This window comes from Cupriavidus respiraculi, assembly GCF_914271545.1.
GTDB lineage: Bacteria > Pseudomonadota > Gammaproteobacteria > Burkholderiales > Burkholderiaceae > Cupriavidus > Cupriavidus respiraculi.
Genome location: NZ_CAJZAH010000003.1, coordinates 561227 through 617450, shown reverse-complemented (window position 1 = coordinate 617450; position 56224 = coordinate 561227). Strand labels below are relative to the sequence as shown.

Sequence of the window (56224 nt, the reverse complement as noted above, 5' to 3'; positions counted from 1 at the left end):
GTTCTTCCACTCGGTGGTGCTCGCCATCCTGGTCGGCCTCTTCGTGACCTTGCAGGCGTATGTGGATCCGTTCACGCGGATGGTGATTCACTAGGCCGTCCCCACGACGATAAAAAAGCCGCGCATTCGTGCGCGGCTTTTTCATGCCGGCTCGTTGCCGGCGCGGTTCACATATGCGGGGGCGGATCGCCCGGGCCGGGCGGCGGAAACACCGGCGGCCCGCTGGGCGGCCGCGGTCCGCAGGCGGCGCTGCGGATCAGGCCTTTCGCCTTCTCGGACGTCTTGTGGTGGTGATGCTGAAACAGATAGCGCTTGACGTGATTCACTGCCTCGGGCGGCACGCTCAGCACGATGCCGGTGCGGTCAGCCTCGGCGACCAACTCGTTCAGGCAACCGAGTTCCTCGAGGTCGCGGACCAGTTCCACCACCTGGCCGAAGGTCCATGTCATGGGTTCGGCACTCTTGTATAGAAAGGGCTCGTCCATCGTCCACCTCCTATTTCGCCGGCCAGATCACGGTGTGGCCGCGACACCGCGAACCCGGCCGCCGCCGGCAAGCTCTACACCGGCACGCCGGGATCGCAATAAGCATAGGCCGGCCGGCTGCGCGCGCCGCAAGATCGAATTCACTTCAGATTTGCATGGCCGTTATCGGCGCCACGAAAGGGGAAAAGAGCGTTTGCCTTCGCCGGACCGCACCGTCAGCGCCACGCCGTCGCATCGGCGACCACCGTGGCGAAGCGATCGTGCAGGCCCGCCAGCGCGACCCGGTGCACCTGGGCCGCATCGATGGGCGCGCCGCCCAGCGCATCCGGCAGATCGCGCGTGGCACAGGCCGCGGCCACCACCGTGCTGCGATAGCCGTGATCCAGCGCCGAGCGCACCGTGGCGCTGACGCACATATGCGTCTGGAAACCGCCCACGATCAACTCCTTACGGCCCAGTTGCTCCAGCAGCTTCGCCAGCGTGGTGCCCGCGAAGCTGTTCGGCAGTCCCTTGACCACCGTGTGCTCGCCGTCGCGCGGCTCCAGTCCCTCGACGATCCCCGCATACGGCCCCTGTGGATCGAACACGCCGCCACCCGGCCGGCCATGATGGACCACGTGCACGACGGGACTGCCGTGTTCGCGCGCCAGCGCCAGCAGCTCGCGGCAGGCGGCGACCGCGGCCGGCATGCCGGTCAGCGGCAGCTTGCCATCGACGTACTCGCGCTGGTGGTCGATCAGCACCAGCGTGGCGGCTTCCCAAGCCGAAGGGGCGCGGCTGGCGCCGGCGAGGTCGAGCAGCGTGAAGGGAGTCGGCATATCGGTCCGTCCTGAAAATGGAAAAGTGGGAATGCCGGCATCATAGCGACGCTTGCGCACGGCCGCTCGCTCGCCCGCCGGCAAAAAAAAGCCCCACGCGCATTGCATGGGGCCCGACGTCGGCAACGCGGCCTGCTTGCGGCCTGCTTGCGGCCTGCGTGCCGCCTGATTGCCGCCTAGTTGCCGCCCGGTGCCGGCACGACGACCGGATCGATGCGCATGTCCTTCAGCTTCGCGTCGACCGCCTTGCCCTTGCGGGCGCGCTTGCCCACATACGGCAGCAGCGCCTGGCCCGCGAGCTTCTGCGACGACGCCTTGCCGCCGCGGCCCGCGCCGGACAGCATCAGCCCCGGTGCGCCCACTGGCACGGCTTGCAGCAGCGTCTCCTTGGGCTCCAGCTCGATCAGGATCACGCCGCGGCCGCCGCCGGACAGCACTTTGATCTCGTCCAGCGCCACCAGCAGCAGGCGGCCATTGGCCGACAGGCAGGCGGCATGCGTGGCTTCGGCGCCGATCAGCACGGGCGCCAGCGGCGCGTCGCCCTCGTCCAGCGTCAGGAACGACTTGCCGCCGCGCTGGCGGCTCATCATGTCGCCGACCTTGGTCTGGAAGCCATTGCCGCCGCGCGTGGCGATCAGCACGCCCAGATCCGCATTGCCCGCGAAGGTATGGGCGATCTGCGTGCCGGATTGCAGTTCGACCAGTGTGGTCAGCGGCACGCCATCGCCGCGGCCGCCGGGCAGGCCCGCCACCGGCACGGTATAGACGCGGCCATTGGTGCCGATCACCAGCAACGGATCGACCGTGCGGCATTCGAAGGTGCCGTACAGCGCATCGCCCGCCTTGAACGCGAACTGCTGCGCGTCGTGGCCATGGCCCTGGCGCGTGCGCACCCAGCCCTTCTGCGACACCACCACCGTGACCGGCTCGTCCACCACGCGCAGCTCGGCCGCGGCGCGGCGTTCTTCCTGGATCAGCGTGCGGCGCGGGTCCTTGTCCTCCGGGCTGTACTGCTTCGCGTCGGTCTCGATCTCCTTGATGATCCGGCGGCGCATCATGGTCTCGGACTTGAGCAGCACGTCCAGGTCCGCCTGTTCCTCGCGCAGCGACTTCAGCTCCTGCTCGATGCGGATGGCTTCGAGGCGGGCGAGCTGGCGCAGGCGGATCTCGAGGATGTCCTCGGCCTGGCGATCCGTCAGGTTGAACGCCTCGATCAGCGCGGGCTTGGGCTCGTCGCTCTCGCGGATGATGCGGATCACCTCGTCGATGCGCAGCAGCACCAGCATCCGGCCTTCGAGGATATGGATGCGGTCCTCGACCTTGCCCAGCCGGTGGCGCGTGCGGCGGGTCACCGTCTCGAAGCGGAAGGCGATCCACTCGCGCAGGATCTCGACCAGGCCCTTCTGGCGCGGGCGGCCGTCGTTGCCGATCATCACCAGGTTGATCGGGGCGCCCGATTCGAGGCTCGTGTGCGCCAGCAGCGCCTGGATGAACTCGGCCTGCTCGACGTTCTTGCTCTTGGGCTCGAACACCAGCCGCACGGGCGCGTCCTTGCCCGACTCGTCGCGCACCGCATCAAGCAGGCCCAGCATCGTCTGCTTGAGCTGCAACTGCTCGGGCGTCAGCGATTTCTTGCCGGTACGGACCTTGGGATTGGTCAGTTCCTCGATTTCCTCCAGCACCTTCTGCGCCGAGGTGCCGGGCGGCAGTTCGTTGACCACCAACTGCCACTGGCCGCGTGCGAGGTCCTCGATGGTCCAGCGGGCGCGCACCTTGAGGCTGCCGCGGCCGCTCTCGTAGATCTGCGCGATATCGCTCGCGGGCGAGATGATCTGGCCGCCGCCTGGGTAGTCCGGCCCGGGCATCAGCGCCAGCAGTTCGGCCAGGGCGATATTCGGATTGCGGATCATCGCGACGGTGGCTGCCGCCACTTCGCGCAGGTTGTGCGGCGGCACTTCGGTGGCCATGCCGACCGCGATGCCCGAAGCGCCGTTGAGCAGCACGAACGGCAGGCGGGCCGGCATCAGCTTGGGCTCCTGCATCGAGCCGTCGTAGTTGGGCACGAAGTCCACCGTGCCCTGGTCGATCTCGTCCAGCAGCAGGCGCGCGATCGGCGTCAGCCGCGCCTCGGTGTAGCGCATCGCCGCCGCGCCGTCGCCGTCGCGCGAGCCGAAGTTGCCCTGGCCGTCGATCAGCGGGTAGCGCAGCGAGAAGTCCTGCGCGAGGCGCACCAGCGCGTCATACGCCGACTGGTCGCCGTGCGGGTGGAATTTGCCCAGCACGTCGCCGACCACGCGCGCCGACTTGACCGGCTTGGCATCGCTGCGCAGGCCCATCTCGTGCATCGCGAACAGGATACGGCGCTGCACCGGCTTCTGGCCGTCGGCGACCTCGGGCAGCGCGCGGCCCTTGACCACGCTGATCGCGTAGTCCAGATAGGCCCGCTCCGCGTAATGCGCGAGCGTCAGCGAATCGGCGGGTTCCTCTGGTTGAAACGAAATGTCTTGTTGTTCCATGGATTGACACGAAGACGGCGCGCGCGCTTGCCCTTGCGGGGCTCCGGCGCGCCGGGTTGCTTGTGTGGGCCGGGATTCAGGGCATGTTGCGGCGGCCGCCGATCACCAGTTTGACGCGGCCGGGCTGGCTGGCCTGCACCACGGCGCCGCGGCCTGCGGGCCGGGCGTCGGGTCGGTAGAAGCGATAGAACTGCATGACGGTGCTGACATACTGCCGGGTCTCGGGATAAGGCGGAATCTGGTTGTGATGGCGGCGCACCGCGCCCTCGCCCGCGTTGTATGCAGCCAGCGTGAGCTCGAGGTCGTCCGGATACTGCTCCATCAGCCAGCGCAGGTAACGCACGCCAGCCGCGATATTGGTGTGCGGATCGGCCAGCTTCTGCTCGATGCTGCGCCGGGCGTCCGCGGTCACGCCGAAGCGCGCGCCAGTGTCCGGAATCACCTGCATCAGCCCGATCGCGCCCTTGGGCGAGACCGCGCCAGGATTGAAGCCCGACTCCACCGCCATCACTGCCTTGACCAGCGCCGGGTCCACGTCGTGGCGGCGCGCGACGCGGTCGATGATCGGCTGCACCGTGGCGATGCGCGGGTGATTGACGACATAGCGATAGAGCTTGTGCCGGGTCAGGTCCCCGTGCTCCGTCTCGTCGGCCTGCGGTACCGGCCGCTCGACGCTGGCGTTGCGCAGGAACAGCGTGTAGCGGTCATCGAGCCGGCTGTCCGCGAAGTGCGCGACGCCGTCCTCGTCGACATAGCCATACACGTCGGCGTGGGCCAGCGGCGCGCCCAGCAGGCAGCAGGCCGCGGCGGCGGCGAGCGTCACGGTCTTCAGGCGCTGCGTGCCCGGGCGCCTGGTCTGTTCCGCTGGTCCGCTCGACACCATGGTCCGCTCCCTGCCGTGCGTTACGGCTCGGATACCGCTCAGATATCGGCAACCACTTCGTTGCCGCGCTCTTCGAGCCAGCTGCGCCGCTGCGCCGCCTCGCCCTTGCCCATCAGCATGTTCATCACGTTCACGGTCTGCGGCAGATCGAACTCGCCCAGCGCCACCGGCAGCAGCCGCCGCGTGTCCGGGTTCATCGTGGTCTCCCACAGCTGCTCGGCGCTCATCTCGCCGAGGCCCTTGAAGCGGGAGATCTGCCACGAGCCTTCCTTGACGCCATCCTTGACCAGCTTGTCCTGGATCGCGATCAGCTCGCCCTCGTCCAGCGCGTACAGCTTCTGCGCCGGCTTCTTGCCGCGCGCCGGCGCATCGACGCGGAACAGCGGCGGGCGGGCCACGCACACATTGCCGTTGGCGATCAGCCGCGGGAAATGGCGGAAGAACAGCGTCAGCAGCAGCACCTGGATATGTGCGCCGTCCACGTCCGCATCGGACAGGATGCAGATCTTGCCGTAGCGCAGGTTCGACAGGTCCGGCTCGTCGTTGGGGCCATGGGGGTCCACGCCGATCGCCACCGCGATATCGTGCACCTCGTTATTGGCGAACAGGCGGTCGCGCTCGGTTTCCCAGGTATTGAGCACCTTGCCGCGCAGCGGCAGGATGGCCTGGAATTCCTTGTCGCGGCCCATCTTGGCCGAGCCGCCGGCCGAGTCGCCCTCGACCAGGAACAGTTCGTTGCGCGACACGTCGGTCGATTCGCAGTCGGTCAGCTTGCCGGGCAGCACCGCCACGCCCGAGCCCTTCTTCTTTTCCACCTTCTGCGCGGCGCGCGTGCGGGCCTGGGCCTGGCGGATCACCAGCTCGGCCAGCTTCTTGCCGTAGTCCACATGGTGGTTCAGCCACAGTTCCAGCGCGGGACGGCTGAAGGTCGAGACCAGGCGCACGGCGTCGCGGCTGTTCAGGCGCTCCTTGATCTGGCCCTGGAACTGCGGATCGAGCACCTTGGCGGAGAGCACGAACGAGGCGCGCGCGAACACGTCCTCGGACATCAGCTTGACGCCCTTGGGCTGCAGCGCATGCATCTCGATAAAGCTCTTCACCGCCTGGAACAGCCCTTCGCGCAGGCCGGACTCGTGGGTGCCGCCGGCCGGCGTGGGAATCAGGTTGACGTAGGACTCGCGCACCGGCGCGCCGTCCTCGGTCCAGGCGACGACCCACGAGGCGCCCTCGCCGTCGGCGAAGCCTTCCTCGCCCGGGTTGGCATCGGGATCGGCAAAATGCTCGCCCTCGAACATCGGGATCACCAGTTCGGCCCCGCTGCCCTGCGCCAGCGCCTCGACCAGGTAGCCCTTCAGGCCCTGTTCGTATTGCCAGGTCTGGCTCTCGCCGGTCTTCTCGACCAGCAGCGTGACCTTCACGCCGGGCAGCAGCACGGCCTTGCTGCGCAGCAGCCGTTGCAGCTCGGCCATCGGAATGGCCGCGGAATCGAAATACTTGGCGTCGGGCCACACCTGCACGCGCGTGCCGTTCTTCTTCTCGCCGCGCTCGAGCTTGCGGCTGGTCAGCGGCGCGGTCACCTCGCCGCCGGAGAACGTCAGCGTGGAATGGTTGCCGTCGCGCCACACCGAGACGTCGAGGCGCGTGGACAGCGCGTTGGTCACCGACACGCCCACGCCGTGCAGGCCGCCGGAGAACGCGTAGGCGCCGCCCTTGCCCTTGTCGAACTTGCCGCCGGCGTGCAGGCGGGTAAAGACGATCTCGACGACGGGCACCTTCTCTTCGGGATGGATGCCCACGGGAATGCCGCGTCCATCGTCCTCGACGCTGACGCTGCCATCGCGGTGCAGCGTGACCATGATCTCGCTGCCAAAGCCGCCGAGCGCTTCGTCGGAGGCGTTGTCGATCACCTCCTGCACGATATGCAGGGGGTTGTCGGTACGGGTGTACATGCCGGGACGCTGCTTGACCGGCTCCAGGCCCTTCAGGACCCGGATGGATGATTCGCTGTACTGACTGGTTTTGCTCGCCATGGAGTCGTTGTAATAGTGAGATTCTCGGCCGCCTCGCGGCCGCATGCGCAGCATGCGGCTGCCTGCCGGGGGGCCGGGCAGCCTGCATTGTAATGGATGGCCGATGACGTCAAACCGCCATGCAGGCGGCCAAGTGTCCCGCTGTTCCCGGCGGGCCGGCATGCCGGACTGGGCCTGTTTTACCGGGCCGAACGCGGTTATTCGATGCGGAGTACACTCGCGACACGCCGGACCAGCCGCGGTCGCCAGCCGGCGCACAAGCCAGAACAACAACGAACAACACTCCCAAGCGTCGAGCCAGACATGCCAAAGAGACAACTTTCCCTGACCACCGTCCTGATCTGCGGCGGCCTGCTGGTCACCCTTTCGATGGGCATCCGCCACGGCTTCGGCCTGTTCAACCTGCCCATCACGCAGACGCACGGCTGGACCCGCGAGACCTTCGCCTTCGCGCTGGCGCTGCAGAACCTGATGTGGGGCGCGACCCAGCCCTTCGCCGGCGCGCTGGCGGACAAGTATGGCGCCTACCGCATCATGCTGGTCGGCGTGGCGCTGTATGTCGCCGGGCTGGTCGTCATGGCGATGGCCACCACCGGGACCGCCTTCGCCTCCGGCGCGGGCATCATGATCGGCATCGCCCAGTCCGGCACCACGTACAGCGTGGTCTATGGCGTGATCGGGCGCGTCGCCAGCCCCGACAAGCGCGTGTGGGCCATGGGCATCGCCGCGGCAGCCGGCTCGTTCGGGCAGTTCCTGATGATTCCGGTCGAGCAGGGGCTGATCTCCACCGTGGGCTGGCAGAACGCGCTGTTCGTGCTCGCCGTGATGGCCTGCATGATGCTGCCGCTGGCCTTTGCGCTGCGCGAGCCCAAGGACGGCTACACCCACACGGGGCACCACCAGACCGTCGGCCAGGCCATTCGCGAGGCGTTCGGCAACCGCAGCTTCCAGCTGCTGACCCTGGGCTACTTCGTCTGCGGCTTCCAGGTCGTCTTCATCGGCGTGCACCTCGCGCCGTACCTGAAGGACCGCGGCCTGACGGACCCGAAGATCGCCACCGTGGCGCTCGCGCTGATCGGCCTGTTCAACGTGATCGGAACCTACACCGCCGGCTCGCTCGGCCAGCGCCTGCCCAAGCGCTATCTGCTGGCCTTCATCTACCTGAGCCGTTCCTTCGTGATCGCGGCCTACCTGCTGCTGCCGCTGACGGCGTGGAGCACGTGGGTGTTCGCCGCGGTGATGGGCGCGCTGTGGCTGTCCACCGTGCCGCTGACCAATGGCATCGTGGCCCAGGTGTTCGGCGTGCAGTACCTGTCGATGCTGTCGGGCGTCGTGTTCTTCTCGCACCAGATCGGCAGCTTCCTCGGCGCGTGGCTGGGCGGCTTCCTGTACGACCGCACCGGCGCCTACGACATCGTGTGGATGATCGCCATCGCGCTCGGCGTGGTCGCGGCCCTGGTCAACCTGCCGATCCGCGAACAGGCGGTGACGCGCGTGCAGCCCGCGGCGGCCTGAGGCCATGAATAACCGGTCACCGGCGTTTCGCGTCTCGCTCTATGCGGCGTCCGGGCTATTGCTCGTGGCCGGATTTCTCGCGTATCTGCGGCCGGCGTTCATGGTCGATCTGACCAATATGGTGCTGGCGTGGTGCGGCTGAATGGAGTGAGTGTGCGGTCGCCATCCTGCGGACCCGGCTACGCCTCGCCCTTCGTCTTCGCCTCCAGCACTTCCCACCGCTCCAGCGCCTCGAGCAATTCCATCTCGATCTCGTCGAACCGGGCGGCAAGCTCCGCCGCCCTGGGCGGATCGTTCGCATAGAGCGACCCGTCCTCCAGCTGCGCGGACAGCGTCTTCTGCTCGGTCTCGAGCGCGGCGATGCGCTCCGGCAGCCCGTCCAGCTCCCGCTGCTCCTTGTACGACAGTTTGACCGTGCGATTGGCGCCGCGCGCATCGCGCGCCTTGGGCGCCTCCACCGGCTTGCGCTCCGCTGCCATGCGCTGCTCCTGCAGCGCCGCGCTGCGGGCCGACTGCACCTGCCAGTCCGAATAGCCGCCCACGTATTCCCGCCAGCGGCCCTCGCCCTCCGCGGCGATGGTCGAGGTCACCACGTTGTCCAGGAAGGCCCGGTCGTGCGACACCAGGAAGACCGTGCCGCCGTAGTCCTGCAGCAGTTCCTCGAGCAGTTCCAGCGTATCGATATCCAGGTCGTTGGTCGGCTCGTCCAGCACCAGCACATTGGCGGGCCGCGCGAACAGCCGCGCCAGCAGCAGGCGGTTGCGCTCGCCGCCCGACAGCGACTTCACCGGCGAGCGCGCGCGCTCGGGCGCGAACAGGAAATCGCCCAGATAGCTCATCACGTGCTTGCGCTGGCCGTTGACCTCGACCCAGTCGCTGCCGGGGCTGATGGTGTCGGCAAGCGACCGTTCCATATCGAGCTGCGTGCGCATCTGGTCGAAGTACGCGACCTGCAGGTTGCTGCCGTTGCGCACGGTGCCCGAGTCGGGCGCGAGTTCCCCCAGGATCAGCTTCAGCAGCGTGGTCTTGCCCGCGCCGTTGGGGCCGATCACGCCTACCTTGTCGCCGCGCATGATGGTCGCGGAAAAATCGCGCACCACCGCGCGCCCGCCGAAACCCTTGCTGACGTCGACCAGCTCCGCGACGATCTTGCCGGAGCGGTCGCCCTGCGACACCTCCAGCTTGACGTTGCCCTGCACCTCGCGCCGCGCTGCACGCTCGCCGCGCATCGTCTCCAGCCGCTGGATACGCGCCACGCTGCGCGTGCGCCGGGCTTCCACGCCCTTGCGAATCCACACTTCCTCTTGCGCCAGCAGCTTGTCGAACTTGGCTTGCTCGACCTGTTCGGCCGCCAGCATCTCGGCCTTGCGCACCTGGTAGGCGGCGAAATTGCCGGGGAAGGACACCAGCCGCCCGCGGTCCAGTTCGACGATGCGCGTGGCGACGCGATCGAGGAAGGCGCGGTCGTGGGTGATCAGCAGCACGCTGCCGCGGAAGGCCAGCAGCAGGTCCTCGAGCCAGCGGATCGCCTCGACGTCGAGATGGTTGGTCGGCTCGTCCAGCAGCAGGATGTCGGGCTCGGCCACCAGCGCCTGCGCCAGCGCGACGCGCTTCTGCGTGCCGCCCGACAGCGCGTCGACCGTTGCCGCCGGATCGAGCTCCAGCTTGGCCAAGGTCGTTTCCACGCGGGTGCGCAACTGCCACGCATCGGCGGCGTCCAGCTCCGATTGCAGCCGGTGCAGTTCGGCCAGCGTGGCGTCGTCGTGCGTCTCGGCCAGCCGGGCCGCCGCCGCCTCGTAGGCCACCAGCAGGTCGTGGGCTTCGCCCATGCCCTGCGAGACCGCGTCGAACACCGACAGGCCCGCGCCGAATTGAGGCTCCTGCGGAACGTAGGCCGTGCGCACACCGCTTTGCCGCGCGATCAGGCCATCGTCGGGCGCGGACAGTCCCGCGACGATCTTGAGCAGCGAAGACTTGCCCGAGCCGTTGCGGCCAATCAGGCCGACGCGCTCGCCCGCCTCCAGCGCGAAGTCGGCGTGGTCGAGCAGCGCCACGTGCCCGAAGGCGAGCTGGGCGTCGGAGATGGAAAACAGGGCCATGGGAGCGATGCGGTGAGGGCGGACGGGAAGCGGATGCGAGGCGATGACGAAGCCAGGAGGGCTGCCCCGCGGTCAGGCCGCATTGTAGACCAGCGCAAAAAAGAAGGGCCCGCGGAACGCGCGGGCCCAAGAGTCTCTCCTCGGTGCCCTGCTCACAAGGCACGGGAGGAAGCATAACGATGGGGCGCGCGGCGATGTAGTCGGACAACTCCGTAAGGGAAAGCCCCGTCAACCCTCGGATGGAGGCGCGGCTCTCAAGCGCGCGATGCGGGAGGTGCGCCACGAGTCATGAGAAACTGGCGCCCGTTCGGGCATCGTCCCGGTCGTCTCATTCGTTCGCGCCATGACCTCCGCCACGCTCAAGCTCTCCGATCTGTCCGTCTCCTCGCTGGTGGCCGGCTTCGTTGCCATGCTCACCGGCTACACCAGTTCGCTGGTGCTGATGATCCAGGCGGGCCAGGCCGCGCACCTGACGGATGCGCAGATCTCGTCGTGGATCTGGGCGCTGTCGATCGGCATGGGCGTGACCACCATCGGGCTGTCGCTGCTCACGCGAGCGCCCATCGTGGTGGCTTGGTCCACGCCCGGTGCCGCGCTGCTGATCGCCAGCCTGCCCGGCGTGCCCTATCCCGAGGCGATCGGCGCCTTCCTGATGGCGGCGCTGCTGATGACCGCGGCGGGCCTGACAGGATGGTTCGACAAACTGATGCGCGCGCTGCCCGCGAGCATTGCGTCGGCCCTGCTCGCCGGCATCCTGTTCCGCATCAGCATCGATGTCTTCGTGCAGGCGCAGGACCAGACCCTCCTGCTGCTCACCATGTTCGCCGTGTATCTGGTCGGCAAGCGCTGGTGGCCGCGCTACGCCGTGCCGGGCGTGCTGGTGGTGGGCGTGGCGCTGGCGGGCGCGCTGGGCCAGCTCCATTTCGAGCAGTTCCACTTCGCGGTGGCCGTGCCGGTGTGGACCACCCCGGCGTTCTCGGTCTCCGCCTTCGTCAGCATCGCCATTCCGCTGTTCATCGTCGCGCTGGCGTCGCAGAACATCCCTGGCCTGGCGGTGCTGCGCGCCGACGGCTATCACGTTGCCGCCTCGCCGCTGATCAGCGTCACCGGCATCGCTTCCGCGCTGCTCGCACCGTTCGGCTCGCACGGCATCAATCTGGCGGCCATCACCGCCGCGATCTGCACCGGGCCGGAGGCCCATCCGGACCGCGCGCGCCGCTACACGGCGGCGGTGGTCTGCGGTATCGGCTACCTGGTCGCGGGCGTGCTGGCGGCGAGCATCGCCGCGCTGTTCGCCGCGTTTCCGAAGGCCCTGGTGATCGCCGTGGCGGCCTTCGCCCTGCTGGGCTCGATCGCCAGCGGCCTGACCACGGCCATGCAGACACCGGCCGAGCGCGAATCTGCCCTGCTGACCTTCATGATCACGGCGTCGGGGATGACGCTGGCCGGGATCGGGTCGGCGTTCTGGGGGGTGGTGGGAGGCATGGTGGCGCTGTTCGTGCTGCGGCCGCGGGCTGGAGGTTGACCGGCACCGGCAAACAGCCTAGGTCCGGACAGGGCAGCCAACACGGCTCACCCCAAGGCCGCGGAGCTTGTTGCGGAGAATTCGCAAGAAGGTGCGAGCAATCGCGCGACGGAAAAGGGGCGCGCGAATTCCAATGGAACGCCATTGGGCCATCCCGCAGTTCCGGGAACCGCCTCTCATCCACCGCACTTGCCCATAGTCCCATATTGGGACTAAACTACCACCGATGCGAATCGTCGCAAAAAAGCCGCTGCTGGACTTCTTCGCCGCGCATCCCGACGCCAGGCAACCTCTCCTTGCGTGGCACGAAGAAGCTTCAAGGGCAAAGTGGGCCACGCCCCAGGACATCAAGGACCGCTACGTAAGCGCCAGTTTCATAGGCAACAACCGCGTGGTATTCAACATTGGCGGCAACAAGTACCGTTTGGTCGCCGCCGTCGCCTATTGGGTCGGAATCGTCTACGTGAAGTTCATTGGCACTCACCGCCAATACGATCACATCGATGCCGCCACCGTCGAATTGGAGCAATAAGCATGGACATCCGCCCTCTGCATACTGAAGCGGACTACCAGGAGGCACTGGCGGCCGTGTCCGTCCTTGTCGACGCCGATCCGGCACCCGGCAGTGAAGACGGGGATCGCCTCGAGGTCCTGGCCATGCTCGTGGAGCGCTTTGAGGCCGAACATTTCCCATTGGACTTGCCGGATCCCGTAGCGGCCATCCGCTTCCGGATGGAGCAGGAAGGACTGACACCGCGGGACATGCAGCCGTATCTGGGAAACCTGAACCGGGTCTACGAAGTACTGAACGGAAAACGGCCGCTGAGCCTGGCGATGATCCGGCGGCTGAACCGAGAACTCAAGATTCCGGCCGAGGTGCTGATCGGCGAACCGGTGGACGCCTGAAGGAATTGATGTGGGACCAGCGCCACCGGATGGCCTGGTCCCGCCGACAGGAATCGAACCTGTATCTAGCGCTTAGGAGGCGCTCGTTCTATCCATTGAACTACGGCGAGCGGGACTGACGCGTGGATCGGGGCGGAATACGGCCCGGACCGCGTCGGATGCGAAAGCAGGGGCGGAGTATATCAAACAGGATGCCGGCAGGAGAACCGCAGGGCTCTCCTTCGTCCGGCCGAAGCGCCCGCGGACACGCTCATCGGAGTTTGCACGAGTCCGCCACGGGCCCCAAAAGAAAAGCCCGCCAATGTCCTGGCGGGCTTGGGGCGGACGGGCCGGACCAACTAGGTCGGCACCCTCAGCGGCTTGGCAAACCGTGACGCGTGCGCGCCTTCCATGATTCCGCCCATGACGCGGACGTCTTCCGGACTATCCGGGAGGCGAGGAAGGACTGCCGCGGCTGGTGTTGCCAAGGGGCTGACGGCGAGCAGCAAGTCGCTTGCTGAAGCTGGGTCACCGGTTGTGCTCGTCCGCTCCGTGCCGGCAACGGGTGCCGGCGTTTCCGAGTATAGGCAACGGTATATCGCATTCAAACCATAGCTTGCCGCGTCCGCGCCGTTTACGGGTCCGGGCCGGCACTTTGTAGAGCCATCCGTGATTTTTTTCATCTCGCACCGCAGCATTGCCGGCAATCCTCTGCTAGAATGCGCCCCGTGAGTTCGCAATGCGAGCTGTGCATGCGCCGAAAGACCGCAACGGTTTGTACGCCCCAGTACTCCCCACCGCGGCCAGATGGCGATCCCGCCTCCGCTCTCAAGCTCTGCTTCCGTTATCGCCACCGGCCCAGGCCACCGGCGTCGACCCCCGCAGACCGCCAATCTCACCTGACGCCGCCTCGTCTCCGATCCTGTTGAACAATCCGTTGTGGTTGTTTGCCTGCCAGGGAAATGGTTTCCGGTCTCGTACCGGTTTCTCCCCTGCCTGCTGCCGTACTGCCAGCTCCTGCTGAGTCTGTCGTAACGGCCTCACCGATTGGCGCCGAAGCCTTTTTAAGACTTTGCACTGCGCCCACCCCTACGCCACCGGCACGGGGTGCCATGCATTCAAGACATACGACATGACCCAGCACGAACTTCGTGCGGAGCAGCCTTTTGCCTCCGCAGACAACGCTTCCAATATCCCGGCCGCCAGCCCGCTCGATCGCCTCGACGCGATGCTGAACCCGCAGGACGCCATCGCGGCGCCCGCCGTGGAAGCCGTTGGCAACAACGCCTTTGCCGAACTCGGCCTGGATGCGGCCATCGTCCGCGCCCTGACCGAGCAGAACTACACCGTCCCGACCCCGGTCCAGGCCCAGGCGATCCCCGCCTTCCTGGCCGGCCGCGATCTGCTGGTTTCCAGCCAGACCGGCTCGGGCAAGACCGCCGCCTTCATGCTGCCCGCGATCCAGAAGATCAGCGAGAAGGAAGCGCCGAACCGTCCGCGCGCGGACGAGCCCATCAAGCGCATGAAGGGCAAGCGTCCTCGCCCGGCCCCGGCCCAGCCGTCGCTGCTGGTGCTGACGCCGACGCGCGAACTGGCCCTGCAGGTGACCGAAGCCGCAGCCAAGTATGGCCGCCATATGCGCCGCATCATCTGCGCGAGCATCCTGGGCGGCATGCCCTATCCGAAGCAGCTCGCGATGCTGTCGAAGATGCCGGACATCCTGGTGGCAACGCCGGGCCGTCTGCTCGACCACATCGACGCCGGCCGCATCGACCTGTCGCAGCTGGACATGCTCGTCTTCGACGAGGCCGACCGCATGCTGGACATGGGCTTCTCGGACGACATCGACGCGATCGTCGCCGCCACGCCGGCCACGCGCCAGACGCTGATGTTCTCGGCGACGGTGGACGGCCGCATCGCGCAACTGGCCACGCGCCAGCTGCGTGATCCGCAACGCATCGAAATCGCCGCCGCGCGCGCCGACCAGAGCCATATCGAGCAACGCCTGCACTTCACCGACGACATGTCGCACAAGGAAAAGCTGCTCGACCATCTGCTGCGCGACGCCACGCTGAAGCAGGCCATCGTCTTCACGGCCACCAAGCGCGACGCCGATTCGCTGGCCGAGCGCCTGTCGGACACCGGCTTCGCCGCCGGCGCGCTGCACGGGGACATGACGCAGGGCGCCCGTAACCGTACGCTGACCGCGCTGCGTCGCGGCAACCTGCGCGTGCTGGTGGCCACCGACGTGGCCGCGCGCGGCATCGACGTGCCCGATATCACCCACGTGGTGAACTTCGACCTGCCCAAGCAGGCCGAGGACTACGTGCACCGCATCGGCCGTACCGGCCGCGCGGGACGCTCGGGCGTGGCCATCAACCTGGTCAACCACAACGACACGTTCCAGTGGAAGCGCATCGAGCGCTTTACCAACCATCGCGTCACCGCATCGGTGATCGAGGGCCTGGAGCCGCGTCGCACGCCCAAGCCGCGCACCGGCTTCGGCGGCAAGCCGGGCGGTGGTGGCGGCCGTGGTAACGGCGGCGGCTACGGCGGTGGCTACGGCGGCAATCGCAGCGGCGAGGCGCGCAGCTTCGGCGACCGCAAGTTCGGCGGCGGCGAAAGCCGCGGCTACGGCAACCGTGGCGCCGAGCAAGGCGCCGGCGGCTACCGCGGACAGAACCCGCGTCCGTTCGCCAACGACGGCGCCCCGCGCACCTTCGGCGTCGAAGGCGCACCGCGCACCGGCGACAACCGTGGCTTCGGCAACCGCGACGGCAATCGCTCGTTCGGCGACCGTGACGGCAACCGCTCGTTCGGCGACCGTTCGTTCGGTGACCGCAGCTTCGGCGACCGCAGCCAGGGTGACAACCGCGGCTTCGGCAATCGTGCCGGCGGCAGCCGCGACGGCGCGCCGCGCAGCTTCGGCGACGGCAACCGCGGCGGCTTCGGCGGCCAGCGTCCCAACCGCTCGCGCTACGATCGCTAAGCTCCGGCTTCGCTAATGCAACAAGGCACCCTCGGGTGCCTTGTTTGCTTTTGGGGGAACGAAGCCGCGACGGCGGCGGTACAGCGGGACTACAGCGCGCACGTACGAAATCCCACGAAGGCGATATCGTCCTCCGGCGGCAACGCCCAGCGCGCGCGAGGGTGCTTCAGGCGGTCGGGGCTGGCGAAGGAGGTCCCCCGCACGGCCTGGTCCTCGCCGAACCGCCGCACAAGAGCCATGTCGACGGGACCGGGCTGGAAGCCCTCATACGGTTCGTATGGGGTCGCCGTCCACTCCCGCACCATGCCCCAGCGGAATCCGCCGCGGTTCTGCACGGCGGCCAGCTCCCATTCGACCTCGGCGGGCAGCCGGCGCCCGGCCCAGCGGCACCACGCCTGGGCCTCGAACAGGCTGACATGGCGCACCGGCTCGTCGGGGTTGAGCGTGCGCAGGATGCCGAAGCGCTCGGCCATCCACGCGCGCGACTCGGCGTGGCGCGTCCAGTAGCGCGGCGCCGAGCGCTCCTGCGTCATCAGCCACTGGCGCCCGGCTTCCGACCACCAGGCAGGATGCTCGTAGCCCCGGTCCTCGACGAATTCCAGGAACTGCGCGTTGGTCACCGGCGCGGCATCGATTTCGAAGGCCGGCACATAGGTGGTCTGCGGCGGCAGTTCGTCCGGCAGGGCGAAGCCATCGGGCTCGGTCCATCCCTGCACGAAACGGCCGCCCGGAAACTGCAGCGTGCCGCCGCTGGGCACCGACACCGAGGGCCACGCCGCGGCGGGCTCGACCGGGGGCAGGCCAAGGGCCTGCAGCAGCGCCGCGATACGCTCGCCCTGCTCGTCTTCGTAGGCCAGCGCGCGGCGCAGGCCGTACAGCGTATCGTCGGAATCGTCAGGGAGCACGGCGAGGCGGCGCAGCATGCCGTCGAGCACGTCGGCGGCGTACTGCTTGACTACCGCGACCTCGGGCAGGGTCGCCTCCCAGCGCTCGTCCGGACCGATGCGATCCGGATCGAACCATTCGTCAGCCCCCTGCAGCAGCGGGGGCGCGGCCGGCGCCAGCAACTGGACGCCGTTGCGCCTGACCGGATGCACGTCGCGCAGGGTCCACCACTCGGCGTGCCAGGCGATGGCGCCCAGCGTCCACAGCGGCGGATCGGCATCGTACTGGCGCGTCACCATCCAGCCGCGCCGCGACTGGCCGAACGCGGCCAGCCATGCCAGCGTGCGGTTGCGGCTCTCGACCAGGGCACTGGCCAATCCCTCGCGCGGCAGCCGGCGCGGGTCCGCCCAGTCGCGCTGGCCGCCGCTGAAGTGCAGATCGGGGAGCATGGTAAAGCCGCTCATAGGAGGAATCAGTTGAGTTGCCGCGCGGGGCGCCGCCTTGGGCGGGCGCCGCGGCGGCGGCAACGGGTTGCAATAGCCGGGCCCCGCGATGCGGGGGGCCGATCGGGCCATTATGACACCGTGGTCCCGGCCGCCGGGCTAGGCCCGGGCGTGGAACATGGCGAACCAGCCGGCCGGATCGGTCCAGCAAACCGGGTCGGAAAAGCCCGCCGCCTCCAGCAGCAGAGAGAAATCCTCGGGGCGGTACTTGTACGAATCCTCCGTGTGGATGCGTTCGCCCTTGCGAAACGTCCGCGCCCCACCCTGCCACGCCACCGCGATATCGCGCTCGGCCTCCAGCAGCATCTCGATCCGGAACGACTCGCGGTCGAAGCGTGCCACATGGCGCCAGTCTCCCAGCGAGAAATCGCTGCCGACGATCCGGTTGACGTTGCGCAGCACGTTGCGATTGAAGGCGGCCGTCACGCCCAGCGCATCGTCATAGGCGGCCACCAGCGGCGCCTCGTCCTTGAGCAGGTCCACGCCGATCAGCACGCCGTCACCCTGCTCCGCCGCGGCCCGCAGCCGTTGCAGCAGGGCCAGCGCTTCCACGGGGGCGAAATTGCCGATGCTCGAGCCAGGGTAGAAGAACAGCCTGCGCCCGCGCCGTACCGTCGGCGGCAGGTCCAGCGGCGCGCACAGGTCCGCGCCGAGGCCGAGCATCGGGATCTGCGGATGTTGCTGTTGCAGCCCGGTCAGCGTGCCACGCAGGAACTCGACCGATATATCGACGGCGACGTACTGCGCCGGCTGCAGCGATGGAAACAGGCGCGCCGCCTTCTGGCAGTTGCCCGCGCCCAGGTCGATCAGCACGCCGCCGCGCCCGGCGCGCGCGGCGATATCGGCCGCCGAATCGCTGAAGATCCTGGCTTCGGTGCGGGTCGGGTAGTACTCGGGCAGCTCGGTGATCGCCTCGAACAGGCGCGATCCGAGCACGTCGTAGAAGAACTTGGGGCTGATGCTGGCCCGCTCCGACTGCAGGCCGTGCAGGACCTCGGCGCGCAGCGCCGCGTTGTCCTCGTGGTATTGCTGTACGAACTGGAGCCTGCCCGGGCCGGCATGGCCGTTGGCGAGGGGCACGACCGCGGCTGCCGTGGCAGGTGCGCCCTGGGTGGCGGTACGGGTGTGGCGGGGATGGGTGGTGGATTCTCGGTCGGCTTGTCTTGGGTTCAGCGGTGTCGGAAGAGCCGGCATGTGGTTTCCTTATTGGTCGATGGCACTGCATGACCCCCGATGGCTGTTCGGCCGGCGCGGCGGGACGCCGGCCACGGCTCGGAGAAGGCCCGCCGTGGCTGTCTGGCGGCACATCGGCTCCGCCGATCGCTACAGGATAGCCGATCACCAGCCACATGCGCCTGCTGCATCGCCACACCGGGTGGACGGCAGGCATCCCGCAACCGCCTTGCGATAACCCGCCAACTGGGGTAAACGCGGTGGCTGCGACGCGACAAAACCGGGGCCTCTCGTTTATAATCCGTCCCCAAGCTGGGCCGTCCGCGGCCAAGCCCCTTCAAAGGGGAGTAGCTCCAGGGGCCTCGTTGCCCTTAGCACAATCGTCATTCCGAGATGCGCCGTTGCCCGCGATGATTCGCGATTTGGCCGCTCCGGTTGTGCTGGCCGTCCAATCCATGCGAGCAGGCATGTGGCAAACACGGTCGAGCAAGACCTTTGCAACCTGGATTCATGGTTCGCAAAGGCCCTCCCGTCTACTGCTGCATGACTCCAGGCGAATCCGGCGTTTCCCACAACGATTTGCGTATCTGAGGAGTTTTCATGGAGTGGCTTACCGATCTGTTCACGATGCAGTTCCTGACAGCGCTATTGTCGATCGTCGTCATCGACCTGGTGCTTGCCGGCGACAACGCCATCGTGATTGCGCTCGCCGCGCGTAACCTGCCCCCGCATCTGCAAAAGAAGGCGGTCATCTGGGGCACGGTAGGTGCCGTGGTGGTGCGTTCGGCAATGACCATTGGCGTGGTCTGGCTGCTGAAGATCCCTGGCCTGATGCTGGTCGGCGGTCTGGCACTGGTCTGGATCGCGTACAAGCTGCTGTCCGACGACAGCGGCGAGGACGAGCACGGCCAAAGCGCCAGCACCCTGGCCGGCGCGATGAAGACCATCATCATCGCCGACGCGGTGATGGGCGTGGACAACGTGCTGGCGGTCGCCGGCGCGGCCCACGGCAGCTTCCTGCTGGTGGTGCTGGGCCTGCTGATCAGCATCCCCATCGTGGTGTGGGGCTCGACCCTGGTGCTCAAGCTGATGGCGCGCTACCCGTTCATCATCTACATCGGCGCTGGCGTGCTGGCCTTCACCGCCGTCAAGATGATCGTGCACGAGCCGCTGATCCGCGACTTCTTCAACGCCAACCCGGTCATCAACTGGGGCCTGTACGTGCTGATCGTCGGCGGCGTGCTCGGCGCCGGCTACCTGGTGCAGAAGCGCCGCGAAGGCAGCCAGATGGCCGACAGCCACTAAGCGGCACCAACCGAGGCGGCCGCCGTTCCCGGACGGTGGCCACCGCATCGACGGCGGCCCGCCCTGTGCGGGCCGCCGTTTTTCATGGGCCCGCCGCCAGCGCGGCGGGCCGGAACCCCGGGGCGGCGCATCGGCTAGAATGCCGGCTTGCGGCCGCTGCGGCCCGCCCTATTTCCTCCCCGCGCCGATGAAACAGTATCTCGACTTCATGCGCCATGTGTACGAGCATGGCACCGAAAAGGCCGACCGCACCGGCACCGGCACGCGCTCGGTGTTCGGCTACCAGATGCGCTTCGACCTGCGCGAAGGCTTCCCGGTGGTGACCACCAAGAAGCTGCATATGAAGTCCATCGTCTATGAGCTGCTGTGGTTCCTGCAGGGCTCGACCAACGTGAAGTGGCTGCAGGACAACGGCGTCACCATCTGGGACGAATGGGCGGACGAGAACGGCGAACTGGGCCCGATCTATGGCTACCAGTGGCGCTCCTGGCCCGCGCCCAATGGCGGGCATATCGACCAGATCGCCGAGCTGGTGCAGCAGATCCGCGCCAACCCGGACTCGCGCCGGCTGATCGTGTCGGCATGGAATGTCAGCGACATTCCCCGCATGAAGCTGCCGCCCTGCCACGCGTTCTTCCAGTTCTACGTGGCCGACGGCCGGCTGTCGTGCCAGCTCTACCAGCGCAGCGCCGATATCTTCCTCGGCGTGCCGTTCAATATCGCCAGCTACGCGCTGCTGACCCACATGATCGCGCAGCAGACCGACCTCGAAGTGGGCGATTTCGTCTGGACGGGCGGCGATTGCCATCTGTACAGCAACCACTTCGAGCAGGTCGAGACCCAGCTGGCGCGCGCGCCGATGGCGCTGCCGAAGCTGCAGATCGCGCGCAGGCCCGACAGCCTGTTCGACTACCGGTACGAGGATTTCTCGCTGGTGGGCTACGAATCGCATCCGGCCATCAAGGCCCCGGTGGCGGTATGACGTTGCTGACGCTGGTCGTGGCGAAAGCCCGCAATGGCACCATCGGCCGCAATAACGCGCTGCCGTGGCATCTGCCGGAGGATCTGGCGCATTTCAAGCGCACCACCATGGGCGCGCCAATCATCATGGGCCGCAAGACCTATGACTCGATCGGCCGGCCGCTGCCGGGCCGCCGCAATATCGTGGTGACGCGCAACGCGGACCTGCGTATCGAGGGCTGCGAGATGGCGGCATCGCTGGAAGACGCACAGCGGCTGTGCGCGGGAGTGGATCAGGTGTTCCTGATCGGCGGAGGCCAGCTTTTCGCGGAAGCCATGCCGAGCGCGGACCGGCTGGTCGTGACGGAAATCGATGCGGACGTGGAAGGCGATGCCTTCTTCCCGCCCATCGACCCCGGCAAGTGGATCGTGACCGCGCGGGAATCGCATCGTTCGGAGAAGAGCGGGCTGGACTACGCCTTCGTCACCTACGATCGTCCGCCGTCGGGCGAGGAATAGATAGAGAAAGGCGGGCCTGGCGGCCCGCCCGGGCAACGCTCAGTTGCCCGCGATGGTCATCTGCTCGATCAGGATCGAGCCGGTTTCCTTGGTGCCGCGCACCAGCGTGTCGGCGCCCACGGCCACGATCTGCTGGAACATCTCCGCCATGTTGCCCGCGATGGTGATCTCCTCCACCGGATACTGGATCACGCCGTTCTCCACCCAGTAGCCCGACGCGCCGCGCGAGTAGTCGCCGGTCACGTAGTTCACCCCCTGCCCCATCAGCTCGGTCACCAGCAGCCCGGTGCCGAGCTTGGCCAGCATGGCGGGGAAATCGTCGCCCGGCTGCGTCAGCTTGCTGGTCAGCGCGAGATTGTGCGAGCCGCCCGCGTTGCCGGTGGTGCGCATGCCCAGCTTGCGGGCCGAATACGTGGACAGGAAGTAGCCCTCGACCACGCCATCGCGCACGACCTGCCGCGCGTTGGTCTTGACGCCTTCCTCGTCGAACGGCGCGCTGCCCATGGCGCCGGGCACGTGAGGCCGCTCCTGGATATCGATATGCGGGCCGAACACGGCCTTGCCCAGCGTGTCGTAGAGGAAGGTCGACTTGCGATACAGCGCGCCGCCCGACACCGCCTGCACGAAGGCGCCCAGCAGTCCCGCGGCCAGCGGAGCCTCGAACAGCACGGGGCAGCGGCGGGTGCTCAGCTTGCGCGCGTTCAGGCGCGCCAGCGCCCGCTCGGCGGCATAGCGGCCGATGTCCTCGGGCGCGGCCAGCGCGGCCGGGTCGCGCTTGGACGAATACCAGTCGTCGCGCTGCATGCCGCCGCCGGTGCCGGCGATCGGCGCGCACGAGATGAAATGCCGGGAATACGGGTAGCCGCCCATGAAACCGCGCGAGGTGGCCAGCACGAACTGCGAATGCTGGGCGGACACGCTGGCGCCATCGCTGTTGCGGATGCGCGGCGACACGGCCAGCGCCGCGGCCTCGGAACGGCGCGCAATATCGATGCACTGCTCGGCATCGACGGCCCAGGGGTGGAACAGGTCCAGGTCCTGCGGATCGCGCTCCAGCAGCTCTTCCTCGGCCAGTCCCGCGCAATCGTCCTCCGCGGTGAAGCGCGCGATGTTGTAGGCGGCCTCGGCGGTCGCGCGCAGTGCGGCGGGCGAGAAGTCGGAGGTGCTGGCATTGCCGCGCCGCTTGCCGATCATCACCGTGACGCCCACGACCTTGTCGCGATTCTGCTCGATGGTTTCCACCTGCCCCTTGCGCACCGTGACCGACAGGCCGCTGCCTTCGGAGATCTCCGTGGCCGCATCGGTGGCACCCAGTTCGCGTGCCACGCGGAGCACATCGGCCGCCATCTCGCTGAGCTGAGCCTGGGTGTAGGTGAAATGCACGGTGGAATCGGTCATGGGCACGGGTATCAAAAGTCCAAAGCGGAATCATAGCAAGATAAAATGCCGGCCATGACGCGAAACTCCCGCAATTCCCCCCGCTTCCCCGGCGCGTTCGCCCCCGAGCCGTCCGAGGATGACAACGAACCCAAGAGCAAGTCGCAGAAGAAGCGCGACATGCTGGCGCTGCAGGACCTGGGCGCCGAACTGGAAGCCCTGCCCAAAGACCGCTTCGCCCGCGTACCGATGCCCGAAGCGCTCGAGGACGCGGTGCGCGCCGCGCGCAGCATCACCAGCCACGAAGGCAAGCGCCGGCAGATGCAGTATGTGGGCAAGGTGATGCGCAGCCTGGACGACGACGAGGTCCAGGCCATCCGTAGCGCGCTCGATGCGTTCAAGGGCACCAGCAAGGCCGAGACCGCGCGGCTGCATCTGATCGAGCGCTGGCGCGAACTGCTGCTCAAGGACGACGATGCGCTGACCCGCTTCCTCGGCGAGCATCCGGTGAACGACGCGCAGGCGCTGCGCAATATCATCCGCAACGCGCGCAAGGAACAGCAGTCGGGCAAGCCGCCCAAGTATTTCCGCGAGCTGTTCCAGGCCATCAAGACCGCGCTGGAGGACAAGGACGCCGCCACCGCGGCCGCCGCCCCGCCGCCGGCGGACGACGCGCAGGACTGACGGGCGTCCGCATCGCACCAACCACCCCAAGCCTACCCATGACGCCAGCCACGCAACCGACCCAACCCATCGCCCGCAAGCATCCCGACGAACTGGTGGTGGGCCTGGTCTCGATCTCCGACCGGGCCTCGTCCGGCACCTATCAGGACGAGGGCATCCCGGCCCTGCGCGACTGGCTGTCGCGCACGCTCACCTCGCCGTGGCAGGCCGTGGAGCGGCTGATTCCGGACGAGCAGGCGCTGATCTCGCGCACGCTGATCGATCTGGTGGACGTGGCCGGCTGCGATCTGGTGCTGACCACGGGGGGTACCGGCCCCGCGCGCCGCGACGTGACGCCGGAAGCCACGCTGGCCGTGGCGACCAAGGAGATGCCGGGATTCGGCGAGCAGATGCGCCAGGTGAGCCTGCATTTCGTGCCGACCGCGATCCTGTCGCGGCAGGTGGCGGTGATCCGCGAGACGGCCAGCCGCGCGGCGCTGATCATCAATCTGCCCGGCCAGCCGCGCGCGATCCGCGAAACGCTCGAAGGGCTGCGCGGCGACGATGGCAAGGCGCTCGTCCAGGGCATCTTCGCCGCGGTGCCCTACTGCATCGACCTGATCGGCGGGCCCTACGTGGAGACCGACGAGGCCGTGGTCAAGGCTTGGCGGCCCAAGCACGCGATCCGCGCCAAGTCGTGAGGGCCGGCACCGGCCTGCCTAGCGCAGGCCCAGATACAGCCCGATCGGCACGAAGACCACCGCGCCGATATTGCCGAGCAGCACGATGGACGCCACCTGGTCCGGCTCCTGCCGGAAGTGGTCGGCGACCAGGAAATTGAGCACGGCCGGCGGCAGCGACGCGAACACGAACAGCAGCCCCCGCTGCAGCTCGGTCAGCGGCACCACTTGCACCAGCAGCAGCGCGCAGGCAATGCCGGTCAGCGGGCAGACCACCGCGCCGACCACACCCATCCCCCAGTTGCGCAGGCTCACGTCCTTCATCCGCACGCCCAGCGCGAACAGCATCAGCGGCACGGTAGCATCCCCCAGCAGGCGGATCGACTGGTAGACCGGCTCGGGCAGCGAGAACCATGGCCGGGCCAGCGACAGCGCCACGCCGGCCACCGTGGCCAGCACCATCGGGTTGCGCGCGATCTGCGCGAGCGAGGCGTGCCGGTTGACGATCTTCAGGCCCAGCGTGAAGTGCATCAGGTTGGATGCGGCGAACAGCGCCACCGCCGGCGCGAGCCCGATCGGCCCGAACGCGAAGACCGACAGCGGCAGGCCCATGTTGCCGGAGTTGTTGAACATCATCGGCGGCACGAAGGTCCGCGCATCGACGCCCAGCATGCGTGCCACGCCCCACGCCAGCACGCCAGAGCCCAGCACCACCGCCACCGCGCACCCGAGCAGCGCCAGATGGTCGCCGAGCGCAAAATCCTTGCTGACGAACGCGGACACCACCAGCAGCGGCGCAATCACGTCGAGGGTGGCGCGGTTGATGCCCGCCATGTCGGGATGCGCCTTGCGGCCATAGAGCCAGCCGACCAGGATGATCAGGATGACCGGCGTGATGATCGAGACGATGCGCGCGAGCATGGGACGGGAGCGTACGGGCGCGTGCCCGGCGAAGGGAGGATCAGACCGTGAGGGTTCGACGGCCGCGCACGATGCCGCGGACGGCCGCCTCTCTTACTGCTGGCCGGGCGCGGCGTCGGCGGGCGCCGCGGCCGGGGCCGAAGCAGCGGCGGCCGGCTGGCGCAGGAAATGCGTGCGGTAGTAGCGCAGCTCTTCCACCGATTCCAGGATGTCGGCCAGCGCGGTGTGCAACTGGCGCTTGACGAAGCCCTTGTGCACCGCGGGCTCCCAGCGCTTGCACAGCTCCTTCAGCGTCGAGACGTCCAGGTTGCGGTAGTGGAAGAACCCTTCGAGCTTGGGCATGTAGCGCGCCATGAAGCGGCGGTCCTGGCAGATCGAATTGCCGCACATCGGCGACTTGCCCGCCGGCACCCAGCGCTTGATGAAGGCGAGCAGTTCGGCTTCGGCCTGCGCCTCGGTCAGCGTCGAGGCCTTGACCTTGTCGATCAGGCCGGAGCGGCCGTGGGTGCCCTTGTTCCAGTTGTCCATGCCGTCCAGCACGGCGTCTTCCTGGTGGATCACCAGCACCGGCCCCTGGGCCAGGATATTGAGTTCCGAGTCCGTGACCACCACGGCCACCTCGATGATGCGGTCCTGTTCGGGCGACAGGCCCGTCATTTCCATGTCGATCCACACGAGATTGTTTTCGCTCTTGACTGACGTGGCGGCGGTGTGGGTGTTTTGGCTGGTCATGTGGACTGCGTGAGAAGACATCGGTAGAGATAGGGCGAGGCACCGGCGGGCCGCCGGTGCGCCGGGCGGGTCGCCGGGCGCGAACAATTTATAATTCTCGCATATCGTCCAGGGCGCGCCGGTCGCGTGTGTCCTTTGGGCCCGATCCCTTGCGCGCGGCGCGCCCTTCCCGGGCCGCCAGCGCCGCAAACCCACAAGGCATTGCCCGATGTTCACAGTGATCTTCCTCGCCGCCCTGGTCGTGATGGTGCTGACCAAGCTCTGGCTGGCCGCCCGCCAGGTGCGCCACGTCGGACAGCATCGCAACGCGGTACCGGCGCGCTTTGCCGACACTATCTCGCTGGCCGCGCACCAGAAGGCGGCGGACTACACCATCGCCCGCACCCGGCTGTCGATGCTGGAAGTGCTCGGCGGCGCCGCGGTGCTGATCGGCTTCACGCTGCTGGGCGGCCTGCACTGGCTGAACCAGTTCTGGCTGGGCGTGTTCGGCCCCGGCTATGCCTACGGCGTGGCGCTGATCGCCAGCGTGGCGCTGATCGGCGGGCTGGCCGAACTGCCCTTCTCGCTCTATGGGCAGTTCGGCATCGAGCAGCGCTTCGGCTTCAACAAGATGACCTGGCGCCTGTGGCTGGCCGACGCGCTCAAGATGATGGTGGTGGCCAGCGCCCTTGGCCTGCCGCTGCTGCTGGCGGTGCTCTGGCTGATGGAGCGCACGGGCCAGCTCTGGTGGTTCTGGACCTGGCTGGTATGGATGGGCTTCAACCTGTTCCTGCTGGTGGTATTTCCCACCTATATCGCGCCGCTGTTCAACAAGTTCGAACCGCTGACCGACGAGTCGCTGAAGCAGCGCATCGAGGCTCTGATGCGCAAGTGCGGCTTTGCCAGCAAGGGTCTGTTCGTGATGGACGGCAGCAAGCGCAGCGCCCACGGCAACGCCTATTTCACCGGCTTCGGCGCGGCCAAGCGCATCGTGTTCTTCGACACCCTGCTGTCGCGGCTGGACGGCGACGAGATCGAGGCGGTGCTGGCCCATGAGCTTGGCCACTTCAAGCGCCGCCATATCCTGAAGCGCATCGTCGTGACGTTCGCGCTCAGCCTGCTGTTCCTCGCGGTGCTGGGCTGGCTCGCCACGCAGGCCTGGTTCTATACCGGCCTCGGCGTGCTGCCCAACCTGGTGGCCGACAACCATGCGCTGGCGCTGGTGCTGTTCTTCCTGACGCTGCCCGTCTTTACCTTCCTGCTCGGGCCGATCTCCAGTTTGAGCTCGCGCAAGCACGAGTTCGAGGCGGACGAATTCGCCGCGCAGCAGACCCAGGCCGGCCATCTGGTCTCGGCGCTGGTCAAGCTCTACAAGGACAACGCGTCGACCCTGACGCCGGACCCGGTCTACAGCGCCTTCTACTATTCGCATCCGCCGGCGGCCCAGCGGATCGATCGCCTGATGGCGCACGCATGAGCCGGCCCGCACGCGGGCGCGCAGGCGCGGGAAAGCAGGCGGGAAAGGCGGGCGGCGCGGCGGTGGAGCGCGCGCTGGTGGTGGCGGCGCACGGTCGCCACTACGTGATCGAGCTGCACGACGAACCCGGCGTGCGGCTGCACGCCTTCCCGCGCGGCAAGAAGAGCGAATGCGCGGTGGGCGACCACGTGATGGTCGAGCGCATGGCGTCGGACCAGTGCGTGATCGCCGGCATCGAACCGCGCAAGAACCTGCTGCACCGCTCGGACCAGTTCAAGTCCAAGCTGCTGGCGGCCAATATCGACCAGGTCATCATCGTGCTGGCCACCGAGCCGGGCTTTTCGGAGGACCTGCTGGGGCGCGCGCTGGTGTCTGCCGAGGCGCTGCATATCCGCCCGCTGATCCTGCTCAACAAGACCGACCTGACCGAACGGCTGGACGAGGCACGGGCACGCCTGGAACTGTACCGGGGCCTGGGCTACGAGACCCTGGCGCTGTCGGTGCACGCCGACCCCGCGGCCGCGCTGGCGCTGCTCAAGCCGCAGACCGCCGGCCGCTCCACCATCCTCATCGGCCAGTCCGGCATGGGCAAGTCGTCGCTGCTGAACCTGCTCATCCCCGGCGTCGATGCGCAAACGCGCGAGATCTCGGCCAAGCTCGATTCGGGCAAGCACACCACGACCTTTACGCGGCTGTACCACCTGCCCGGCGACTGGGGCGACGGCGGCAGCCTCATCGACTCGCCGGGCTTCCAGGAGTTCGGCCTGCACCATCTGTCCGAAGGGATGCTGGAGCGCGCGTTTCCGGAGTTTCGCCCACGCCTGACGGCATGCCGCTTCTACAACTGCCACCATGTCAACGAGCCGGGATGCGGCGTGCTGGAGGCCATGGCGGCCGGCGATATCTCGCCGCGCCGGCACCAGCTCTACACGCAGCTGCTGCACGAGTCGCGGCAGCAGAAGCCGTGGTAGCGGAGCGCCCGTGAAGCTGCTGCTCTCGACGGCCTCCCTCGTGCACGCGACGCACTGCTGCAACGTGCTGCAGGCCGCGGGCATCCGCGCGGAGGTTCGCAATACCTGGCTGGCGGGCGCCACCGGCGATATTCCGTTCCAGGAAAGCGCTCCCCAGGTATGGCTGCTGGACGACGGGATGGAAGAGCAGGCGCGCGCCGTGCTGCACGCGGCCGCGCATCCCGCGCCGGGGCCGCGCTGGCAATGCGATCGTTGCGGGGAATGGCACGAGCCGCAGTTCGGCTCGTGCTGGCGCTGCGGCGCCGCGCGGGACTGATCAGCCCAGCCAGATCGCCAGCGACAGCATCGCCAGCAGCAGCATCCACAGCACCACGGCGCGCCACACCAGGCCCACCGCCGACTGCAGCGCCCGCACGCCGGGCTCGGCGCCGTATTCCGGCGCACTCGGCTCGGGGCCGTTCTCGTCCTCCATCCCGGGCGCGTAGTCGAACGCCGCGCCGGCCAGCCGGCTGCGCAGCACCACGCTGGTATCGTCCTCGGGCAGCGGCACGCCGAGCCGCACGCCGAGCGCCCCGCCGCCGCTGGCGAGCAGGATCCCGTTGGTCTCGTCGCTCCACTTGCGCGCATGGTTGCGCCAGGCGTAGACCGCGTCCTCGAAATTGCCAACGATGGCAAAGCCGATGGCGGTCAGCCGCGACGGAATCCAGTCCATCGCATAGAAGGCGCGCGCGGCGAAGCGGCCCAGCGCCAGGCTGCGCTCGGGCGACGGGCGGGTCCAGTGCCGCGCCAGGTATTCGGAGATGCGGTAGAGCACCACGCCGGCCGGTCCCACCGGCACCAGGAACCAGAAGAACACGCCGAAGACGTGGCGGTGCACGGCGATGATGGCGGCCTCCAGCGTATGGCGCACGATCTCGCTGACCGGCATGTCCACGGTGTCGAGCCCCGTCCATTGGTGCAGCAGCGCGCGCGCGGTCGCCGTGTCGTCGCGATTGAGCGCCTCGTGGATATCGGTGAAGAAGTGGCTGAACTGCCGGAAGCCGAGCGTGAGGTACAGCACCAGCACGTTCCACGCGACGGTGAGCGCGATGCTGATCGAAGCGAGCAGGTAGTGAACGCCGGCGGCGGCCAGCGTCAGCGGCAGCACCACCGTCAGCCAGGCGAGCGCGGCATCGCGGGGGCGTCCCGTGTCGAAGGCGCGCTCGGCGCGCTCGGCCAGCGCGCGCACGATGTCGTAGATCGGATTGTCTCGGCCCAGGGCCCGGAACTGCTCGGCGATCAGCGCAAGAAGTACGGCAACGAAGGTCATCTCAGGTCTGGTAAGGCTGGAGCCATGGCGCCAATGGGCATGTGCCGGCCCGGGCGCTTCTCGATAGCGAGAAGATAGCACAGCGATGAGGCATTCCAGACATGGCCCGCCCCGGCGGCCGCGCGCCGCGCCTTTACAGGCGCGGCGGCGCATGCGAGCGCGTACTCACGCACGCGCCCGGGGGCTTGCGCCCGCTCACGGCAGGTCGAACACCAGCACCTCGGCGTCGCTGCCGCGGCCCAGCTCGATGGACTCCACGCCTTCCAGCTTCGCGGCGTCGCCGGCCTCGAGCGCCTGCCCGTTGACCGTAACGCGGCCGCGCGCCACGTGCACATAGGCACGGCGTTGCGGGGCCAGAGCCAGCGTGGCCGCTTCGTCGCCGTCGAACAGACCAGCGTACAGCCGCACGTCCTGGTGGATCACCACCGAGCCGTCGGCGCCGTCGGGGCTGCCCACCAGGCGCAGGCGTCCGCGCTTGTCGGCCGGCTCGAAGTGCTTTTCCTCGTAGCCCGGCTCGATGCCGTTCTGCTGCGGCATGATCCAGATCTGCAGGAAATGCGTGGTGTCATCGGCGGCATGGTTGTACTCCGAATGGCGCACGCCCGTGCCGGCGCTCATCCGCTGCACGTCGCCGGGGCGGATCACGCTGCCGTTGCCCATGCTGTCCTTGTGCGCCAACTCGCCCGACAGCACATAGCTGATGATCTCCATGTCGCGGTGGCCGTGCGTGCCGAAGCCCATGCCGGGCGCGACGCGGTCTTCGTTGATCACGCGCAGCGGACCGAACTGGGTGTGGCGCGGGTCGAAGTAGTCGGCGAACGAAAAGCTGTGATACGACTTCAGCCAGCCATGGTCGGCATAGCCACGCTCTGCGGATTTTCTGATTTCAATCATTTTGATGGCTCCTGTTTCCCCGGAACGGGGCCTGACCCCTTGGCCTGGCTTGCCGCGCCGTGTTGATGCTAGGAAGTTTAGGCCGCTTCGGTTATATTGGCTGGCTCCGACTTGCAATCAGTCATTCAGTATTTCTGAATATGCCACTCTCGCTCGAATCCCTGGAAGTGCTGGACGCCATCGAACGCCGCGGCAGCTTTGCCGCCGCCGCGCACGAAATGGGCAAGGTGCCCTCGGCGCTGACCTATGTGGTGCGCCGGCTCGAAGAAGACCTGGACGTGCTGCTGTTCGACCGGCGCCGCCACCGCGCCGAACTGACCCCGGCCGGCCGGGCGCTGCTCGACGAGGGACGCCACCTGCTGCACGCGGCCGAAGAACTGGAGCGGCGCGTCAAGCGGCTGGCCTCGGGTTGGGAGTCGGACCTGACCATCGTGGTGGACGACCTGATCAATTTCCGCGCGCTGCTGCCGGTGATCCAGGACTTCTACGCCGAGAACAGCGCCACGCGGCTGCGCTTCGGCAAGGAAGTGCTGGGCGGCAGCTGGGATGCGCTGATGAGCAACCGGGCAGACCTGGTGATCGGCGCGGCCTACGAGGCGCCGAGCACGCAGGGCTTCCAGCTGCGTCCGCTGGGCACCATCCCGTTCGTGTTCGCCGTCGCCGCGCACCATCCGCTCTCCAGCGAGGCGGGCCCGCTGACCAGCACGCAGATCGCCAAGCACCGGATCGTCGCGGTCGGCGATACCTCGCGCAACCTGCCGGCGCGCACGCGCGGTGTACTCGCCGGACAGGACGTGCTGGTGGTGCCGACGATGCGCGACAAGGTCGAGGCGCAGATCCGCGGCCTGGGCTGCGGCTGGCTGCCCGCGCCGATGGCGCAGCCCTATATCGAGAGCGGCGTGTTGCAGGTCAGGGAAACCGTGGAGGTACGCGCGCCGGGCACCTTCAACGTCGCCTGGCGCACCAGCATGCGCGGCAAGGCACTGCAGTGGTGGACCGGCAAGCTGGAGGATCCGCGCCTGGCGCAGGCGCTGCTGCAGCAACAGCCGGGCGCGCAGGACTGACGAGGCGGGCCGCATGTCGTCGCACCCGTCAGACTCCGCCGCGCCGGCCGTCCCTGCCGCCCTGTACCGCGGTCGTTTCGCCCCCTCCCCCACGGGTCCGCTGCACATGGGCTCGCTGGTCACCGCGCTCGCCAGCTGGCTCGATGCGCGCGCCCACGGCGGCAAATGGCTGGTCCGTATCGAGGATATCGACCATCCCCGCTGCGTGCGCGGCGCCGACGGCCAGATCCTGCAAACCCTGGCCCGGCTCGGCATGCATCCCGACGAACCGCCGGTCTGGCAGAGCCAGCGCGAGGCGCACTACGCGGCCGCGCTGCGCCAGCTCGAAGAGACGGGACACCTCTATCCCTGCGGCTGCTCGCGCAAGGAAATTGCCGACTCGCTGGTGCACGCGCGCGAGCGCCACCAGACCCTGGCCTATCCGGGCACCTGCCGCAACGGGCTGCACGGCAAGCCGCCGCGCGCATGGCGCGTGCGGGTGCCGACGGGCGACGCGGCGACGCTCTGCTTCGACGACCGCTGGCAGGGCCGCCAATGCCAGGACCTGGAAACCGAACTGGGGGATTTCGTGCTGCGGCGCGCCGACGGCCTGTGGGCCTATCAACTCGCGGTGGTCGTGGACGATGGCCTGCAGGGCATCACCCATATCGTACGGGGGGCCGATCTGCTGGACTCCACGCCGCGGCAGATCCATCTGCAGCATCTGCTGGGATGGCCGACGCCGGCCTATCTGCACGTGCCGGTCGTGGTCAATGCGCTGGGGGAGAAACTGAGCAAGCAGAGCGGCGCGGAATCCATCGATGCCATGGCGCCGCTGGAGGCGTTGCGCGCCGCGGGCCGGCATCTGGGCGTGGCCAGCGCGGCGGGCGATGTGGACGCGTGGCTCGCCGAGGCGGCCACACAATGGCTGGCGGTGCCGGCGGCCCGGCGGGTCGCGCGGTAGGCGTCGCGGACCAGGCGGCCCGCCGGCCCAGCCGCGGGTTCAGCTCTTGCGGGCGCCGCCGCCGAGCAGCGCCGCCAGCGGGCGCTTGGATACGGGCCGCGCGCGGCCGAAGCCCACGGCATTGGCATCGGCGCCGTTCTGCTCGGCCTGCGCGCCGGCGCCCGTGCCGGCCGAACCGTTGCCCGGCTCGTAGGGACGCGAGAAGAACGGATCGTCGGAGGGGCGGAACGCGCCACCGCGCGCCGGCGTGTATTCGGACTTGCGCGGACGCTCATCGCCCTCGCCACGCGTACGGCGCGCATCGGAACGCCCTTCGCGCGAATCGCCCCGGCCATCGGCACGCGGACGGCGGCGGTCGTCGTCACGGCCTTCCCGGCCGCCCGTGCGGCCCTCGTAGCGCGAGGGGTCGAAGCCTTCGATCGTCGCGCGCGGAATGGCGCGCTTGAGCAGCTTCTCGATATCGGCCAGCAGCCGTTCCTCGCTCGGCACGAACACCGACAGCGCGTCGCCGGTGGCGCCGGCGCGGCCAGTACGGCCGATGCGGTGCACATAGTCCTCGGCGCTGAACGGCAGGTCGAAGTTGATCACGCAGGGCATGTCCGCGATATCCAGGCCGCGCGCCGCCACGTCGGTGGCCACCAGCGCGTCGATGGTGCCCTGCTTGAAGCCTTCGAGCGTCTGCATCCGCTCGGTCTGCGTCTTGTCGCCGTGGATCGCGGCGGCGTTGATGCCCTCGCGCTCCAGGTGGCGCGCCAGGCGCGAGCAGCCGATCTTGCTGTTGACGAAGACGATGCACTGGCGCGACAGGCCCTGCGCCGCGCGGGCCTTGAGCAGATGGACCACGGCCTCCTGCTTCTGGCCGTCCTGCACCTGGTACACCACCTGGCGCACGTTTTCGTTGGCCGAGTTGCTGCGCGCGACTTCGATGGTGACCGGCTGGCGCAGATAGCTCGCCGCCAGCCGCTTGATTTCCGCCGAGAAGGTCGCCGAGAACAGCAGCGTCTGGCGCTGCGCGGGGAGCAGGTTGATGATGCGCTGCAGGTCGGGCAGGAAGCCCATGTCCAGCATGCGGTCGGCTTCGTCCAGCACCAGCATCTGGACCTGCGACAGGTTGACCGACTTCTGCTGCACGTGATCCAGCAGGCGGCCCGGCGTGGCCACCAGGATTTCCACGCCGCGGCGCAGGGCTTCCGTCTGCGGGTTCATGTCGACACCGCCGAACACCACCGTGCTGCGCAGGTCGGTATGGCGCGCGTAGCGGGCCACGTTGTCGTAGACCTGATCGGCCAGTTCGCGGGTCGGCGTCAGCATCAGCGCGCGCACCGGATGCCGCGCGGGCGAGGCGCTGGCATTGGACATCGGCAGCAGCCGCTGGATGATCGGCAGGGCGAAGCCCGCGGTCTTGCCGGTGCCCGTCTGGGCGGCGCCCATCACGTCCTTGCCCAGCAGCACCACGGGAATGGCCTGCGCCTGGATCGGCGTGGGCTTGGTGTAGCCCTGCTCGGCCAGCGCGCGCTGGATGCGGGCATCCAGGCCGAAGCTGTCGAACGTGATCTGGGGGTCGGTCTGTGCGGGTGCGGTAGTCGTGGTCATGTTTTCGGTGTGTGGCGGGAGCGAACCCGGCGCCAGCGGACACGCGTCTGAAACGGGGGCAGCGAATGAAACGACGGGATCGAGCGCGGCTGGTGTAGCCCGGAGAGGCACTGTTTACGGGCGTTTCCGCCCTGCCCCGCCCCGGTGACCGGCCGATCGTCGAGCGCGTGTCGCGGCACAACCATGGCCACTTCCTGCGTCGTCTCGGGAGCCGATCAATAGCTCTTGAGAATCAAAGACTTAGATTCTACAACACTGCGCTATCGATAGATAGTGCAGGGCCGACCCGTATGGTAGCGAAGGTTGCGGCGGCATGCCCGCACGGCAATGCCGCCCGGAAAGGCGCAAGGGCCGGAACCCTTCGGTCCCGGCCCTCGCACCACCCCGCGAAACGAAAAAATCCGGCAGCCCGTACGGGCGGCGGGCGTATCAGTCGCCCTTGATGCCGTTGTCCTTGATGACCTTGCCCCACTTCTTGTCATCGGCCCGCATGCGCGCGGCCAACTGCTCCGGCGGCATATAGGCGGCGACGGTGCCCGCGCCCAGCATCTTTTCCTGGACCACGGGATCGGCCAGCGCGTTCTTCAGCTCTGCCGACAGCCTGACGACTACGTCCTTGGGCGTGCCGGCGGGCGCCAGCAGGCCGCCCCAGGCGGTGGCCTCGAAGCCGGGAAAACCCTGCTCGGCCACGGTCTTGACCTCCGGCGTGAAGCTCACGCGCTTGGCCGAGCCCACCGCCACCGGCTTGAGCTTGCCCGCCTTGATATGCGACAGCGCGGCGATCATGTCCGAGAACATCATCGGCACCTGGCCGGCCAGCAAGTCCGAGATGGCGGGCGCGCTGCCCTTGTACGGCACGTGCTGCACGTCGAAGCCGCCGAGGTTCTTCAGCAGTTCCGTGGACAGGTGGCCGAAGCTGCCATTGCCCGCGCTGGTGTAGTTCATCGCGCCCGGCTTGGCCTTCGCCTTGGCGATGTACTGCTGCAGGTCATTGACGTCCGGCAGCGCCTGCGGGTTGACCACCATGACGATAGGCAAGTCGTAGGCCGCGCCGATGGGCGTGAAGTCCTTGAACAGGTCATAGCTCTTGCGGGCGATCAGATGCGGGGCGATCAGCGTGGGCGTGGCCAGCACCATCAGCGTGTAGCCGTCCGGGGCGCTCTTGGCCACCGTGTCGGCGCCGATCGTGCCCGAGGCGCCCGGCCGGTTGTCGACCACCACCGGCTGCTTGAGCGCCTCGCTCATCTTCTGGCCGATGATGCGGGCCGCCGTGTCGGTCGGGCCGCCCGGCGGGAAAGGCACCACCAGCCGGATCGGCTTGGAGGGATAGGTGTCCGCCATGGCGTGGCCGGCGCCGAACGGCAGCGCGGCAGCCAGGATCAGCGCGACGGCCAGGCGGCGGCGCGGGGCGGGGGTACTACGACCGGTGTTGCGTTGGGTGTGGTGATGGCTGTGCATATACGACAAGGAAACGTCATCCGACAATGACGCGCCGGCGGACCGCGCGCGTCGCAATTCAGGAACATCTGGTCAGTCAGGACATGGCTTCGTTGGTCTCCTCCATGGGCGGTCGTGGCCGGCCCTTTATCGCTTATCGGATGGAAGCGGCGGGCGCCCGCCAAAGGGCGTGCCCGCGCGTGAAACGGAAGATCAAAGGCGCATGGTGCCGGGGCGGAACAGCCGCTCGTCCATGGTGCGCAGGTCCGCCGCCACCGCGACGGGCGTCGCGCACTGGTCCAGCACGTCCCGCTGCAGGTCGACGCCGGGGGCGATCTCGATCAGCGTCAGCCGCGCCTCGCCGCTCGCGTCGGGACGCATCTCGAACACCGCCCGCTCGGTGATATAGACGACGGGCACGCCCAGCGATGCCACGTAGGGGCCGTTGAAGCTCAGGTGCGAGACCTCGGACACGATCTTCTTGACCGCGCCTTCGCGCACGATGCGCAGCTGCCCGTCCTCGGCGCGCACCTCCAGCCCGCCCGCGGTGAGCGTGCCCATGAAGACCACCGCCTTGGCGCTCTGCGTGATATTGATGAAGCCACCCACGCCGGCGATCAGCGCGGCCTCGCCGGCGCCGAACTTGCTGACGTTGACGTTGCCGTGGCCGTCCAGCTCGGCCAGGCCGAGGATGGCCAGGTCGATGCCGCCGCCTTCGTAGAAATCGAACTGCGCCGGCTGGTCCACCACCGCCTCCGGATAGGCCGAGGCGCCGAAGCTCAGCCCGTCGGCCGGTGTGCCGCCGATCGGGCCGGCCTCCACGGTCAGCGTAAAGCCGCCGAGTCCCGCCTCGTGCGCCAGCATGCCGACCGCGGCGGGCATGCCGACCCCGAGGTTCACCACGCGCGGCCCACGCGCGGCCAGCTCCATCACCGCGCGGCGCTGCACGATCGTGCGCGCGTCGAGCACTGCCGCCGGCGCCGGCGCGTGCGCCGCTTCCTCGCGTGCGCTCGCGGCCTCGCCCTGCCACGGCGTCACGTAGGCGGCATTGAAGGTCTCCGCGAAGGTCATCTGGTGGTGTGCGGGGTCTTCGCTGACGACCACATAGTCGACCAGGATGCCGGGCACGTGGATGGCCTGCAGGTTCTCGTGGTGATCGACCACCTGCTCGACCTGCGCGATCACGATGCCGCCGGAGTTGTGCGCGGCCTGGGCCATCGCCAGCAGCTCGTGATGGAACGCCTCGCGGTGCGTGCTCAGGTTGCCGCGCGTATCGGCCGCGGTGCAGCGGATCAGCGCGCAGTGGATCGGAAAGCTCGGATAGAACAGAAATTCCTCGCCGCGGAAGTCCACCGCCTCGACCCAGTTCGCACGCCCCTCGCGCTGCGCCGCGCGGGCGCGCTCGTTGACCGCGCCGCCGTGATAGCGGCCGTCCTGCGCGGTGCGCGGATCGACGAAGGTATGCAGGCCGATCTTGGTCAGCACGCCGGGCTTGCCGCCCGCGATCGCGCGATACAGGTGGGTCAGCACGCCCTGCGGCAGGTTGTAGCCCTCGCATTGCTCGGCCATGGCCAGCGTGGCCAGCCGCGTGGCCGAGCGCCAGTGGCCCCCGACGATGACGCCCGTCATGCCGGCATTGCCGAAATGGTTGACCCCGCGCGCGCCGCGGTCCCCCTGTCCCGCCGAGTACACCAGCGTCAGGTCACGGGGCAGTCCGGTCTGCAGGAAGCGCTGCTCCAGCGCCTCGGTCACCGCCTCGGCGTGGCCGGCGCCGACAAAGCCCGCGCTGGCCACGGTCCAGCGGTCCTGTACCAGGCCGGCGGCCTGCTGCGCGGTGATGACTTTCATCGCTGTCTCCGTCTCGTCTTGTTCTGTTCTGTGTCGCGGCCTTGCGGGCGGGCCCGATCTCGAACCGCAATTCCCGAACAAGTGTTCGCAAAACGCCTATCATACGGACGACCGGCCCTACCACGCAAGACGGATGTGGCCGTAGAAACCCTGCCAAATCTTTAGAAAGACGCCGACTGAGATGCCGGAAGCGGACGCCCAGCCACAAAAGAAGGAAGAACTGCTCGATTCCCTGACCAAGGGCCTGGCCCTGCTGCGCCTGTTCGCACAGGGCACCGAAACGCTGACCATGCAGGAAGTGGCCGAGCGCCTGGAGGTAACCCGGGCGGCCGCGCGCCGCCTGCTGCTGACGCTGGAGCACAACGGCTATCTGTCCCAGAACGGCCGCCAGTTCGCGCTGACGCCGCGGGTAATGGACCTGGGCTACGCGTATTTCGCCTCGATGAGCCTGCCGCGGCTGGCCATGCCGCACCTGAAGGCGCTCGCGGCGGACTGCGGCGAGACCTGTTCGGTCGGGATGCTCGACGGCGAATCGGTGGTGCTGGTCGCGCGCGAGGAACCGAGCCAGCTGCTGCGCGTCGACATGGCGATCGGCCGGCGCATGCCCGCCTATGCCCACTCGCTGGGGCGGGTGCTGCTGGCCGGGCTGAACGACGAGGCGCGCGCGGCGTATCTCGCGCGCGCGGAACTGCGGCCGCTGACGCCCTTCACGGTACGCACGCGCGCGGCGCTAGCCCGCACGCTGGAGCAGGTGCGCGAGGACGGCTACTGCACGCTGGTCAGCGAACTGGTGGACGGCTTTGCGGGCATCTCGGTGCCGCTGCACGACCAGGCCGGCAAGGTGGTGGCCGGCATCGGCTTCAGCATGGTGCTCGGCAGCCGCAATGCGGAGCAACTGCGCGAGCGCTATCTGGCGCCGCTGCGCGCGGCCGCCGGGCGCATCGAGGCGGTGTTGCGGGCGCGCTGAGGGCGCATGGACGGCACTGGAACGGTGCCGTTCGCCTCAGCCGAACATCCCGCCATTGACCGAAATGACCTGCCGCGTAATGTAGCCGGCGTCGGGCGACAGCAGGAACGCCACGGTGGCGGCGACCTCGTCGGGCGTGCCCATGCGCCGTGCGGGAATCATCTTCAGCGCCTCGTCGCGCACGGCGTCGTCGACCATGTCGGTATCGATCAGTCCCGGCGCCACGCAGTTGACGGTGATATTGCGTTTGGCCAGCTCGATGGCCAGCGCCTTGGTGGCCCCGATGATTCCGGCCTTGGCGGCGCTGTAGTTGGTCTGGCCGCGGTTGCCCACCAGCCCGGACACGGACGACAGCGTCACGATGCGGCCGGGCGCGCGCCGCTGCACCATCGGCATCACCACCGGGTTCAGCACGTTGTAGAAGGCGTCGAGGTTGGTGTGGATGACCTCGTCCCACTGCTGGCCGCTCATCGCCGGAAAGGCGGCGTCGCGCGCGATGCCGGCATTGCACACCACCCCGTAGTAGGCACCGTGCGCCTCGATATCGCGCGCGAGCGCCTCGGCGGCCTCCTCGCGGCGGCTTACGTCGAAGCTCAACACGCGCGCATTGCGGCCCAGGCCGCGCACCATGTCCGCGACGGAGCGCGCTTCGTCGTGCGCGGCGCGGCAATGCACGACGATGTCGTGGCCGTCCCGGGCCAGCCGCAGCGCGATGGCGCGGCCGATGCCGCGGGACGAGCCCGTGACCAGCACGGTGGGATTCGTCATGGTTGTGCTCCCTGCAAGAGGGCCTGCGCATGCGCAGGCTGGAATACGGAAAAATGGGCCAGCGTCGCCGACGCGCGGCACCACGCGGCATGGACGCTCAGGCGCCGCAGATCTGCTCCAGCACGCGCAGGCGGCGCCTGGATTCGGCCACGAAGGGGTTCTGCCGGTCCCAGGCGTAGCCGGCCAGGATCGACGAGATCATGCGGCGAATCTCGGGCGACGCATTCGAATGAAAAATCACGCTCTGGAAGCGGCCCTCGTACCATGCCTCGACATAGGTACGGAAACAATCCACACCGTCCTTGAGCGTGCGGGCATAGTCGGTTTCCCAGTCGACTGTCTCGCCGTTGAATTCGCGCGCGATGCAGTCCACGGCGAGGCTGGCGGACTTGAAGGCAATGGTGACGCCCGACGAGAACACCGGATCGAGGAATTCGCCGGCATTGCCCAGCAGCGCATAGCCCTTGCCCCACAGCGATTTCACATTGGACGAATAGCCGACGATCTGCCGCGCCGGCGTGTCCCAGTTGGCGTTGGCGAGCAGCTTCGCCAGCGCGGGTTCCTCCTCGACCAGCGCCCGCAGGCGCTCGGTTTCGGTGCCGGCGTAGCGCGACAGGAAGCTCTGCTCGGCCACCACGCCCTGCGAGCAGCGCCCGTCGGAGAACGGAATGGTCCAGTACCACACGTCCACATGCTCGGGGTGGATGCTGACGCGGATCTTGTTGCGGTCGAAGGTGCCAGGGGGAATGCGGTCCTCGACGTGAGTGAAGATGGCGCCGCGCACCGGGAAGTTCGACGGCGACTCCAGGTCCAGCAGGCGCGGCAGCACGCGCGCGAAGCCCGATGCGTCCAGCACGATGCGAGCCCGCACTTGATAGCTGGCGCCGTCCGCGTCGGCGACGGTGGCGACCGGGCCCCGCCCTTCGACGTCCAGCGCTGTGACCTGATGGCGGAAGCGCACCTCGGCGCCCTGCCTCACGGCATCGCGCGCGAGCACGTCGTCGAAGCGGGCGCGCTGCACCTGATAGGTCGTGCCCCAGCCGGGCGAGAACTTGTCGCGGAAGTCGAAATCGGTGTAGCGGTCGCCGCGCACGAAGGCCGCGCCATTCTTGTACTGGAAGCCCGCCTCGACGACGGCGCGCAGCATGCCGGCCTGCTCGATATATTCCATGCTCTGCGGCAGCAGGCTCTCGCCGATCGAGAAGCGCGGAAAGACTTCCTTTTCCAGCACCAGCACGTCGATGCCGCGCTGGCGCAAGAGGCCCGCGGCCACCGAGCCGGCCGGACCGGCACCGATGACGAGGACGTCGACGTTTTCTTCCTTGCCCTGATTCATGTCGTTATTCCTTGGGACTTCGCCGCTTCGTTGGTCGCGCCGCTCGGGAGGCGCCCCAGTCGGATGTTCAGGGTGCCGCGCTGCGGCCCATCACGCGCCGGCGCACCAGCCATTCGCCAGCGAACATCGCGCCGATCAGCACATAGGCGATGCCGCCGTTGTACAGCGCCCAGATCCGATTGCTGGCGAGGAACGCCGTCGCCGCGGCGACCCCGCCGTTGAAAACGAAAAACACGCACCAGGCCTGCGTGACACGGCGCGTATAGGCGACGCCGCGCGGCGGCAGATCGGGGTCCCGCATCCGTGCCAGGCGCTCCACGACGGTGGGAGGGTGCCACAGGCTCCAGCCGAACACGGCCAGCATCGCGACATTGACGGCGGCCGGATAGAGCTTGAGCGGGAGCGCCTCGTTGGACAGGGCGACCAGCAGTGCGATGGCGCCGGCGGCAAGCCCCAGGCCAGGCGTGCGAAACAAGCCGGCGCGGGACAGCGCGCCCAGCCGCAGCACGATCAGCACCACCAGCGCCAGCGCCATCACGCGGGGCGACCACACCTGCAGGCCCCCGTAGATCGCCAGCGGATAGAGCATCGTCGCGCCGGCAGCGAGCACGCCGCTCCATCGAACGTGCCGCGCATCGCGCGAGTCGTGGCCGTCCAACATCCGCCTCAGATCCTGGCGAGGCATTGGTCATTGGTCACGGCTTTTCCCTTTCCCCTTGCCCCTGTAGTGCGTCGTGTGATGTTTTGCGTCATGCGTGGTCCATGCCTGGCGCCGCGGATCCCTGGAAACCGTCCCGCGGCGGGACCTTATGGTAGACGAGAAGCACTTCGCCGGCACCGCGCGAGCGCAGTGCCTCGCCTGCGCCTTCCGTTGCCACGGGTCTGCGGTCAGGCGAAAGCGGTCGACACGGAAGTCATGCGCAAGGCTGCCACCGCCTGTTGCGGGTGGCGCGACGCAAAGGCAAGGGGCGCGGGCGAGACCCGCCAGCTACCCCTTCTGCTGGCGCACCCGCCAGGGCCCGTCGCCCTGCCGGCAGTACCAGCCGGACCATTTCTCCTGCCGGCCCGCCTGCCGGAACTCCGAGCGGACCTGGCGGCAGCGCTGGTCGCCGTCGACGGTGGTCTTCACGGGCGTCATGGTTCCCTCGGTGGCCCTGGCGTCCCGGTCGGCCGCCAGTTGGAACTCCGTGCTCTCGCCATCGCCCTTCTCCGACAGCGCCTGGTGCCAGATGGCGACCAGCGTCTCGGTCTGCGCGCGGCTGAGCTGGCCCACGATGGTGTTGCTCAGGTAGTGGTCGAAAAAGGCCAGGGCCGGCATCGCCCAGGCAGCGAGCGTCAGGCCAACCCATTGCCTTGCAAGCGGACTGCGCATGGCGGACTCCTCGCTGATTACTTCGCCGCGGGCTGCACCGCAACCGCAATGGCCTCGGTGTACACGGCCTTGACGCGATCGCCCTTCTTTACGCTCGCCAGCTGCGAGGGATCGTCCACCAGCAGGTCCACGACATTGCCGCCGGGCCCCTTCAGCGTGACGGCATGCTTGCTGGGGCTGACCGCCACCACGTCGGCCACCACGGTCACCTCCTGGCCGATCATGCCGCCCGGCCGCGCGCCGGGCGCGGAGCGTTCCTCGATGGGCCGCGTCTGGACGGACAGCGGCCCGCTGCCCTTTTCCAGGCTCATCGCGAGCGCCTCCCGGTATTCCACGGTGACCATGTCGCCGACCCGCAGCTGGTCGAAGTTGCGGGCCTCCTCGCCGACCTTCAGGTCCACGACCCGACCGGTGTGGGTCTTCAGCGTCACGGTGCGCGTCGGCGCGTCGATCCTGGCGATGGTTGCCTTCACCGTGGCCGTGCCGGTCATCGTCGTCTTGCCAGGCGTGCGTTGCACGTCCATCCGGGTATCCGGCTGCGCCTGCGCGGCGCCGGCCAGCGCAACGGCCATCACTGCCATCACTGCCATCGCTGCCGTCGCCGCCATCGCCGCCCTCACGCCGCCGCCTGCGGTCGCGGTGTCTGCCATGCGGGTATCTGGGTCCATGTCATCTCTCCGTCGTCGTCAACATCGTGGGGTCCTGCCGCATCGGCCATCCCGCCCCGAGCGCCTTGTAAAGCTGCACGATCTGCCCGAACTCGGTGCCGCGCAGGTTGGATTGGTCGAGCTGCGCCGCGAACAGCGAGCGCTCGGCATCGAGCACTTCCAGGTAGCTGGTGTAGCCGCCCTCATACCGGTCCTGCGCCAGTGCGACGTAGCGCACCAGCGCGTCCACCTGCGCGTTCTTGGCCGCGAGCTGGTCGCGCGTGCGCTGCACGCCCACCAGCGCATCGGCCACCTCGCGGAACGCGGTCTGGATGGCCTGCTGGTACGCCTGCAGCGCCTGCCGCTGCCGCGCCTCGGCCTGCCTCACATCGCCCGCGATGCGCCCGGCGGTAAAGATGGGCATGGCCACCGAGGCGCCATACGACCACGTCTTCGCCGCGCCGCCCCACAGGCCGGACAGCGCCGTGCTGGCCGCGCCGAAGAGGCCGGTGAGTGTGATGGTGGGGAAATACTGCGCGCGGGCCGCGCCGATCTCGGCGTTGGCGGCGATCAGTTGCTGCTCCGCCTGGAGCAGATCCGGCCGCTGCGCCAGCAGCTCGGACGGCAGACCGGCGGGAATGACCGGAGAGGCCAGCTCGCCGATCGCCAGCCCCCGCGGCATATCCCGCGGGTTGTCGCCGACCAGGACCGACAGCAGGTTCTCCTGCTGCGCCACCAGCAGCTCGTAGAGCGCGACGGTGCCTTGCGCCGACGAGTACTCGGACTGCGCCTGGGCCACCTCCACTTCCCCCACCACCCCGCCCTCGAAGCGGTCGCGGAACAGCTTTAGCGCACCCTCGCGCGTGCTCAGCGTATCGATGGCCACCAGGCGCCGGTTGTCCAGGTCGCGCAGCGTGATATACGCCGACGCCACCGCCGCCACCACGCTGATCTCCACCGCCCGGCGCGCCTCGTCCGAGGCGGCCCACTGCGCCCGCGCCGATTCGGTCAGGCGGCGCAGCCGGCCGAACAGATCGATCTCCCAGGAGGCGAAGACGTCGGCCTGCACCTGGTTGAACGGGTTGTTGCCCGGCAGCACCGCGGCGCCGCCCTCGCCGATGCGCTGGCGGCCGGCCAGCGCCTCCACCCCGACCTGCGGGAACAGCAGGCCCCGGGTGGACATCACGCGGCCGTAGTACTCCTCCACGCGCGCCACGGCGATCAGGATGTCGCGGTTGCGCTCCAGTGCCTGCACGATCAGCGCATCGAGCACCGGGTCGTGGAACTGCCCCCACCAGCGCGGTTCGATGGCCATGGGCGCCACCTCGCCGGGCTGCGCGAAGCGATAGGCTGCCGGCACGTCCACCGCAGGCCGCTCGTAGTCCGGGCCTACGGCGCAGCCGGCGAGCGCCGCGGCGAGCAGCGCCGGCACCAGCGTGGCGGTCCCGTGCCGCTGGCGCACGCGGTTCATTCCGCCGCTCCATGCGGGTTCGCGGCATCCGGCACCGCTTCGCCGGGCCCCTTCGCCGGCTTGGCCGGCACCTTGCCGGCGGTGCGCCGCTCCAGCAGCCAGAAGAACATCGGGATAAAGAACACCGCGATCACCGTGGCGCCCAGCATGCCGCCGATCACGCCGGTGCCCAGCGATTGCCGGCTCGCCGCCGACGCGCCACTGGCGATGGCCAGCGGAATGCAGCCGAGGATAAAAGCCAGCGACGTCATGATGATCGGCCGCAGGCGCAGCTTGGACGCCTTGACCGCCGCGTCATAGGCGCTCAGCCCTTCCTTGATGCGCATCTCCACCGCGAACTCGAAGATCAGGATCGCGTTCTTCGCGGCCAGCGCGATCAGCACGGTGAGGCCGATCTGGAAATACACGTCGTTCTCCATGCCGCGCACCAGGATGGCCACCAGCGCGCCGAACAGCGCGAACGGCACCGCCAGCAGCACACCGATCGGCAGAGTCCACTTCTCGTACTGCGCGGCCAGGATCAGGAACACCATCAGCAGCGCGAAGCCGAACACCATCGCCGCCGTCGAGCCGGCCTTCTTCTCCTCGTAAGCCTGCCCGCTCCAGGCAAAGCTGTAGCCCTCGCCGAGCACCTCGGCGGCGACCTCCTCCATCGCGGCCAGCGCCTGCCCGGAGCTGTAGCCCGTCGCCGCGTCGCCGGTGATCTTGGCCGCCGGGAAGTTGTTGAAGCGCGTCACCAGATCCGCCCCCGCCACGTAGCGCGAGGTGGTCACCGCCTTGATCGGCACCATGTCGCCGCTGGCGTTGCGCACATAGACCTTGTCCAGGTCCTCGGGCCGGGAACGGTACTGCGGCTCGGCCTGCAGGATGACCTGGAACAGGCGGCTGTTCTTGGGGAACTGGCTGACGTACAGCGAGCCGAACATCGTCTGCAGCGCCGAGTAGACCTGGTCCACCGGCACGCCCTGCGTTTCCGCGCGTTCGCGGTCCAGGTCGACCAGCAGCTGGCGCGAGCGCGTATTGATGGTGGTGCTGACGCTGCGCAGTTCGGGCCGCGCGCGCGCCTTGGCAATGAACGCGCGCACACGCTCCTCCAGCTGCTGGTAGGTGCCGTCGCCGGTGCTCTGCAGCCAGAACTCGAACCCTCCGGTGGTGCCCAGCCCGGGAATCGCCGGCGGGTTGACCGGGATCACCAGCCCATCGCGCCACGTCGAGAATTCGCGCGTGGCCTTGACGATCAGGTCCTCGGCGCTCTCGCCGTCGCCGCGCTCGTGGAAGCCCTTCAGCGCGACGAACAACGTGCCGGCATTGGACTTGTTCTGCGAGTCGATCAGGCTGTAGCCGTCTGGCGTGGCCACCGAGCGCACCGCGGGCTGCGCCTTGAACCACTGCTCGGCGCGCCTGGATACTTCGCCGGTGCGGTCCAGGCTTGCCGCATCCGGCATGATGACGGCGCCCAGCAGATAGCCCTGGTCTTCCACCGGCAGGAACGACGAGGGGATGCGCATGAACAGCAGCACGGCGGCCACGATCAGCGCGAGCACCAGCGCCGCCGAAATCGCCACCCGCCGGATGACCAGTTGCACCGACCGCCCGTACCCTTCCACCATCCGGTCGAACTTCTCGTTGAACCAGCGGAAGAAGCGGTTCTTCTCGTGGCTCCCCGGCTTGAGCAGCACGGCGGCCAACGCGGGCGACAGCGTCAGCGCGACCACGCCGGAGAGGAACACCGACACCGCCAGCGTGATGGCGAACTGCTTGTACAACTGGCCCGTGATGCCGGACAGGAACGCCACCGGAATGAACACCGCGAGCAGCACCAGCACGATGGCGATCACCGGCCCGCCCACTTCGTCCATCGCGTGCTTGGCGGCTTCCTTCGGCGGCATCTTGAACTCGACCATGTTGCGCTCGACGTTCTCGATCACCACGATGGCGTCGTCCACCACGATGCCGATGGCCAGCACCATGCCGAACAGCGTCAGCATGTTGACCGAGAAGCCGAACGCCGACATCGCCATGAACGTGCCGATGATGGACACCGGCACGGCCAGTATCGGCACGAGCGTGGCGCGGAAACTCTGCAGGAACAGATAGACCACCAGGATGACGAGGATCACCGCGTCGCGCAGCGTGTGCACGACCTCGTTGATCGATTCGCGGACGAAGTCGGTGGTGTCCAGCGCGATCTCGTACTCCAGGCCCGGCGGAAACGTCTTCTTCATCGTCTCCAGCGTGGTGCGCACCTGCTGCGCCACGTCCAGCGCGTTGGCGCCCGGCTGCTGGTACACGGCCAGCAGCGTGGCGGTCTTGCCGTTGAAACGGCTGCGCAGCGAATAGTCCTTGGAGCCCAGTTCCGCGCGGCCGATATCCTTCAGGCGCACGATGGCCGCGTCGCCCGAGGCGGCTCGCAGGATGATGTTCTCGAACTCCGCCGGCTCGGTCATGCGCCCCTTGGTGGCAACCGGAAACGTCTGCTTGACCGGGCCGTCGGTGGGCGACTGGCCGATGCGCCCCGCGGAGAACTGCTCGTTCTGCGAGGACACGGCGTTCTTCACGTCTTCCACGGTGATGCCCAGCCGCGCCATGCGGTCCGGCAACAGCCAGATGCGCATCGCATAGTCGGGCGTGCCGAAGATCGATGCCTGGTTCGCGCCGGGGATGCGCTTGAGCGCATCGAGAATGTAGATGTTGGTGTAGTTGTCGACGAAGGTCTTGTCGAAGCTGTTGTCGGGCGAATAGACCGCGATCACCATCATGAAGGCCGACGACCGCTTCTGCACCGACACGCCCTGGCGGGTGACCGCATCGGGCAGCGTGGGCAGCGCGAGGTTGACGCGGTTCTGCACGTCGACCTGCGCCAGCGACGGATCGGTGCCGATCTCGAAGTACACCGTCAGCGTCATGTTCCCCGTGGAAGAACTGGTCGAGGACATGTAGAGCATGTTGTCCGCGCCATTGACCTGCTGCTCGATGGGCGCGGCCACGTTCTGCGCCACCACCTCGGAGTTCGCGCCGGGGTAGGTGGTGGAGACCGTGATGCTCGGCGGCGTGATGTCGGGAAACTGCGCCACCGGCAGGTTGAACATCGCCACCAGCCCGCCCACCACGATGATGATGGACAGGACCGATGCAAAGATCGGCCGGTCGATGAAGAAGTGCGACAGTTTCATGGCGCCGCCTTCGTACCCGGCGTGGGTGCCGCCGCGCTCTGCGGCTTGGGCGCGCCCTCGGCGCCGGCATGCACCGGCCGCACCGGCGCCCCGGGCGCCAGCCGCATCGCCCCGTCCACGATGACCACATCGCCCTCACGCAGGCCCGAGCGGACCACCCAGTTGCCCTCGGTCCATTCGGCCACCTCCACGACGCGCTGCTGCGCCTTGCCTTCCTTGTCGACGATCCAGACCGATTCCCCCCGCTGCCCCTGCATCACCGCTTCCTGCGGCACGGTGATGGCGCGCGTGCGCTGTGCCCCGATGACCCTCACCCGCACGAACTGTCCCGGCCGCAGCACCCCCTCGCGGTTCTGCACCTCGGCGCGAACCAGATAGGTCCCGGTCTCCGCGCTGAACGCCGCATCGGCGAACGCGATGCGGCCCCGGCTGGGATAGACGCTGCCGTCGGCGAGCACGACTTCCACTTCCAGCGCACCGCGCTCGGGCAGGCGCAGCGCGCCCGACTGCTGCTGCGCGCGCGTCTGCAGCACCTCGTTCTCCGAAAGGCTGAAGTTGACCCACATGGGGTCGAGCTTGGCCACGTAGGTCAGCAGGCTGTCGGTGCTGTCGATATAGCTGCCGACCTGCTTCTTGGCGAAGCTCGACAGGCCGTTCACCGGTGACACGATGGTGGTATAGCCCAGGTTCAACCTGGCGCTGACGACGTTGGCCTTGGCCGCCTCGACAGCCGCCGCGGCGGCCTGCTGCTGGCCGATGGACTCGTCCAGATCCTTCTGGCTCAACGCGTTCCTGGCGGCCAGCGGCCGCACCCGCGCAAGGTTCGCGTTCGCCGTGGTCAGGCGGGCCTGCTGCATCGCCAGTTCCGCCTGCGCGGCGCTCAGCGCCGCGGCGAACGGCTTGCGGTCCATGCGGAACAGCACGTCGCCGGCCTTGACCAGCGAGCCCTCGGTGTAGACCCGCTCCTCCAGGAAGCCGCTGACCCGCGCGCGGATCTCTACCTGCTGCGAACTCTGGGTCTCGCCCACGAACTCGAAGTTCAGCGGCACATCGCGCAGCGCCACCGTCATTACGCCGACGTCCGTCACCGGCGGCGCCGCGGCCTTGCGCTCCTCCTTCTGACATCCGGCGGCCAACGCAACGGCCGCGAGCATTGCCATCCATCGCCGGCTGTTCCTGCTGCGCATCTCGGTATCTCCCACGCGCGCATACGCCGGCGCCCCCGTGGGCCCGCCATGCCGCGGATGCTTACGAAGCTAGCTTGGGCCTCCTTGCAAGCGGCGGCAATTGGACCAAGGTCCCTCCCCTCAGCAGCGCACGCCGGGAATCAGTGCCAGCAGTTGCGCGGCGTTGAAGGGCTTGCGCATGTAGCCGATCGCTCCGTTGGCCAGCGCCCGTTCGCGCGCCTCCGGCACGTCGTACGCCGTGGCGAACAGCACGGGCAGTCGGGTCGGCGCCAGCCGACGCTGCATCTCGAGGCCGTCGATTCCGGGCATGCACACATCCAGGATCACGCAATCGGGACGGTAACCGGGATCTTCCCCGAGGCGCTCCAGCAGCGCGCGGCCGTTGGCATACGCGTCCACGCGGACCCCCGCGGCGCGCAGGAGCCTTGCGATCGCGCGGGCGACGGCATCGTCGTCATCGACGATGACGACAAAGGTCGTTGCAGAACCCATAGGTGGACGATGGCAGTAACGGCAACCCGGGCCGGCGCCCGGTATGACCGAAGGCTATGAGTTGGCACCGGCCGCCGGTAGTGGACCATGGTCCCTGAGGGAGCGGCAAAGGATGCGCGGCGTCGTGCGATCGCCGCGTTGCAGTGGCGCCTCAGCCGTGCAGCGACCGCTGCGTGAGCAGCCTGTCCAGAGGCCCAGGCGTGGCGCGCCGGGCGGGCATGCCTTCCTCAGGCAGCGAAAACACAAACGTCATGCCGCGGTCTGCGTTTTTCCGCGCCTGCAGCGTGCCCCCATGGCGGGCCGCGATGGAGCGGCTGATGGAGAGCCCGAGGCCCATGCCCTGCGGCCTGGACGTGACGAAGGGCTCGAAGATGGTCTCCAGGTCGCCGGGCGCCACGCCCTTACCGGTATCGCGCACCGAAATGCGCACCATGCCGCCGTGGGCGTCGGCCCGCACCTTGACCTCGCGGGGCGTCCCCGCCGCCAGGCCGCTGCTGTCCACGGCGTCGAAGGCGTTGAGTAGCACGTTCAGGAGCAATTGCTGGAGCTGCACCGCATCGCCATTGACGCGCGGCAGCGGCGCCGTCACCTCGCGCGCAAGCGCGATGCCTCGCCCCAGCGCGTTACCGCGCACCAGCGACAGCACGTCGTCGATCACCGCCACGACATCCAGCGGTGCCAGCGCCGGCGACTCGCCGTTGATCAGCGCGCGAATCTGGCGCACCGTGGCGCTGGCGCGGCACGCTTCGTCGGAAACGTCCTTGACGATCTCGCGCAGCTCGTCCATGTCCAGGACATCGGCCTCCAGGTACCGGCGGGCGGCCTGGGCATTGCTGACGATGGCGGTGAGCGGCTGGTTGAGTTCGTGGGCAAGCGAGCCGGCCAGCTCCGCCATGCTGGAGAGCCGCGAGACGCGGCTCAGCGAGGCATAGTCGTCATTGCCCTGCGGATGCGCAGGCGGACGGCGGCGCAGGCCGCTGCGCGGGGCATCATCGCCGGCGCGGAGCAGCGCGCGTCCCGCGGTCAGGACCGAGATGGCACCGAGCAGGCAGCATGCGCCCAGTACGATGCGAGACGACAGGGAGCGCCCCATCGCGGGTCTCGCGCTACGCGGCCAGAGACGATCCAGCGCAGCGGAAGATGGCGGTACAGCCGGGCGCGGGGGCGCCCGACGCGGGTGCAGCCGGCACGGACGTCAGTGAGCGACGAAACATGGCATTCCCCCTGGGATGATGCCGGGTATCCCGCGCGTTGCGTCGCGCAGCGGCGAAGCAACGCCACGACGAGGGCCGCGCCATTCCGCCACCGTCGATATCCGGCGATGTTCGCTGTTCACAGTAGTGGGCGCAGCGCACAAATGCAAACTTCGCCGCATCGCGCCCGGCCGCCGGCCTCACGGCGTGATGCGGCTCCAGCCCGGGCCGGGATCGAAACGGCGCATCGCGGCAGCGCGCGCCGCGCTCTGCGGGCCAAGGTCGGCCTCATACAGCTGGCCTTCATGGCTGATCAAAAAACTTTTCACACCGGAGTCGCCGTACCGCGCAGGCCAAGCCACGACGGCAAAGCCGCCGAACAGCTGGCCGCGGACGACGTAGTCGTACTCCCCGCCCGGCGCGTGCGGGCCCTGCGCGGTCAGCAGCTTATAGTGGTAACCGTGGTAGCCCTGCTGCGTGGCATTGCCGCGGCCCGCCGCGAGAAACGCCGGGCCGAGCGGGCTTTCAGGCTCGTCGCCGCGCGTCGGCCAGTACAGGCCGTCGCGCTTGCCCGGCGCGCTGGACAGCCTGCCGGCGTAGGCCAGTACGCCGTCGCCGTCGCGGTCCACGCTCGCGTATTCGCGCTGCGCGTCGTAGATCGCCAGCATGGTCTGCATCACCGCCAGCTCGTTGCGGCCGATACGGCGCAGCCGCATCTCGCGCACTCCCTCCGGCACGTCGAACGTCCAGCCCTGCGCCGACTTCGCCAGCGGAATCGGCAGCGTCCAGCCATCGTGGCCCACCGCGATATAGGCCCGGCTGTCGCCATCGGGCCGCACCGTGCGCGCCTCGCTCCAGGCGCCGAGAAAGCGATAGCGCGCCTCGGCGCCGACCGGCGGGATCAGGCGGCGGTAATCGCTGCCGAGAATCGCGCGCAGCGCGTCCTCGTCGCTCGTCGCCACCGCGTCGCCAAATGCCTGCATGGCGGCCTGCGGCGAGGCAAAGTGTTCCTGCGCGGCGGCCGCCCAGGCTCCGGCCGATACGGCCAGCGCCATGGCTGCGGTCATGGGCTTCGCCCCGAACGATCGCGACGTCATGCTGCCTCCTTGTCAACGCCTGCCGCCGCCGCGACCGCCGCCCCGGCCACCGCCGAAACCGCCGCCGCCGCCCCGGCCGCCGGCACTGAAGCCGCCTCCATGCCCGCCACCGCCGCTGAAGCCGCCGCCGGAGCGCCCGCCGCCGCCACCGAAGTCGCCGCCGCCGCGGCCGCCGCTGTGCAGGCTCGCCGACTGCGTGCTGGCGCGGCCGCGGTCGATGTCGCGCTGGGCGCTCTGGCCGCTGCCCACGCCCTGGAACGCGTTGTCCCGGCCGCCGCCGTGCGAGCGGTCGCCCGCGGCGGCCGTGCGGCCGGCGCCATCGCCCAGGCCCTCCCTGCCGCCGCTCTGGCGATCGCCGACCTGCCGGTCTGGCGCCTGCCGGTCTCCCGCCTGCCGGTCCGACACCTGGCGCGTCCCGGCCTGGCGGTCGCCGGCCTGCCTGTCCCCTCCCGCGCGATCTGCCCGGCCCTCGCGGTCCGCGGCGCGATCCGATACGCCAGCCCGCTCGCCACCGCCCTCGCGCCCGCGATAGTCGCTGCGCCGGTCCGCGCCGCCCACGTTGCTGGAAAAGCGCTCTCGCGAGGCATTGTCCCGATAGGCCACCCCCTGCCTGTGCTTCGCATCGTGCTGCCACTTGTTGCCGCCCTGCACCTTGGTGCGATCGAAGCTGCGGTCGATATTGGTCGCCCGGTCGATATCGATATTCACATCGCCGCCGCCCCAGTTGCAGTCGCCGAAGATGGCGCCCGCGGCCGCGAACCCGATGCCCCATGCCAGCCCTGTCGCCAGCGCGGCGCCGGGATAGTAGGCCGGATACGGCGGCCAGTAGTACGGTGGATAACTGGGATAACCCCAGGCGCCATAGACCACCGTCGGGTTGTAGGCGGGCACGTAGATGACCTGCGGATTCGCGGACTCGATCACGATGGTCTGCGGCGGCGGGGGCGGCCCGGACGTGCCCTGCGCAGGCGGCGTCGCCTTCACCGATACCTTTTGCTGTTCGTTCGATTGCAGGTTGCCGGCGTCACGCGCCCGCGCGCGCAGGCGTTGTACCGCGGCCAGCACGTCCTTCTCCTGCGCGAGGAAGGCGTCGCCGAGCTTCTGGGTCCAGTCCAGCTTGTCGCTCATCGGTTCGAGCACCTGGGGGAACGCCACCAGCGACTTCACGCTGACGTCCCACGGCTGGTTCTCCACCGCCTTGACCGCCGCTTCGCCCTTCGTGTTGGGATTGGCCTTGAGCCAGCGCGCGGCGTAGACGATCTCCAGCGGGTAGGTGGAGGCCATCAGCACCTGCGACAGCACCGTGTCCGGATACAGTGCGATCGGCGCCACCAGCGCCTCGATCTCCTCGGGCCGGAACGTGGGCGCCGCCGCCGGCGCCGAAGTCTGGGCCCCCGGCACGGCTGGCATGGCCAGACATCCCGCCGCCGCGAGCATGCGCACGCAGGACATCAGGCGTTCGAGCCATCGGGCCATGGCCGCCTCCATTTCCGCCGAACCGGCTGCAATGCCGCGTTTGCCGCAGGCCAGTTCATTGTGGATTCGCCGGCCGCGTTTGGTATTGGCCTTTGGGCGCGGTTCCGCGCGGGGGCGCGTGGCGGCGGATGGGACCTTGGTCCAATTGCGCGGGCCACGGCCGCGCCCAATGATCGAGGCAAGTGCGGCACGCACGCGGCTTGGGAGCGACCATGCGCAAAGCCGGCATCCGACTGATGATCGCAGCCTTCTGGCTGGCGGCGCTCGGCCTGCTGTTCTCCGATCCCGTCGGCAATATTCCCGAGCCGCATCACCTGATCAACTTCGCGCTGTACGGTTTGCAGGTGCAGTTGATCCGCGCCGACAGCCCCACCGGCTACTGGATCAACATCGTGGCCCACCAATGGCTGTGGGGCTGCCTGCTGGTGTTCCTGGCCGGCGCCGTGCTGGTCGGCATCGCGCACTACCGCAGCTCGCGCCGCCTCGGGACGTAGTGCGCGCTCAATACCGCTGCGCGATATAGCGGAACGGGTGGTCCGGCTCGCGATAGTCCCCTCGCTTCTGGCGGGCCGGCAGCTCCGGCGTCTTGCGCGGCAGTTTTTCGTAGGGGATTCGGCCCAGCAGGTCGCTGATGATGTTCAGGCGGGCACGCCGCTTGTCGTTCGAATCGGCGACATGCCAGGGCGTGTCCGGCGTGTCGGTGGCCTCGAACATGTCGTCGCGCGCGCGCGAATAGTCGTACCAGCGGCTGTACGACTTCAGGTCCATCCCGGTCAGCTTCCACAGCTTGCGACCGTCATGGATGCGCGCCTCGAGCCGTTTCGTCTGCTCCTCCTGGCTGACCTCCAGCCAGTACTTGATCAGCACGATCCCGGACGAGACGATGGCGCGCTCCACCAGCGGCACCGCCTCCAGGAAGCGTGCCGCGTCTTCCTCCGAACAGAAGCCCATGACGCGCTCCACGCCGGCCCGGTTGTACCAGCTGCGGTCGAAGATGACGACTTCGCCCGCCGCCGGCAGGTGCGGCAGGTAACGCTGGAAATACATCTGGCTTTTCTCGCGGTCGGTAGGCGCGGGCAGCGCCACGACACGGAACACGCGCGGACTGACCCGTTCGGTCAGCGCCTTGATGGTGCCGCCCTTTCCCGCGCCGTCGCGCCCTTCGAACACGATGCAGATCTTGGCGCCGGTCCTGACGACCCATTCCTGCAGCGTCACCAGTTCCACATGCAGCTTGCGCAATGCCTCCTCATATTCCTTGCCGGACATGCGCGGCCTCGCCACGCCGGCGCCGGCATGGCGGCCGGCATCGCCATTGCGATCAAGCGTCGCGCCCGCTCCGGCCGTCGCCTCTTCCGATGACTTGCGTCGCTTCGATTTGCTCATGGCGGCCCCCGCGAAGGTCGGAACGAAGATGCTGTATCGCTACAGTTTGGTAGCTCCGCGCGGACGAGGCAAACGGATTGGCGTTGGACTTTGGTCCCTGGACGCGCGCACTGGCGGGGGATGCCGTTGCGGCGGAGCGCACCATCGCGGCACGCCGGGACAAAAAAAAGGGGTTACGAATCGTCGTAACCCCTTTTGCCCGCGTGTGGTGGGCCTCCCGTGAGTCGAACACGGCACCAACGGATTATGAGTCCGCTGCTCTAACCAGGCATGAGCTAGAGGCCCGTGGAAGCGTCAGCCAGAATCAGCTGCCTTCCAGGAAGCTCTTCAGCTTGTCGGACCGGCTCGGGTGGCGCAGCTTGCGCAGCGCCTTGGCCTCGATCTGGCGGATCCGCTCACGCGTGACGTCGAACTGCTTGCCGACTTCCTCCAGCGTGTGGTCCGTGCTCATTTCGATGCCGAAACGCATGCGCAGGACCTTGGCCTCGCGCGGCGTCAGCGAATCGAGCACGTCCTTGACGACATCGCGCATCGAACCGTGCAGCGCGGCCTCGGCCGGCGCCTGCGTGTTCTGATCCTCGATGAAGTCGCCCAGGTGCGAATCCTCGTCGTCGCCGATCGGCGTCTCCATGGAGATCGGCTCCTTGGCGATCTTCATGATCTTGCGGATCTTGTCCTCTGGCATCTCCATCTTCTCGGCCAGCGTCGCCGGATCCGGCTCGTTGCCGGTTTCCTGCAGGTACTGGCGCGACAGGCGGTTCATCTTGTTGATCGTCTCGATCATGTGCACCGGAATCCGGATGGTGCGCGCCTGATCGGCGATCGAACGGGTGATGGCCTGGCGGATCCACCACGTGGCATACGTCGAGAACTTGTACCCGCGGCGGTATTCGAACTTGTCCACCGCCTTCATCAGGCCGATGTTGCCTTCCTGGATCAGATCCAGGAATTGGAGACCGCGGTTGGTGTACTTCTTCGCGATCGAAATCACCAGACGCAGGTTGGCCTCGGTCATCTCGCGCTTGGCCTCGCGGGCGCGCTTCTCGCCCTCGGACATCTTGCGGTTGACTTCCTTCAGTTCCTTCAGCGGCAGCACCACGCGCGCCTGCAGGTCGATCAGCTTCTGCTGCAGCTCGTGCACCGCCGGCACATTGCGCTCGACGATCGTGCTGTAGCCCTTGCCATCGGCCACGACGGTGTGGATCCAGTCCAGGTTCGTCTCGTTGCCCGGGAAGCGCGCGACGAAATCGGCGCGCGGCATGCCGCACTTGTCGACCACGATGTTCAGGATCGCGCGCTCGAGCTTGCGGACCTCGTCCACCTGGCCACGCAGCGTGTCGCACAGGCGCTCGACGTTGCGGGCGGTGAAGCGGATGGCCATCAGTTCGTTCTGGATCGCTTCCTGCGCCTTCACGTAAGGCTTGGACTTGTAGCCCTCCTTCTCGAAGGCGCGGCGCATCTTGTCGAACTGGTCGGCGATCACGCGGAATTTCTCCAGCGCGGCCTGCTTCAGCTCTTCCAGCTGGCGCGCGGAGGCGCCGGCGCCGGCGGCGTCGTCATCCTCGTCCTCGTCGGACTCTTCCTCGTCGGACTCCAGGTCTTCCTCCTCGGCGGCGGCCACGGCGGGCGCGGCCGGCTCGGGAGCCTGTTCCTCGGCGTTCGGGTCGATCAGGCCGTCGACGAACTCGTCGATCTTGATCTCGTCGTTGGCCACGCGCTCGGCATGGGCCAGGATCTCGGAGATCGTGACCGGGCACGCCGAAATGGCCATCACCATGTCCTTCAGGCCGGCTTCGATCCGCTTGGCGATCTCGATTTCGCCTTCACGGGTCAGCAGCTCCACGGTACCCATCTCGCGCATGTACATGCGCACGGGGTCGGTGGTGCGGCCGAACTCGGAGTCGACGGTGGACAGCGCGGCTTCGGCCTCTTCCTCGGCCTCTTCCTCGCTGGTGGCCGACGGGGCGTTGTCGTTCAGCAGCAGCGTCTCGGCGTCCGGCGCCTGCTCGTACACGGCGATGCCGATGTCGTTGAGCGTGGCGACCAGCGTGTCGATCGTCTCCGAATCGACCATGTCGTCCGGCAGGTGATCGTTGATCTCGGCGTAGGTCAGGTAGCCGCGCGACTTGCCGAGCTTGATCAGCGCCTTGAGTTTCTGGCGGCGGGCCTCGAGTTCTTCCTCGGTGCCTTGCTGGGCCGAGGCGAATTCCTTCAGCAGCGCCTTTTCCTTCGCCTTGCGGTCCTTGGCCTTCTGCTTTTCCGTCCGCGGCGCGGCGGCCGGGGCGGGTGCCGCGGCGGCCGGGGCCGCCGCGGGCGTGTCATCTTCGTAAAGCTCTTCAGTCACGTCGTCTGTTGTGCTGTCGTCTTGCTGCATCTCGGCCTTGGGCTTGCGGCCACGCTTCTTCGGCTCCGGCTTGACTGCCGGAGCGGCGGGACGCTCGGATGCAACGGGGGCGGAAGTGGCGGCGCGCGCCTTGGTCGCCGTCGCGGCGGCGCCCTTGGCGGCACTGCCGTTCTTGACGCCGGCGGCTGCCGTACGCTTGCTCTCGACTTCGGTATTCTGCTGTTTCGCCACGGGGATACTCTTGCCTTTCAGAGGTACAGGTGCGGCATCGCTGCCGTCCGTATTTGCGCTGACGCGCCTACCGCTCTCGCGTGCCGAAATCGAGGGCTTTTTCTCG

At 68.3% G+C, this 56224-nt stretch carries 49 protein-coding genes and 2 tRNA genes (1 of these 51 only partly in view); 19 read left to right on the top strand and 32 right to left on the bottom strand.

The annotated features are described in order from the left end of the window. Positions 1–94 carry the 3' end of an L-lactate permease gene (locus LDO27_RS17940; protein WP_222207592.1) on the top strand. It extends 1583 nt beyond the left edge of the window, so the window shows 94 of its 1677 coding nt (coding positions 1584–1677); the start codon falls outside the window, past its left edge; the stop codon is at positions 92–94. A 73-nt stretch (positions 95–167) separates the two neighbouring features. Here the strand turns inward: LDO27_RS17940 and LDO27_RS17935 are convergent, their stop codons facing one another. The 5 genes from LDO27_RS17935 to LDO27_RS17915 form a co-directional block, all read right to left on the bottom strand. Further along, positions 168–485 (bottom strand): hypothetical protein, encoded by a 318-nt coding sequence (locus LDO27_RS17935; RefSeq protein ID WP_222207594.1) that lies wholly within the window; start codon positions 483–485, stop codon positions 168–170. A 215-nt stretch (positions 486–700) separates the two neighbouring features. After that, positions 701–1303: a cysteine hydrolase family protein gene (locus LDO27_RS17930; protein WP_224043112.1), complete on the bottom strand. Its 603-nt coding sequence runs from the start codon at positions 1301–1303 to the stop codon at positions 701–703. A gap of 176 nt (positions 1304–1479) precedes the next feature. Beyond that, entirely contained in the window at positions 1480–3819 is a 2340-nt protein-coding gene (gene parC / locus LDO27_RS17925) for a DNA topoisomerase IV subunit A (protein ID WP_224043110.1), read from the bottom strand. Positions 3820–3895: 76 nt separating this feature from the next. Continuing rightward, positions 3896–4702 (bottom strand): lytic transglycosylase domain-containing protein, encoded by an 807-nt coding sequence (locus LDO27_RS17920; RefSeq protein WP_224043109.1) that lies wholly within the window; start codon positions 4700–4702, stop codon positions 3896–3898. 38 nt (positions 4703–4740) lie between these two features. Next, positions 4741–6732 (bottom strand): DNA topoisomerase IV subunit B, encoded by a 1992-nt coding sequence (locus LDO27_RS17915; RefSeq protein ID WP_224043107.1) that lies wholly within the window; start codon positions 6730–6732, stop codon positions 4741–4743. A gap of 303 nt (positions 6733–7035) precedes the next feature. Between LDO27_RS17915 and LDO27_RS17910 the strand changes: the two genes are divergently transcribed. Together LDO27_RS17910 and LDO27_RS17905 are read left to right on the top strand one after the other, a co-directional pair. Continuing rightward, a complete protein-coding gene (locus LDO27_RS17910) occupies positions 7036–8247 on the top strand; it encodes an MFS transporter (protein WP_224043105.1) in 1212 nt (403 codons plus the stop codon). Between the two features lie 4 nt (positions 8248–8251). Next, the gene (locus LDO27_RS17905; protein WP_222207605.1) at positions 8252–8389 is read left to right on the top strand and encodes a hypothetical protein; all 138 of its coding nucleotides are present in this window, start codon (positions 8252–8254) and stop codon (positions 8387–8389) included. Between the two features lie 37 nt (positions 8390–8426). Here LDO27_RS17905 and LDO27_RS17900 read toward each other — a convergent pair whose 3' ends face one another. Next, positions 8427–10346 (bottom strand): ATP-binding cassette domain-containing protein, encoded by a 1920-nt coding sequence (locus LDO27_RS17900; protein WP_224043103.1) that lies wholly within the window; start codon positions 10344–10346, stop codon positions 8427–8429. Positions 10347–10689: 343 nt separating this feature from the next. Here LDO27_RS17900 and LDO27_RS17895 point away from each other — a divergent pair, with 343 nt between their 5' ends. The 3 genes from LDO27_RS17895 to LDO27_RS17885 all read left to right on the top strand — a co-directional run bounded on the left by LDO27_RS17895 (position 10690) and on the right by LDO27_RS17885 (position 12777). Beyond that, entirely contained in the window at positions 10690–11871 is a 1182-nt protein-coding gene (locus tag LDO27_RS17895; RefSeq protein WP_224043102.1) for a benzoate/H(+) symporter BenE family transporter, read from the top strand. Positions 11872–12097: 226 nt separating this feature from the next. Beyond that, positions 12098–12403, top strand: coding sequence for a type II toxin-antitoxin system HigB family toxin (locus LDO27_RS17890; RefSeq protein WP_224043100.1), 306 nt, complete (start codon positions 12098–12100; stop codon positions 12401–12403). 2 nt (positions 12404–12405) lie between these two features. Continuing rightward, complete coding sequence (locus LDO27_RS17885; protein ID WP_222207613.1) at positions 12406–12777, top strand: helix-turn-helix domain-containing protein; 372 nt, start codon at positions 12406–12408, stop codon at positions 12775–12777. A 35-nt stretch (positions 12778–12812) separates the two neighbouring features. Here LDO27_RS17885 and LDO27_RS17880 read toward each other — a convergent pair. Next, positions 12813–12887, bottom strand: a tRNA-Arg gene (locus LDO27_RS17880). 1001 nt (positions 12888–13888) lie between these two features. On the opposite strand from LDO27_RS17880, the gene LDO27_RS17875 reads away from it, so the two are divergent. Beyond that, complete coding sequence (locus LDO27_RS17875) at positions 13889–15745, top strand: DEAD/DEAH box helicase (protein WP_224043098.1); 1857 nt, start codon at positions 13889–13891, stop codon at positions 15743–15745. 89 nt (positions 15746–15834) lie between these two features. Here LDO27_RS17875 and LDO27_RS17870 read toward each other — a convergent pair whose 3' ends face one another. After that, entirely contained in the window at positions 15835–17094 is a 1260-nt protein-coding gene (locus LDO27_RS17870; RefSeq protein WP_224043096.1) for an SUMF1/EgtB/PvdO family nonheme iron enzyme, read from the bottom strand. A gap of 138 nt (positions 17095–17232) precedes the next feature. Beyond that, positions 17233–18327 carry an L-histidine N(alpha)-methyltransferase gene (gene egtD / locus LDO27_RS17865; RefSeq protein ID WP_222207618.1) on the bottom strand — a complete coding sequence of 365 codons (1095 nt, stop codon included), beginning with the start codon at positions 18325–18327 and terminating at the stop codon, positions 17233–17235. A 579-nt stretch (positions 18328–18906) separates the two neighbouring features. Between egtD and LDO27_RS17860 the strand changes: the two genes are divergently transcribed. The 3 genes from LDO27_RS17860 (at position 18907) to LDO27_RS17850 (ending at position 21090) form a co-directional block, all read left to right on the top strand. Then, positions 18907–19611 carry a TerC family protein gene (locus LDO27_RS17860; RefSeq protein WP_222207619.1) on the top strand — a complete coding sequence of 235 codons (705 nt, stop codon included), beginning with the start codon at positions 18907–18909 and terminating at the stop codon, positions 19609–19611. 187 nt (positions 19612–19798) lie between these two features. Further along, on the top strand, positions 19799–20593 hold the full coding sequence (locus tag LDO27_RS17855; protein WP_222207620.1) for a thymidylate synthase: 795 nt from the start codon (positions 19799–19801) through the stop codon (positions 20591–20593). Further along, positions 20590–21090, top strand: coding sequence for a dihydrofolate reductase (locus tag LDO27_RS17850; RefSeq protein ID WP_222207621.1), 501 nt, complete (start codon positions 20590–20592; stop codon positions 21088–21090). The genes LDO27_RS17855 and LDO27_RS17850 overlap by 4 nt, the downstream gene beginning before the upstream one ends. Before the next feature lie 39 nt (positions 21091–21129). Here the strand turns inward: LDO27_RS17850 and pmbA are convergent, their stop codons facing one another. Next, entirely contained in the window at positions 21130–22488 is a 1359-nt protein-coding gene (gene pmbA, locus LDO27_RS17845; RefSeq protein ID WP_222207622.1) for a metalloprotease PmbA, read from the bottom strand. A 54-nt stretch (positions 22489–22542) separates the two neighbouring features. On the opposite strand from pmbA, the gene yjgA reads away from it, so the two are divergent. Beyond that, entirely contained in the window at positions 22543–23151 is a 609-nt protein-coding gene (gene yjgA / locus LDO27_RS17840; RefSeq protein WP_377747451.1) for a ribosome biogenesis factor YjgA, read from the top strand. 38 nt (positions 23152–23189) lie between these two features. Next, a complete protein-coding gene (gene mog, locus LDO27_RS17835) occupies positions 23190–23831 on the top strand; it encodes a molybdopterin adenylyltransferase (protein ID WP_222207624.1) in 642 nt (213 codons plus the stop codon). 18 nt (positions 23832–23849) lie between these two features. Here mog and LDO27_RS17830 read toward each other — a convergent pair whose 3' ends face one another. Continuing rightward, on the bottom strand, positions 23850–24731 hold the full coding sequence (locus LDO27_RS17830) for an AEC family transporter (RefSeq protein ID WP_224043088.1): 882 nt from the start codon (positions 24729–24731) through the stop codon (positions 23850–23852). 93 nt (positions 24732–24824) lie between these two features. Continuing rightward, a complete protein-coding gene (gene orn, locus LDO27_RS17825) occupies positions 24825–25463 on the bottom strand; it encodes an oligoribonuclease (protein ID WP_224043087.1) in 639 nt (212 codons plus the stop codon). 208 nt (positions 25464–25671) lie between these two features. Between orn and LDO27_RS17820 the strand changes: the two genes are divergently transcribed. From LDO27_RS17820 to LDO27_RS17810, 3 genes are read left to right on the top strand one after another with little or no spacing between them, the layout of a single operon-like run. Then, a complete protein-coding gene (locus LDO27_RS17820; protein WP_224043085.1) occupies positions 25672–26919 on the top strand; it encodes a M48 family metallopeptidase in 1248 nt (415 codons plus the stop codon). After that, positions 26916–27890: a ribosome small subunit-dependent GTPase A gene (gene rsgA / locus LDO27_RS17815; RefSeq protein WP_222207629.1), complete on the top strand. Its 975-nt coding sequence runs from the start codon at positions 26916–26918 to the stop codon at positions 27888–27890. The genes LDO27_RS17820 and rsgA overlap by 4 nt, the downstream gene beginning before the upstream one ends. Before the next feature lie 10 nt (positions 27891–27900). Continuing rightward, a complete protein-coding gene (locus LDO27_RS17810) occupies positions 27901–28206 on the top strand; it encodes a putative signal transducing protein (protein ID WP_222207630.1) in 306 nt (101 codons plus the stop codon). On the opposite strand, the gene LDO27_RS17805 is transcribed toward LDO27_RS17810, so the two are convergent. Continuing rightward, entirely contained in the window at positions 28207–29199 is a 993-nt protein-coding gene (locus tag LDO27_RS17805) for a CobD/CbiB family protein (protein ID WP_224043083.1), read from the bottom strand. Between the two features lie 195 nt (positions 29200–29394). Then, positions 29395–30093 carry a pirin family protein gene (locus tag LDO27_RS17800; RefSeq protein WP_224043081.1) on the bottom strand — a complete coding sequence of 233 codons (699 nt, stop codon included), beginning with the start codon at positions 30091–30093 and terminating at the stop codon, positions 29395–29397. A gap of 140 nt (positions 30094–30233) precedes the next feature. On the opposite strand from LDO27_RS17800, the gene LDO27_RS17795 reads away from it, so the two are divergent. Both LDO27_RS17795 and gluQRS read left to right on the top strand, forming a co-directional pair. Continuing rightward, the gene (locus tag LDO27_RS17795; protein ID WP_222207633.1) at positions 30234–31157 is read left to right on the top strand and encodes a LysR family transcriptional regulator; all 924 of its coding nucleotides are present in this window, start codon (positions 30234–30236) and stop codon (positions 31155–31157) included. 13 nt (positions 31158–31170) lie between these two features. Beyond that, the gene (gene gluQRS / locus LDO27_RS17790; protein ID WP_224043080.1) at positions 31171–32100 is read left to right on the top strand and encodes a tRNA glutamyl-Q(34) synthetase GluQRS; all 930 of its coding nucleotides are present in this window, start codon (positions 31171–31173) and stop codon (positions 32098–32100) included. A gap of 39 nt (positions 32101–32139) precedes the next feature. Here gluQRS and LDO27_RS17785 read toward each other — a convergent pair whose 3' ends face one another. The 3 genes from LDO27_RS17785 to LDO27_RS17775 form a co-directional block, all read right to left on the bottom strand. Beyond that, positions 32140–33693 (bottom strand): DEAD/DEAH box helicase, encoded by a 1554-nt coding sequence (locus LDO27_RS17785; RefSeq protein ID WP_224043078.1) that lies wholly within the window; start codon positions 33691–33693, stop codon positions 32140–32142. A 429-nt stretch (positions 33694–34122) separates the two neighbouring features. Continuing rightward, positions 34123–35151, bottom strand: coding sequence for a Bug family tripartite tricarboxylate transporter substrate binding protein (locus LDO27_RS17780; RefSeq protein WP_224043165.1), 1029 nt, complete (start codon positions 35149–35151; stop codon positions 34123–34125). A gap of 192 nt (positions 35152–35343) precedes the next feature. Further along, positions 35344–36978: an acyl CoA:acetate/3-ketoacid CoA transferase gene (locus LDO27_RS17775; RefSeq protein ID WP_224043077.1), complete on the bottom strand. Its 1635-nt coding sequence runs from the start codon at positions 36976–36978 to the stop codon at positions 35344–35346. A 181-nt stretch (positions 36979–37159) separates the two neighbouring features. Between LDO27_RS17775 and LDO27_RS17770 the strand changes: the two genes are divergently transcribed. After that, the gene (locus tag LDO27_RS17770; protein WP_224043075.1) at positions 37160–37945 is read left to right on the top strand and encodes an IclR family transcriptional regulator domain-containing protein; all 786 of its coding nucleotides are present in this window, start codon (positions 37160–37162) and stop codon (positions 37943–37945) included. Positions 37946–37981: 36 nt separating this feature from the next. Here LDO27_RS17770 and fabG read toward each other — a convergent pair whose 3' ends face one another. The 12 genes from fabG to LDO27_RS17710 form a co-directional block, all read right to left on the bottom strand. Then, entirely contained in the window at positions 37982–38713 is a 732-nt protein-coding gene (gene fabG / locus LDO27_RS17765) for a 3-oxoacyl-ACP reductase FabG (RefSeq protein ID WP_224043073.1), read from the bottom strand. Between the two features lie 97 nt (positions 38714–38810). Next, positions 38811–40049, bottom strand: a complete 1239-nt coding sequence (locus tag LDO27_RS17760; protein WP_224043071.1) for an NAD(P)/FAD-dependent oxidoreductase — start codon at positions 40047–40049, stop codon at positions 38811–38813. Positions 40050–40116: 67 nt separating this feature from the next. Further along, the gene (locus LDO27_RS17755) at positions 40117–40638 is read right to left on the bottom strand and encodes a COG4648 family protein (protein ID WP_224043164.1); all 522 of its coding nucleotides are present in this window, start codon (positions 40636–40638) and stop codon (positions 40117–40119) included. Positions 40639–41037: 399 nt separating this feature from the next. Further along, positions 41038–41421, bottom strand: coding sequence for a hypothetical protein (locus LDO27_RS17750; protein WP_224043069.1), 384 nt, complete (start codon positions 41419–41421; stop codon positions 41038–41040). Between the two features lie 17 nt (positions 41422–41438). Continuing rightward, entirely contained in the window at positions 41439–42011 is a 573-nt protein-coding gene (locus tag LDO27_RS17745) for a hypothetical protein (protein ID WP_222207890.1), read from the bottom strand. A gap of 79 nt (positions 42012–42090) precedes the next feature. Next, on the bottom strand, positions 42091–43539 hold the full coding sequence (locus tag LDO27_RS17740) for an efflux transporter outer membrane subunit (protein WP_224043068.1): 1449 nt from the start codon (positions 43537–43539) through the stop codon (positions 42091–42093). Beyond that, positions 43536–46712, bottom strand: coding sequence for an efflux RND transporter permease subunit (locus tag LDO27_RS17735; protein WP_224043067.1), 3177 nt, complete (start codon positions 46710–46712; stop codon positions 43536–43538). The genes LDO27_RS17740 and LDO27_RS17735 overlap by 4 nt, the downstream gene beginning before the upstream one ends. Continuing rightward, positions 46709–47872: an efflux RND transporter periplasmic adaptor subunit gene (locus LDO27_RS17730; protein ID WP_224043066.1), complete on the bottom strand. Its 1164-nt coding sequence runs from the start codon at positions 47870–47872 to the stop codon at positions 46709–46711. The genes LDO27_RS17735 and LDO27_RS17730 overlap by 4 nt, the downstream gene beginning before the upstream one ends. A 147-nt stretch (positions 47873–48019) precedes the next feature. After that, entirely contained in the window at positions 48020–48391 is a 372-nt protein-coding gene (locus LDO27_RS17725) for a response regulator transcription factor (protein WP_224043065.1), read from the bottom strand. 151 nt (positions 48392–48542) lie between these two features. Beyond that, the gene (locus LDO27_RS17720; RefSeq protein WP_224043064.1) at positions 48543–49484 is read right to left on the bottom strand and encodes a sensor histidine kinase; all 942 of its coding nucleotides are present in this window, start codon (positions 49482–49484) and stop codon (positions 48543–48545) included. Between the two features lie 300 nt (positions 49485–49784). Further along, entirely contained in the window at positions 49785–50651 is an 867-nt protein-coding gene (locus LDO27_RS17715; RefSeq protein ID WP_224043063.1) for a DUF2950 domain-containing protein, read from the bottom strand. 42 nt (positions 50652–50693) lie between these two features. Then, positions 50694–52157, bottom strand: coding sequence for a DUF3300 domain-containing protein (locus LDO27_RS17710; RefSeq protein ID WP_377747459.1), 1464 nt, complete (start codon positions 52155–52157; stop codon positions 50694–50696). A gap of 212 nt (positions 52158–52369) precedes the next feature. Here LDO27_RS17710 and LDO27_RS17705 point away from each other — a divergent pair, with 212 nt between their 5' ends. Next, positions 52370–52651 (top strand): hypothetical protein, encoded by a 282-nt coding sequence (locus LDO27_RS17705; protein WP_222207653.1) that lies wholly within the window; start codon positions 52370–52372, stop codon positions 52649–52651. Between the two features lie 7 nt (positions 52652–52658). Here LDO27_RS17705 and ppk2 read toward each other — a convergent pair whose 3' ends face one another. The 3 genes from ppk2 to rpoD all read right to left on the bottom strand — a co-directional run bounded on the left by ppk2 (position 52659) and on the right by rpoD (position 56139). After that, positions 52659–53426 (bottom strand): polyphosphate kinase 2, encoded by a 768-nt coding sequence (gene ppk2 / locus LDO27_RS17700; protein ID WP_224043161.1) that lies wholly within the window; start codon positions 53424–53426, stop codon positions 52659–52661. 323 nt (positions 53427–53749) lie between these two features. Further along, positions 53750–53828: transfer RNA gene (locus LDO27_RS17695), tRNA-Ile, on the bottom strand. A 19-nt stretch (positions 53829–53847) separates the two neighbouring features. Continuing rightward, positions 53848–56139, bottom strand: a complete 2292-nt coding sequence (rpoD, locus tag LDO27_RS17690; protein ID WP_224043159.1) for an RNA polymerase sigma factor RpoD — start codon at positions 56137–56139, stop codon at positions 53848–53850. Positions 56140–56224 lie beyond the last annotated feature (85 nt).

What these genes read in the sequence shown, in the direction of transcription:
- LDO27_RS17935 (WP_222207594.1), bottom strand. Translation starts at nt 485, where the DNA reads ATGGACGAGCCCTTTCTATACAAGAGTGCCGAACCCATGACATGGACC.
- LDO27_RS17930 (WP_224043112.1), bottom strand. Translation starts at nt 1,303, where the DNA reads ATGCCGACTCCCTTCACGCTGCTCGACCTCGCCGGCGCCAGCCGCGCC.
- parC (WP_224043110.1), bottom strand. Translation starts at nt 3,819, where the DNA reads ATGGAACAACAAGACATTTCGTTTCAACCAGAGGAACCCGCCGATTCG.
- LDO27_RS17920 (WP_224043109.1), bottom strand. Translation starts at nt 4,702, where the DNA reads ATGGTGTCGAGCGGACCAGCGGAACAGACCAGGCGCCCGGGCACGCAG.
- LDO27_RS17915 (WP_224043107.1), bottom strand. Translation starts at nt 6,732, where the DNA reads ATGGCGAGCAAAACCAGTCAGTACAGCGAATCATCCATCCGGGTCCTG.
- LDO27_RS17910 (WP_224043105.1), top strand. Translation starts at nt 7,036, where the DNA reads ATGCCAAAGAGACAACTTTCCCTGACCACCGTCCTGATCTGCGGCGGC.
- LDO27_RS17905 (WP_222207605.1), top strand. Translation starts at nt 8,252, where the DNA reads ATGAATAACCGGTCACCGGCGTTTCGCGTCTCGCTCTATGCGGCGTCC.
- LDO27_RS17900 (WP_224043103.1), bottom strand. Translation starts at nt 10,346, where the DNA reads ATGGCCCTGTTTTCCATCTCCGACGCCCAGCTCGCCTTCGGGCACGTG.
- LDO27_RS17895 (WP_224043102.1), top strand. Translation starts at nt 10,690, where the DNA reads ATGACCTCCGCCACGCTCAAGCTCTCCGATCTGTCCGTCTCCTCGCTG.
- LDO27_RS17890 (WP_224043100.1), top strand. Translation starts at nt 12,098, where the DNA reads ATGCGAATCGTCGCAAAAAAGCCGCTGCTGGACTTCTTCGCCGCGCAT.
- LDO27_RS17885 (WP_222207613.1), top strand. Translation starts at nt 12,406, where the DNA reads ATGGACATCCGCCCTCTGCATACTGAAGCGGACTACCAGGAGGCACTG.
- LDO27_RS17875 (WP_224043098.1), top strand. Translation starts at nt 13,889, where the DNA reads ATGACCCAGCACGAACTTCGTGCGGAGCAGCCTTTTGCCTCCGCAGAC.
- LDO27_RS17870 (WP_224043096.1), bottom strand. Translation starts at nt 17,094, where the DNA reads ATGAGCGGCTTTACCATGCTCCCCGATCTGCACTTCAGCGGCGGCCAG.
- egtD (WP_222207618.1), bottom strand. Translation starts at nt 18,327, where the DNA reads ATGCCGGCTCTTCCGACACCGCTGAACCCAAGACAAGCCGACCGAGAA.
- LDO27_RS17860 (WP_222207619.1), top strand. Translation starts at nt 18,907, where the DNA reads ATGGAGTGGCTTACCGATCTGTTCACGATGCAGTTCCTGACAGCGCTA.
- LDO27_RS17855 (WP_222207620.1), top strand. Translation starts at nt 19,799, where the DNA reads ATGAAACAGTATCTCGACTTCATGCGCCATGTGTACGAGCATGGCACC.
- LDO27_RS17850 (WP_222207621.1), top strand. Translation starts at nt 20,590, where the DNA reads ATGACGTTGCTGACGCTGGTCGTGGCGAAAGCCCGCAATGGCACCATC.
- pmbA (WP_222207622.1), bottom strand. Translation starts at nt 22,488, where the DNA reads ATGACCGATTCCACCGTGCATTTCACCTACACCCAGGCTCAGCTCAGC.
- yjgA (WP_377747451.1), top strand. Translation starts at nt 22,543, where the DNA reads ATGACGCGAAACTCCCGCAATTCCCCCCGCTTCCCCGGCGCGTTCGCC.
- mog (WP_222207624.1), top strand. Translation starts at nt 23,190, where the DNA reads ATGACGCCAGCCACGCAACCGACCCAACCCATCGCCCGCAAGCATCCC.
- LDO27_RS17830 (WP_224043088.1), bottom strand. Translation starts at nt 24,731, where the DNA reads ATGCTCGCGCGCATCGTCTCGATCATCACGCCGGTCATCCTGATCATC.
- orn (WP_224043087.1), bottom strand. Translation starts at nt 25,463, where the DNA reads ATGACCAGCCAAAACACCCACACCGCCGCCACGTCAGTCAAGAGCGAA.
- LDO27_RS17820 (WP_224043085.1), top strand. Translation starts at nt 25,672, where the DNA reads ATGTTCACAGTGATCTTCCTCGCCGCCCTGGTCGTGATGGTGCTGACC.
- rsgA (WP_222207629.1), top strand. Translation starts at nt 26,916, where the DNA reads ATGAGCCGGCCCGCACGCGGGCGCGCAGGCGCGGGAAAGCAGGCGGGA.
- LDO27_RS17805 (WP_224043083.1), bottom strand. Translation starts at nt 29,199, where the DNA reads ATGACCTTCGTTGCCGTACTTCTTGCGCTGATCGCCGAGCAGTTCCGG.
- LDO27_RS17800 (WP_224043081.1), bottom strand. Translation starts at nt 30,093, where the DNA reads ATGATTGAAATCAGAAAATCCGCAGAGCGTGGCTATGCCGACCATGGC.
- LDO27_RS17795 (WP_222207633.1), top strand. Translation starts at nt 30,234, where the DNA reads ATGCCACTCTCGCTCGAATCCCTGGAAGTGCTGGACGCCATCGAACGC.
- gluQRS (WP_224043080.1), top strand. Translation starts at nt 31,171, where the DNA reads ATGTCGTCGCACCCGTCAGACTCCGCCGCGCCGGCCGTCCCTGCCGCC.
- LDO27_RS17785 (WP_224043078.1), bottom strand. Translation starts at nt 33,693, where the DNA reads ATGACCACGACTACCGCACCCGCACAGACCGACCCCCAGATCACGTTC.
- LDO27_RS17780 (WP_224043165.1), bottom strand. Translation starts at nt 35,151, where the DNA reads ATGCACAGCCATCACCACACCCAACGCAACACCGGTCGTAGTACCCCC.
- LDO27_RS17775 (WP_224043077.1), bottom strand. Translation starts at nt 36,978, where the DNA reads ATGAAAGTCATCACCGCGCAGCAGGCCGCCGGCCTGGTACAGGACCGC.
- LDO27_RS17770 (WP_224043075.1), top strand. Translation starts at nt 37,160, where the DNA reads ATGCCGGAAGCGGACGCCCAGCCACAAAAGAAGGAAGAACTGCTCGAT.
- fabG (WP_224043073.1), bottom strand. Translation starts at nt 38,713, where the DNA reads ATGACGAATCCCACCGTGCTGGTCACGGGCTCGTCCCGCGGCATCGGC.
- LDO27_RS17760 (WP_224043071.1), bottom strand. Translation starts at nt 40,049, where the DNA reads ATGAATCAGGGCAAGGAAGAAAACGTCGACGTCCTCGTCATCGGTGCC.
- LDO27_RS17755 (WP_224043164.1), bottom strand. Translation starts at nt 40,638, where the DNA reads ATGCTCTATCCGCTGGCGATCTACGGGGGCCTGCAGGTGTGGTCGCCC.
- LDO27_RS17750 (WP_224043069.1), bottom strand. Translation starts at nt 41,421, where the DNA reads ATGCGCAGTCCGCTTGCAAGGCAATGGGTTGGCCTGACGCTCGCTGCC.
- LDO27_RS17745 (WP_222207890.1), bottom strand. Translation starts at nt 42,011, where the DNA reads ATGGCAGTGATGGCAGTGATGGCCGTTGCGCTGGCCGGCGCCGCGCAG.
- LDO27_RS17740 (WP_224043068.1), bottom strand. Translation starts at nt 43,539, where the DNA reads ATGAACCGCGTGCGCCAGCGGCACGGGACCGCCACGCTGGTGCCGGCG.
- LDO27_RS17735 (WP_224043067.1), bottom strand. Translation starts at nt 46,712, where the DNA reads ATGAAACTGTCGCACTTCTTCATCGACCGGCCGATCTTTGCATCGGTC.
- LDO27_RS17730 (WP_224043066.1), bottom strand. Translation starts at nt 47,872, where the DNA reads ATGGCAATGCTCGCGGCCGTTGCGTTGGCCGCCGGATGTCAGAAGGAG.
- LDO27_RS17725 (WP_224043065.1), bottom strand. Translation starts at nt 48,391, where the DNA reads ATGGGTTCTGCAACGACCTTTGTCGTCATCGTCGATGACGACGATGCC.
- LDO27_RS17720 (WP_224043064.1), bottom strand. Translation starts at nt 49,484, where the DNA reads ATGGGGCGCTCCCTGTCGTCTCGCATCGTACTGGGCGCATGCTGCCTG.
- LDO27_RS17715 (WP_224043063.1), bottom strand. Translation starts at nt 50,651, where the DNA reads ATGACCGCAGCCATGGCGCTGGCCGTATCGGCCGGAGCCTGGGCGGCC.
- LDO27_RS17710 (WP_377747459.1), bottom strand. Translation starts at nt 52,157, where the DNA reads ATGGCCCGATGGCTCGAACGCCTGATGTCCTGCGTGCGCATGCTCGCG.
- LDO27_RS17705 (WP_222207653.1), top strand. Translation starts at nt 52,370, where the DNA reads ATGCGCAAAGCCGGCATCCGACTGATGATCGCAGCCTTCTGGCTGGCG.
- ppk2 (WP_224043161.1), bottom strand. Translation starts at nt 53,426, where the DNA reads ATGTCCGGCAAGGAATATGAGGAGGCATTGCGCAAGCTGCATGTGGAA.